Origin of the sequence: Paenibacillus pabuli (assembly GCF_039831995.1) — a bacterium.
GTDB classification, from domain to species: Bacteria; Bacillota; Bacilli; order Paenibacillales; family Paenibacillaceae; genus Paenibacillus; species Paenibacillus pabuli_C.
In genome coordinates this window covers 115,343-173,013 of record NZ_JBDOIO010000004.1, presented here as the reverse complement: position 1 = coordinate 173,013, position 57,671 = coordinate 115,343, and the positions used below count along the sequence as shown (strand labels likewise).

52 protein-coding genes, 1 pseudogene and 1 riboswitch (2 of these 54 running past the window's edge) are annotated in these 57,671 nt (G+C 47.6%); of the genes and pseudogenes, 14 read left to right on the top strand and 39 right to left on the bottom strand.

All coding sequences use genetic code 11. The annotated features are described in order from the left end of the window. The 5 genes from ABGV42_RS20305 to yyaC form a co-directional block, all read right to left on the bottom strand. Positions 1-1,324: the 5' portion of an O-antigen ligase family protein gene (locus ABGV42_RS20305; protein WP_347383431.1), read on the bottom strand. The gene continues 1,040 nt to the left of window position 1, outside the view; 1,324 of the gene's 2,364 nt are visible here — the first part of the coding sequence; the start codon lies at positions 1,322-1,324; its stop codon lies off the left edge, out of view. 260 nt (positions 1,325-1,584) lie between these two features. Continuing rightward, the gene (locus ABGV42_RS20300; RefSeq protein ID WP_347383430.1) at positions 1,585-2,859 is read right to left on the bottom strand and encodes a class I SAM-dependent methyltransferase; all 1,275 of its coding nucleotides are present in this window, start codon (positions 2,857-2,859) and stop codon (positions 1,585-1,587) included. A gap of 111 nt (positions 2,860-2,970) precedes the next feature. Next, the gene (locus ABGV42_RS20295) at positions 2,971-3,660 is read right to left on the bottom strand and encodes a DUF6483 family protein (protein ID WP_347383429.1); all 690 of its coding nucleotides are present in this window, start codon (positions 3,658-3,660) and stop codon (positions 2,971-2,973) included. 211 nt (positions 3,661-3,871) lie between these two features. Next, entirely contained in the window at positions 3,872-4,666 is a 795-nt protein-coding gene (locus tag ABGV42_RS20290) for an alpha/beta fold hydrolase (RefSeq protein WP_347383428.1), read from the bottom strand. Between the two features lie 119 nt (positions 4,667-4,785). Beyond that, a complete protein-coding gene (gene yyaC / locus ABGV42_RS20285) occupies positions 4,786-5,328 on the bottom strand; it encodes a spore protease YyaC (protein ID WP_347383427.1) in 543 nt (180 codons plus the stop codon). 156 nt (positions 5,329-5,484) lie between these two features. Here yyaC and ABGV42_RS20280 point away from each other — a divergent pair, with 156 nt between their 5' ends. Further along, the gene (locus ABGV42_RS20280) at positions 5,485-5,709 is read left to right on the top strand and encodes a DUF1128 domain-containing protein (protein ID WP_347383426.1); all 225 of its coding nucleotides are present in this window, start codon (positions 5,485-5,487) and stop codon (positions 5,707-5,709) included. A gap of 135 nt (positions 5,710-5,844) precedes the next feature. On the opposite strand, the gene ABGV42_RS20275 is transcribed toward ABGV42_RS20280, so the two are convergent. Both ABGV42_RS20275 and ABGV42_RS20270 read right to left on the bottom strand, forming a co-directional pair. Beyond that, the gene (locus ABGV42_RS20275) at positions 5,845-6,570 is read right to left on the bottom strand and encodes a pirin family protein (RefSeq protein ID WP_347383425.1); all 726 of its coding nucleotides are present in this window, start codon (positions 6,568-6,570) and stop codon (positions 5,845-5,847) included. A gap of 142 nt (positions 6,571-6,712) precedes the next feature. Further along, positions 6,713-7,732, bottom strand: a complete 1,020-nt coding sequence (locus tag ABGV42_RS20270) for an asparaginase (protein WP_347383424.1) — start codon at positions 7,730-7,732, stop codon at positions 6,713-6,715. Positions 7,733-7,911: 179 nt separating this feature from the next. Here ABGV42_RS20270 and ABGV42_RS20265 point away from each other — a divergent pair, with 179 nt between their 5' ends. From ABGV42_RS20265 to ABGV42_RS20250, 4 genes are all read left to right on the top strand, one after another. After that, positions 7,912-8,607, top strand: coding sequence for a phosphatase PAP2 family protein (locus tag ABGV42_RS20265; RefSeq protein WP_347383423.1), 696 nt, complete (start codon positions 7,912-7,914; stop codon positions 8,605-8,607). Between the two features lie 128 nt (positions 8,608-8,735). Beyond that, positions 8,736-8,993, top strand: a complete 258-nt coding sequence (locus ABGV42_RS20260) for a GlsB/YeaQ/YmgE family stress response membrane protein (protein ID WP_347383422.1) — start codon at positions 8,736-8,738, stop codon at positions 8,991-8,993. 63 nt (positions 8,994-9,056) lie between these two features. Further along, positions 9,057-9,464, top strand: a complete 408-nt coding sequence (locus tag ABGV42_RS20255; RefSeq protein ID WP_239304938.1) for a YtxH domain-containing protein — start codon at positions 9,057-9,059, stop codon at positions 9,462-9,464. A gap of 78 nt (positions 9,465-9,542) precedes the next feature. Further along, the gene (locus ABGV42_RS20250) at positions 9,543-9,908 is read left to right on the top strand and encodes a DUF5665 domain-containing protein (RefSeq protein WP_347383421.1); all 366 of its coding nucleotides are present in this window, start codon (positions 9,543-9,545) and stop codon (positions 9,906-9,908) included. An 11-nt stretch (positions 9,909-9,919) separates the two neighbouring features. Here ABGV42_RS20250 and ABGV42_RS20245 read toward each other — a convergent pair whose 3' ends face one another. From ABGV42_RS20245 to ABGV42_RS20195, 11 genes are all read right to left on the bottom strand, one after another. After that, on the bottom strand, positions 9,920-10,927 hold the full coding sequence (locus tag ABGV42_RS20245) for a magnesium transporter CorA family protein (RefSeq protein WP_431523684.1): 1,008 nt from the start codon (positions 10,925-10,927) through the stop codon (positions 9,920-9,922). A gap of 147 nt (positions 10,928-11,074) precedes the next feature. Then, positions 11,075-11,848 (bottom strand): sigma-70 family RNA polymerase sigma factor, encoded by a 774-nt coding sequence (locus ABGV42_RS20240; RefSeq protein WP_095292462.1) that lies wholly within the window; start codon positions 11,846-11,848, stop codon positions 11,075-11,077. Then, positions 11,845-12,297 carry an anti-sigma B factor RsbW gene (rsbW, locus tag ABGV42_RS20235; RefSeq protein ID WP_347383419.1) on the bottom strand — a complete coding sequence of 151 codons (453 nt, stop codon included), beginning with the start codon at positions 12,295-12,297 and terminating at the stop codon, positions 11,845-11,847. Before rsbW ends, ABGV42_RS20240 begins: the two co-directional genes overlap by 4 nt. Positions 12,298-12,315: 18 nt before the next feature. After that, positions 12,316-12,654: an STAS domain-containing protein gene (locus ABGV42_RS20230; RefSeq protein ID WP_347383418.1), complete on the bottom strand. Its 339-nt coding sequence runs from the start codon at positions 12,652-12,654 to the stop codon at positions 12,316-12,318. Between the two features lie 86 nt (positions 12,655-12,740). Further along, positions 12,741-14,414, bottom strand: coding sequence for a response regulator (locus ABGV42_RS20225; RefSeq protein WP_347383417.1), 1,674 nt, complete (start codon positions 14,412-14,414; stop codon positions 12,741-12,743). Positions 14,415-14,430: 16 nt separating this feature from the next. Next, positions 14,431-15,303 carry a CheR family methyltransferase gene (locus ABGV42_RS20220; protein ID WP_127539871.1) on the bottom strand — a complete coding sequence of 291 codons (873 nt, stop codon included), beginning with the start codon at positions 15,301-15,303 and terminating at the stop codon, positions 14,431-14,433. Positions 15,304-15,374: 71 nt separating this feature from the next. Further along, positions 15,375-19,094: a response regulator gene (locus ABGV42_RS20215; protein ID WP_347383416.1), complete on the bottom strand. Its 3,720-nt coding sequence runs from the start codon at positions 19,092-19,094 to the stop codon at positions 15,375-15,377. Then, the gene (locus ABGV42_RS20210) at positions 19,091-20,260 is read right to left on the bottom strand and encodes a PP2C family protein-serine/threonine phosphatase (protein WP_347383415.1); all 1,170 of its coding nucleotides are present in this window, start codon (positions 20,258-20,260) and stop codon (positions 19,091-19,093) included. The genes ABGV42_RS20215 and ABGV42_RS20210 overlap by 4 nt, the downstream gene beginning before the upstream one ends. A gap of 334 nt (positions 20,261-20,594) precedes the next feature. Then, positions 20,595-20,939, bottom strand: coding sequence for a general stress protein (locus tag ABGV42_RS20205; RefSeq protein WP_110821724.1), 345 nt, complete (start codon positions 20,937-20,939; stop codon positions 20,595-20,597). A 102-nt stretch (positions 20,940-21,041) separates the two neighbouring features. Then, positions 21,042-21,575 (bottom strand): hypothetical protein, encoded by a 534-nt coding sequence (locus tag ABGV42_RS20200; protein ID WP_347383414.1) that lies wholly within the window; start codon positions 21,573-21,575, stop codon positions 21,042-21,044. A gap of 71 nt (positions 21,576-21,646) precedes the next feature. Then, a complete protein-coding gene (locus ABGV42_RS20195) occupies positions 21,647-22,159 on the bottom strand; it encodes a DUF948 domain-containing protein (protein ID WP_347383413.1) in 513 nt (170 codons plus the stop codon). A gap of 217 nt (positions 22,160-22,376) precedes the next feature. Between ABGV42_RS20195 and ABGV42_RS20190 the strand changes: the two genes are divergently transcribed. Together ABGV42_RS20190 and ABGV42_RS20185 are read left to right on the top strand one after the other, a co-directional pair. Beyond that, positions 22,377-22,541, top strand: coding sequence for a DUF1328 domain-containing protein (locus ABGV42_RS20190; protein ID WP_017692264.1), 165 nt, complete (start codon positions 22,377-22,379; stop codon positions 22,539-22,541). 408 nt (positions 22,542-22,949) lie between these two features. Next, the gene (locus ABGV42_RS20185) at positions 22,950-23,417 is read left to right on the top strand and encodes a hypothetical protein (RefSeq protein WP_347383412.1); all 468 of its coding nucleotides are present in this window, start codon (positions 22,950-22,952) and stop codon (positions 23,415-23,417) included. A gap of 92 nt (positions 23,418-23,509) precedes the next feature. On the opposite strand, the gene ABGV42_RS20180 is transcribed toward ABGV42_RS20185, so the two are convergent. After that, the gene (locus ABGV42_RS20180) at positions 23,510-24,397 is read right to left on the bottom strand and encodes a cation diffusion facilitator family transporter (protein WP_347383411.1); all 888 of its coding nucleotides are present in this window, start codon (positions 24,395-24,397) and stop codon (positions 23,510-23,512) included. Between the two features lie 292 nt (positions 24,398-24,689). Here ABGV42_RS20180 and ABGV42_RS20175 point away from each other — a divergent pair, with 292 nt between their 5' ends. Continuing rightward, positions 24,690-24,878 carry a hypothetical protein gene (locus tag ABGV42_RS20175; RefSeq protein ID WP_095292429.1) on the top strand — a complete coding sequence of 63 codons (189 nt, stop codon included), beginning with the start codon at positions 24,690-24,692 and terminating at the stop codon, positions 24,876-24,878. Between the two features lie 109 nt (positions 24,879-24,987). Here the strand turns inward: ABGV42_RS20175 and ABGV42_RS20170 are convergent, their stop codons facing one another. The 6 genes from ABGV42_RS20170 to ABGV42_RS20145 all read right to left on the bottom strand — a co-directional run bounded on the left by ABGV42_RS20170 (position 24,988) and on the right by ABGV42_RS20145 (position 33,669). Further along, on the bottom strand, positions 24,988-26,613 hold the full coding sequence (locus ABGV42_RS20170; RefSeq protein WP_347383410.1) for an ABC-F family ATP-binding cassette domain-containing protein: 1,626 nt from the start codon (positions 26,611-26,613) through the stop codon (positions 24,988-24,990). A gap of 205 nt (positions 26,614-26,818) precedes the next feature. After that, complete coding sequence (locus ABGV42_RS20165) at positions 26,819-27,859, bottom strand: MBL fold metallo-hydrolase (RefSeq protein WP_347383409.1); 1,041 nt, start codon at positions 27,857-27,859, stop codon at positions 26,819-26,821. Positions 27,860-27,925: 66 nt separating this feature from the next. Beyond that, on the bottom strand, positions 27,926-28,078 hold the full coding sequence (gene cydS, locus ABGV42_RS20160) for a cytochrome bd oxidase small subunit CydS (RefSeq protein WP_170948273.1): 153 nt from the start codon (positions 28,076-28,078) through the stop codon (positions 27,926-27,928). Between the two features lie 5 nt (positions 28,079-28,083). Next, positions 28,084-29,118: a cytochrome d ubiquinol oxidase subunit II gene (locus ABGV42_RS20155; RefSeq protein WP_110821719.1), complete on the bottom strand. Its 1,035-nt coding sequence runs from the start codon at positions 29,116-29,118 to the stop codon at positions 28,084-28,086. Further along, a complete protein-coding gene (locus tag ABGV42_RS20150) occupies positions 29,115-30,461 on the bottom strand; it encodes a cytochrome ubiquinol oxidase subunit I (protein ID WP_347383408.1) in 1,347 nt (448 codons plus the stop codon). The genes ABGV42_RS20155 and ABGV42_RS20150 overlap by 4 nt, the downstream gene beginning before the upstream one ends. A 361-nt stretch (positions 30,462-30,822) precedes the next feature. Then, positions 30,823-33,669 (bottom strand): ATP-binding protein, encoded by a 2,847-nt coding sequence (locus ABGV42_RS20145; RefSeq protein ID WP_347383407.1) that lies wholly within the window; start codon positions 33,667-33,669, stop codon positions 30,823-30,825. Between the two features lie 341 nt (positions 33,670-34,010). Between ABGV42_RS20145 and ABGV42_RS20140 the strand changes: the two genes are divergently transcribed. Beyond that, positions 34,011-34,709, top strand: coding sequence for a response regulator transcription factor (locus ABGV42_RS20140; RefSeq protein WP_347383406.1), 699 nt, complete (start codon positions 34,011-34,013; stop codon positions 34,707-34,709). Between the two features lie 15 nt (positions 34,710-34,724). Here the strand turns inward: ABGV42_RS20140 and ABGV42_RS20135 are convergent, their stop codons facing one another. Next, a complete protein-coding gene (locus ABGV42_RS20135) occupies positions 34,725-35,189 on the bottom strand; it encodes a hypothetical protein (RefSeq protein ID WP_347383405.1) in 465 nt (154 codons plus the stop codon). 225 nt (positions 35,190-35,414) lie between these two features. On the opposite strand from ABGV42_RS20135, the gene ABGV42_RS20130 reads away from it, so the two are divergent. Next, positions 35,415-36,557, top strand: coding sequence for a virulence factor (locus ABGV42_RS20130; RefSeq protein WP_347383404.1), 1,143 nt, complete (start codon positions 35,415-35,417; stop codon positions 36,555-36,557). Positions 36,558-36,702: 145 nt separating this feature from the next. Next, positions 36,703-36,922: riboswitch (Lysine riboswitch) on the top strand. Between the two features lie 117 nt (positions 36,923-37,039). Then, positions 37,040-38,518 (top strand): amino acid permease, encoded by a 1,479-nt coding sequence (locus ABGV42_RS20125; RefSeq protein ID WP_347383403.1) that lies wholly within the window; start codon positions 37,040-37,042, stop codon positions 38,516-38,518. A 99-nt stretch (positions 38,519-38,617) separates the two neighbouring features. Here the strand turns inward: ABGV42_RS20125 and ABGV42_RS20120 are convergent, their stop codons facing one another. The 9 genes and pseudogenes from ABGV42_RS20120 to xylA all read right to left on the bottom strand — a co-directional run bounded on the left by ABGV42_RS20120 (position 38,618) and on the right by xylA (position 50,661). Beyond that, on the bottom strand, positions 38,618-39,745 hold the full coding sequence (locus ABGV42_RS20120) for a transglutaminase domain-containing protein (RefSeq protein WP_347383402.1): 1,128 nt from the start codon (positions 39,743-39,745) through the stop codon (positions 38,618-38,620). 191 nt (positions 39,746-39,936) lie between these two features. Beyond that, on the bottom strand, positions 39,937-42,318 hold the full coding sequence (locus tag ABGV42_RS20115) for a YcdB/YcdC domain-containing protein (RefSeq protein WP_347383401.1): 2,382 nt from the start codon (positions 42,316-42,318) through the stop codon (positions 39,937-39,939). A gap of 223 nt (positions 42,319-42,541) precedes the next feature. Then, positions 42,542-43,474: an alpha/beta hydrolase gene (locus ABGV42_RS20110; RefSeq protein WP_347383400.1), complete on the bottom strand. Its 933-nt coding sequence runs from the start codon at positions 43,472-43,474 to the stop codon at positions 42,542-42,544. Positions 43,475-43,595: 121 nt separating this feature from the next. Further along, a complete protein-coding gene (locus tag ABGV42_RS20105; protein ID WP_347383399.1) occupies positions 43,596-44,228 on the bottom strand; it encodes a bifunctional 4-hydroxy-2-oxoglutarate aldolase/2-dehydro-3-deoxy-phosphogluconate aldolase in 633 nt (210 codons plus the stop codon). Positions 44,229-44,425: 197 nt separating this feature from the next. Beyond that, a complete protein-coding gene (locus tag ABGV42_RS31890; protein WP_431523683.1) occupies positions 44,426-45,496 on the bottom strand; it encodes a glycosyltransferase in 1,071 nt (356 codons plus the stop codon). A 363-nt stretch (positions 45,497-45,859) separates the two neighbouring features. Next, positions 45,860-46,342, bottom strand: a pseudogene (locus ABGV42_RS31885) (glycosyltransferase); the annotation flags it as partial. 45 nt (positions 46,343-46,387) lie between these two features. Then, a complete protein-coding gene (locus tag ABGV42_RS20095; RefSeq protein WP_347383397.1) occupies positions 46,388-47,104 on the bottom strand; it encodes a glycosyltransferase family 2 protein in 717 nt (238 codons plus the stop codon). Positions 47,105-47,484: 380 nt separating this feature from the next. After that, entirely contained in the window at positions 47,485-48,978 is a 1,494-nt protein-coding gene (xylB, locus tag ABGV42_RS20090) for a xylulokinase (protein WP_347383396.1), read from the bottom strand. A gap of 366 nt (positions 48,979-49,344) precedes the next feature. Further along, the gene (gene xylA / locus ABGV42_RS20085; protein WP_095292400.1) at positions 49,345-50,661 is read right to left on the bottom strand and encodes a xylose isomerase; all 1,317 of its coding nucleotides are present in this window, start codon (positions 50,659-50,661) and stop codon (positions 49,345-49,347) included. Positions 50,662-50,860: 199 nt separating this feature from the next. On the opposite strand from xylA, the gene ABGV42_RS20080 reads away from it, so the two are divergent. Both ABGV42_RS20080 and ABGV42_RS20075 read left to right on the top strand, forming a co-directional pair. Next, the gene (locus ABGV42_RS20080; protein ID WP_347383395.1) at positions 50,861-52,027 is read left to right on the top strand and encodes an ROK family transcriptional regulator; all 1,167 of its coding nucleotides are present in this window, start codon (positions 50,861-50,863) and stop codon (positions 52,025-52,027) included. 145 nt (positions 52,028-52,172) lie between these two features. Then, positions 52,173-52,370: a hypothetical protein gene (locus ABGV42_RS20075; protein ID WP_053779005.1), complete on the top strand. Its 198-nt coding sequence runs from the start codon at positions 52,173-52,175 to the stop codon at positions 52,368-52,370. A gap of 252 nt (positions 52,371-52,622) precedes the next feature. Here ABGV42_RS20075 and ABGV42_RS20070 read toward each other — a convergent pair whose 3' ends face one another. Both ABGV42_RS20070 and trxB read right to left on the bottom strand, forming a co-directional pair. Further along, on the bottom strand, positions 52,623-52,853 hold the full coding sequence (locus ABGV42_RS20070) for a glutaredoxin family protein (protein ID WP_095361761.1): 231 nt from the start codon (positions 52,851-52,853) through the stop codon (positions 52,623-52,625). Between the two features lie 66 nt (positions 52,854-52,919). Beyond that, a complete protein-coding gene (trxB, locus tag ABGV42_RS20065; RefSeq protein WP_347383394.1) occupies positions 52,920-53,861 on the bottom strand; it encodes a thioredoxin-disulfide reductase in 942 nt (313 codons plus the stop codon). 256 nt (positions 53,862-54,117) lie between these two features. On the opposite strand from trxB, the gene ABGV42_RS20060 reads away from it, so the two are divergent. Then, positions 54,118-54,849 carry a ZIP family metal transporter gene (locus tag ABGV42_RS20060; protein ID WP_347383393.1) on the top strand — a complete coding sequence of 244 codons (732 nt, stop codon included), beginning with the start codon at positions 54,118-54,120 and terminating at the stop codon, positions 54,847-54,849. Between the two features lie 116 nt (positions 54,850-54,965). Here the strand turns inward: ABGV42_RS20060 and ABGV42_RS20055 are convergent, their stop codons facing one another. Next, positions 54,966-56,915 (bottom strand): heavy metal translocating P-type ATPase, encoded by a 1,950-nt coding sequence (locus ABGV42_RS20055; protein WP_347383392.1) that lies wholly within the window; start codon positions 56,913-56,915, stop codon positions 54,966-54,968. Between the two features lie 294 nt (positions 56,916-57,209). After that, positions 57,210-57,671: the final stretch of a homocysteine synthase gene (locus tag ABGV42_RS20050; protein ID WP_347383391.1), read on the bottom strand. 846 nt of this gene lie beyond the right edge of the window; the window shows 462 of its 1,308 coding nt (coding positions 847-1,308); its start codon lies beyond the right edge, outside the window — the gene reads right to left on this strand; the stop codon is at positions 57,210-57,212.

Here is a 57,671-nt window from a genome sequence, read left to right as displayed (position 1 = left end):
CGTGGCCAAGCCATGCGGCCCCGGTCCAGAGCTCCAGGGCGTCCCGCCACATGCGGAGGCGGGACGCCCCCGTGCCGACACCTGCCGCGAGTCGTTCGGCGGTGGAGGACACGGCCAGGGCAGCGGCGGTGGTAACCGCCAGCCCCATGGCCGTCAAGGCAGCGGCGCGTGCCCTCGCGCCGCTGTGCCATAGGCGGCACAGCAGCAGCGTGCCGAGCAGCGCAGCTGCCCATGCCCCGGCCAGTGCCAGCAGGCCGGGCACGGGTGCAGGCGCCAGCTGGGCAGCAGCCAGCTGGCGGTACAGCCAGGCCGCGCTCGCCAGGGGCGCGGCCATGGCCAGCAGCAGCGGCAGGCGGTCTCCGCGCCGCTGCCAAGCGAAGGCGCTGGCGGCGGCGAGGCCGGTCGCCAGCCAGGCGCCGCGCGACTCGCTCAGCAGGAGCGCAGCTTGCGCGGGCATGAGCGGCAGCGAGGCCGCGATAAGGCGCCCGGCCGTCACCGGACGGGCCATGGCACGCGCGACTGCAGCCAGCCGCTCCAATGCGTACATGCCGACAACGGCGCCGTACGCATTGGGGTACTGCAGCAGTCCGCCAAGCCTGGCGCCAGCGGAACTGATCTCGGGGTCAGCGGTTCGCATGACCGCAAAAGGCAGCGGCAGCACGCCGCATACCGCAAGCAGACCGCTGAACACAAGTAGGCCGCCCGCGGCCTGCCAGCAGGAGGTGAACCACCGCACGCCGTGCGCACACGAAGCAAGCGTCCCTGCCAGCAGGGCAAATATAGCCAGCAAACTCCACCGCAGCATTTCATCCATGCTGCCCTGTGTGCTTACAGAACCCAAACAGGCATGCAGGCCATAACAAACCATCATAATGAGGGGCCAGATGATCCAGCCATTAAGATTCATATGCAGATATTGTATCTTCATTTCCTCATTACTTTTAAAAACACCACTTAAGCGAATATGCAGTGAGTTATTTGTCTTACTCCGCAGTACAAGCAACAGAAGAAGCAGGATCACTCCCATGAGGAAGCTCCCGGAAGAGAACAAAATGACTCCGTACACATCAACAGTGAAATATAGACCTCGACTCAGACATGCAGTCAGTAACATGATCATACCCATCACACCCAATAGCGTTGTTGCCGATGTATTCCTATCAAACGTTGTCGTCTCCATTTGTTTAAACCTGTCGCTCAAATCCAAGACTCCTGCGTCTGTACCGGAAATTGGCCCTGTGCTGCATACAGGAATCTTCATCTCGAACCGATCCTTTCCCCGTTGAGGCTCAACCATATGATTGTCGTTTCTCTGCTGCTGCAACTGCCTACCTCCTTTCAGCTAGTTTCGTTAAACCACATTAGAAATCTCCCCTCTTACATATCATTCTCATTTATTACGCATTACAAATAAAAAAAACAGAAGACCCTCATAGGGTCTCCTGTCTTACGCCAAGCCTTCGGCATTTCCATCATATAAAACACAATTAATTATCCGTTTCCATGGCGGGACCCTCATACCAGTATGTCCATTCCTGGACATGGCAGACCACCCGCGCCTATCGGTTTAACGCTTTGCGTCATTTAGCAGTGTTCACAGGAGTCTGCGCCGGTTGTCGATTTCCCGGTTGAACGATCTGCATCACTTTCCGTTACTTCGTCCTCTACTGTTTCAATTGGATTGGCACCACCCGGCAGCAGGTCTGCACAAGCTCGCTCCAAATACGGATCCGCATGTATGAAATCCCGGAACTCCGTGTATTCCTTCCACATATCAGCCGGTTGACCCGCCTGGCCACGTACCGCACGAATCAAAATATTTTTGGGTGTGTGCTCCATATCGATAAATTCGAGCAGTTGCGTTTTGTAACCCATCAGGTCCAGAAGCTTCGCACGAATGGCATCTGTCGCGAGTGCGGAGAAGCGTTCCTTCAGAATACCATGGGACAACAATGGATTCATTACCGGGGATTCAATCTGGTCAAACAACTCATGCTGGCAGCACGGTACGGAGAGAATCACCGAAGCGCCCCAACGAACAGCCTTCTCCAGAGCAGCATCGGTAGCCGTATCACAGGCATGCAGTGTCACGACCATATCCACTTCGTTCAGCTCGTCATAGTCTGCAATGTCACCAACAAGGAACTTCAGATCACCGTAGTGCAGTCTGTTCGCGAGATCATTGCAATGTTCAATGACATCCGCCTTCAGATCAAGACCAATGATCTTCAGCGATCTGCGCTGTTGTACCGACAAGTAGTGATACAGGGCAAAAGTCAGATAGGATTTGCCGCATCCAAAATCAACGATGGTAAGCGGACGTCCCTCAGGCAGAAACGGAATGACATCCTGTACCATTTCAAGGAAACGATTGATCTGTCTGAACTTGTCGTACTTGCGAGCCAATACCCGGCCCTCTTCATTCATAATCCCCAGTTCAACCAGGAACGAGACAGGGACTCCCTCTTCCAGCACATATTGCTTCTTGCGGTTATGCGAGAGGTCTACTGACGTCTTAGATGGAGATTTGGTCAGAATGGAAACTTTATATTTTTTGCTGATCAAAATTTGATAATCTGCCTCTGTCGTACAGAGGAGCCCTTGACGAAACGTCTCTTCGCATAGCAAAGTCATGCGTTCTATCGCTTCAGCCGGAGTCAAATTCTCGTGCAGCACTTTGTTGTTATAATGAAATGCGAATTGATAATGCAGCTGATTCTTCAGCGTTACCGGCTTGACTTGCACTTTGGTATACGAGACATTGTCCCGTCTGCGCAGCTGGCTCCAGGTCGCTGTAATCAGCGAATTCTGTTCAAAGATGTCTTGTATAAGCTTTCGCAATGAATCCACGGGGTACATCTCACTTTCGATTTGGTTTGGTCAACCGTAACCATACCACAATTCCGGTGCCGCTCCAAGTGAAGACACCTAACAAGCCTTATTCCATTTGTGCCCTGGTTTGTTACCCACTTAGCGGGTGAGTTCAGCGAGGCCTTCCTCCACTTCTTCGCGTGGCAGGCCCCCCTGTTCGAGTTGCCCATCTTCAAGCTTGCTCAATCGTTCGTAAAAGGCCTTCACATCATCACGATAATTCACGAGATTCCCCTCGCCGACCTGCAGGACTCTGTACCAGCTGTTTTCGGCCAAATCATACCGCCCATGTTGTTCATGATATAGCGCGAGCTGTTTTTCCGTACGGGCAGGAAGTTCGTATTCTTTCGTTTGTTCCAATATCGATTGCACGCGTTCCAGTGCATCCAGCAGCTTCGGGTTGGCACCATGATTCAGGGCATATAAATAAAAGTGTAATGATTTCATTAACCGGATTAGTCCTTCATCCTCTGAATCCTGTTTCTCCTGGTCATCTATGCCTTCCACTCCGGCCTTCTCGCCATAAATGTAAGCTTCCTCTTCGATCAGCCTTGCGGCTTGCTGCAGATTGTCCACTTCAATAACCCCGCGAAATCGAAACATTTCAATGACATCCTCGGCAGGCAGAGAGTTCAGCAAGGACAAATTCATGCCAAACTGCCTACGAAGCAGCTCGTCCAGCTCCGACAGTGCCTCCGTGTGTTTTCGCTGCTGTCTCAGTGTCAAAGCTTTGCCTATCGCTTCGGTCATCTCCTCAATCATACGGAGCAGATAGTCTTTTCTGAACATCAAGTATGCCCCCTCATTCGCTCATTCGGATCATCGTCCATTGTTCCTAGTTTAATTCATGCCATATCAAAAAGCCAAAACATGACTTCCTCTAGGATTACAATCATGCAAAGAAACCCCTGTCGTCTTATTTAGACATCGCAGGGGCTCTTAAGATAGGGTTAGATGTTAACTGATGGAGTCAACTTGTAAAGTTATTTAATTCTGAGATTTACGCTTCAGGTAAACCATTCATAAATTGTTTAATGACCTGAATCAATTGTTCCGGTGCTTCATACATGCTCATGTGTCCCGCACCGGCAATAACCGCTTGGACAATATGCGGTTTATCACTCGTAAACGTGCGTTCCGGCGGGATCACGGAATCTTTTTCACCTGCAACCAGCAAAACCGGTAGCGGTGTGGCCGATAAAACATCCCGGCGATCCGGACGTTCCCGCATAGCCAGTGCGGCTCCCGCTGCACCCTGAGGTGCGGTCTGGTACCCGATTTCCTTAACACGTGATACTTTTGCCGATAACCGCTCCACATGTTCTGGAGCGAATAATCCCGGAACCAGTCCATCCACAAAGCTCACAATACCATCCGTCTGAATGGCCGATACCGCACGAAGCCGCTTTTCCTTGCCTTCTTCGCTATCCGGATAAGCAGTGGAATGGATTAAACCAAATGCCTTCAGTCGCTCCGGATGGCGCTGAGCGATGGAAAGCGCAATATATCCTCCCATGGAGTGTCCGAGCAGGACTGCCTTGTCCACATCCAGCTCATCCATTAATTGCAGAACATCGTTGCCCATTTGATCTATGGTGTATGCGCCCATAGGCGCGTCAGTCTTGCCGTGTCCACGCAGATCGGGTACGATGCAGCGATAATGACGTGCAAGTTCCGGCACAACTTCATCCCAATATGACGAACTGCCGCAGTATCCGTGAAGCAAAATCAGTGCTTCGCCCTTGCCTTGTTCGGCATAACAAATCGTCGTTCCATCACATATCACTTTTTTCATATGAATCCCTCTCTCTGCGCGATTTGAATTGAATTGAATTGAATAGGTTCATTTTATATAACAAACTTCTTGCTGTTCAAGTTGTATATTATTAAGCTTTCATCCCATAAATGAAACGTTTATCTCATTTTCCAGGCCTCAAACGCAGCATCAGCGATTGTTCGGGACATACCCATGACGAGGTTTAGCGACGTCATCTGCAAAATGGAATAGGGTCTGGGGCCATTAACGTTTACTACAGCTGCCACACTATACTGTCCAACAGGCGGCAGCTTGCCCCCCACGGATTGTGCCGGATGTAATGCATGATGCGAGAGATAATATGTACCCGTTGCATGTTTTGGGCCCAGACAGGCATCAATGGCGACAATGGCATGATGCGCCGGGATTTGAGACATTCGTTTCTCAATCGTATCTGCATCGCAAGGATCTGACAGCGTCCCTACAACATGACCCACTCCGCGCTCTTCCAAAAGGCTTCCTGTCAAAGGGCCAAGTGCATCACCCGAGGAACGATCGGTTCCAATGCATACAAAGGTTATTTCATCAGTTGAATGCTGCTCATAGATTTGTTTAAAAAATAATATCAGGTCTTCTCCCGGCACACCTTTTGGGATTTCACGACTCTGGTGGCGCATCATTTCACGCTTGTATGCTGCCAATCTTCTTCCCTCCTTACACGTAACGATTCATTGTGAATAAGCATTGTATTTTACATTTTATCCGATACAGGGGGAATCCCGCAAAATATTGGCCTGTGCCTGTCCAATCATGATACAATGACAACAGTTTCCGATAAGGAAGGGATGGACATAACGATGGATTTGACACAACCGAATGCGGCCAACATGGAATATATGATTGAAGCGATCAAAACCAAGCTGCGGATGGCCAGCGGTGCTGCCATGCAGGCTTCGGCTTTCCCCCTCGACAAATACGAGGATTTGTATGATCTGTACGAGATGGTACTGGGTAAAGAGCATCTGAGTATTTCCGAAGTGGAAGCTGTTGCATCCGAACTGGGAAAATTACGTAAAGCTTAGTTTCAGCCCATCTTCATGACACGCAGATAAAAAGGACCTGCCTCCACCCAATGGAGAACAGGTCCTTTTTATCTTTTTTGATACCCTTATTTACTCGGCATGACTTGTCATTTAAAGCAAGTTAATTAAAGCAAGCTAAGGCAAGTCTACCAGTACGAATTCTGCTATATCGCTCCCTGTGCTCGTAATTTGCAGATCACAGCTTTTGCGAATACGGGCAGCATCCCCTGGCTTCAGATGGAAGTTACCATCCGCACAGGTGATATCCACATGACCACTGATCAGAAAAAGATGTGTGCGTCTGTCTTCATGCTGCGGATACATGATTTTTTTACCAGACTCCAATCGGGTCAGGTAACAGGTCACATCCTGGGAAATCGGAAGTGCACCTTCGGCACTCTCCCCTCCCTGTCCGGATACAACAGGGCACAGCCGGTTCAGCTGTTCCTGTGGGTCGAATTGGCGATTCGTATACGACGGTTTCAGCATTCGCTGAGATGGCAGGAACCACATTTGCAGGAAACGTACCGGTTCATCCTCAGACGGGTTGGTCTCCGAATGTTCCACACCGGTACCAGCGCTCATCACCTGTACCGTTCCCGGCTCTAATACCTGTTCGGTTCCCATGCTGTCTGTATGCTTAAGCTTACCGGATATAACGTAACTCACAATTTCCAGGTCATGATGTGGATGTCGTTTAAAGCCTTCCTGCGGCATCAGCTTATTGTCATTATGAGCCAGCAGGCAGCCAAAATGGGCATTGCTTGGATCGTCATAATCTGCAAAAGAAAAGCTGAACTCACTGTGTATCCAACCTCGATCCGACGTGTGCCTTTCTTCCGATGTCACTACTTTAATCATGTTCATCCACCTCCAAGGGTTTAGAGCTGCTGCATACATCTCACAGCAGGCCTTGCGTGTATATGAATGCTTAGATGACTACCTGTTGGTATCTCATCTTTACCCGGGGTCCGGGGATTCTAATCACGCCCCTAGCTTAAGGTTATACGCTTTCCTCAGGTGAGTGAAGCGCAAATTCACAATCCGCATGTCCAACGATATTTCCGGCATCATTGCGAATTTCAGGAGGGAAAACATTAGCCAATCGTTCGATGGTTGTCCGATTGGAATATCCAATCTGCTCCAAGATCGATTTAGCAATCCAGGCCCATTCATCCTCAGAACCGTCGAGCACCTTAAATGTTATCCCAAGTCTTTCCTTTTTCAAGGCAAAACCGAATACACCCTTGAAGCCACCTTTGGCAACAATATTGCTGTCTTCAAGAAGCACGGAATCGACCCGTCCAGTTCCGCCAACCATAAGAGGCTGATCATTCATGGCAGACGTGATAGTTGTCACCGCTGAGCGTGTTGGTTCATCTTCGATTAAATCCGGGCAAGCCAGCTTAAGATATGCATTCGATAACGCCGATAAAGGCAACGAAAATACCGGAAAGCCGCAGCCATCCGTCCCAAGTTCAATTTCCTTCTGAGCAATTCCAGCCATATAAGCCATCGTTTCCAGAATTTCGAGCTGCACCGGATGTTCTCGCTCCGCATAGCTGTCCAGATCGAATTGTTTCATCTGACTGTAACCCAGGATGCCGAGGTGTTTACCCGAGCAATTATGCAAAATTCTTCGTTTATCTCCCTGTGCGCGCAGCCATTGATTCCGGCTTTCGTCGTTCAGCGGATAACTCGCCGCGCAGATCAGGCATTCTTCTCCCAATCCGAGTTTGGCCGATAATTGCTCCAGCACTTTAATATGCTCTGGTTCCGAACGGTGTGAAGATGCCATGATCGCGATTTCTTGGGATGTCAACCCATAATGGGCTGCAATCCCAGCACGAATGCCAGGAATAGCCTGAAAAGGCTTGGCAGATGAGCGGGTAAACGCTCTAAAATGCGGATTCCCCGCCGAATAAACGACATCTCCGTTCTCATTCGTGATGCTTATGTGTCCAAAGTGGGCGCATTCCATCACGCCTGCACGATATTCTTTAACTAACAACGCACTCTCCATGCGAGTTCTCTCCTTTATGCTCCCAGTCTCATCTCTGCTTTGCGTCATTACGCCGCATGGGATATCTTTAAATTATAGTACAAATGCAATGTTTTTTCAGTTTTTTCGACATGTTTTTCGGGTAAGCCTATACCAAACTGGAATGTTTAACCAACCCTATATCGAAGGAGATATCATTTATGCTGCGTGAAAGCAATTCCTCTTTATTTAGAAGTTCCCCGCGTTTATCCTGGCGCTCCCTTTTTGTCTGGAGTGGAGTAGGTATTCTGTTCAGTTCTGCTCTAGTCATCGTTCTGGCCATATTAGGTGCCTGGCTGGGCACTCATTTTATCATTCAATTGGACGACCGAATTCAACACTGGTTTTATCTCCATTCCGAATCTCGTCTTGCACTTCTTCCTGTCATTTCCTTCATTACTGCAATCGGTTCTTTCAAAATTTCAGCATTAGCCGCAGTCTGTGCTGCTGCCCTATTTTTTATACAGCGCAATTCACGATACTCCATCTATGGTTATGTAGTTCTTTGCAGTTTTGCTGTCATGTGGCTGCTTAACACAGGGTTGAAGGAAATTTTCCGCCGAAGTCGGCCTGAACTTGAACATTTATTAGTGGTACATGGATATAGCTTCCCGAGCGGTCACGCCATGATTTCCATGGGGTTTTACGGCATGTTTTTTGTTATCTGGGCGATCGAAAGACAGACGCGCTCCGGCTCCATCATTCTGCCTATGGTCTGCGGTATAGGATTTATTGGACTCATCGGAATCAGCCGGATTATGCTCGGTGTACACTATCCTACAGACGTATTTGCCGGATTCATTGCCGGACTAGCCTGGCTTATCTGCATGATTGGTGCAATCAAACGAATGATTTGAATTTTTCTTTAAATTCCAGGGTGCCCATATCTGCTTCGTTGTTTCAGCTTGATGCACGACGTTTATATACGAAGTAAGCAAACGCGAACAGACAACATCCTGCATCAAGTGTAAAGGAGGCGGTTGTTATGTGGGGCATTATTCTCAGCATCATATTGGCAGTTATCATCGGCCTCATCGGAGATGCACTAGCCGGTCATAACATGCCGGGTGGCATCATCGGTGCGATGGTTGCCGGATTCGTGGGAGCCTGGCTGGGTGCACTGTTGCTTGGTAACTGGGGACCCATTGTCGGTAACTTCGCCGTGATCCCTGCGATCATTGGTACAGCACTCTTTGTCTTTTTGCTGGGGCTTGTGTCCAGATTGTTCAGACAGGCTGCCTGATCGGTCAACAAGGTGTTCGTTGTTTCATATTCGTTTCTTAATTTGAAAAAGGAGTGATTTGACATGAATAAAGCAGAAGATCAATATCCTGTACAAAGTGGTTCGACTTTCGCAAAAGGTATTTTCATCGGTGGCTTGCTGGGGGCAGCAGCAGCATTGCTCTTCGCACCTAAACCAGGACGCGAACTTCGCGGTGACCTTTCCGAGAAGGTTGGTATGGTTACCGATCGCACCAAGGAAGTTGCAGCCGTTGTCAGTGACAAAGCTACCGAACTGGCCAAAACGGTTTCTACTAAAACTTCCGATATCGCAAAAACAGTGAACCAAGGCCGTAACGACGTAATGGATTCGGTAAGAAAGGCTTCCGCAGATGTGGCTGATGAAGCATCCAAAGCGACCAGCGAAGTTGCTTCCGCTTCCGAGGAAGCGAAGGAAGATGCACGAAAAGAGCTGAATTCGACCAGCCTGTAGAGGCTTGAGCGAACGGTCAATAGCCAGCTGAGTTTCAGCTGGCTATTTTTCATCCAATGTAATATGAGGAGGACTGACATGAGCAAAGTCACATTAAACGGAAATACCCCCGTTACTGGAAACAAACCATCACAGCAGTATGACACAGCGGAGCATCCTTTTGAATTGCGCCATGAAGTCAAAAAGCTGAATACACGCCTGGATCAGCTGGCAGACAGTTTGGAAAAGGCACAGATCAAGGATATTATCGAGAATTACACCAATCCCAAAAAACGCATCATCACCAATTTTACGGCTGGCATGGCGAGAGGACTTGGACTTACCCTGGGAACCTTTGTTGTCCTTGGTCTCTTAGGTCTTATACTCAGTCAATTTGTGAACATGCCGATTGTGGGACAGTACATTGCTGATCTGCTTGGATATATCGAGGATTACAAGAGCTAGTTTAAGAACAATTATTCCTTCCGCACGGATCTGCCTCGTTTCCCGGGGTCATCAGCCGGTTGCTTCGTGGGCTTCAACTTTAACAGATCTCCTGTCCAGCCTTTCATCATCATCCATACATACATGCTAGCCATGCTGGCGAGGATGAGTGCGATGACCAATACGACCCCCCATGTCTTGTCAATCAAGGGTAGGTTTTCAAAGTTCATTCCCCAGATTGCACCGGCAGCCGTTGCGGGCGTACATACGGAAGTAACGATGGTAAGTGTCTTCATAATCTCGTTACCACGCACACCGGAAGTCGCATTATCTATAGAAATGAGTGTGTCAATTTCTTTCTCATAATGCTGAAACAAGCGCTCCATACGCTCTATCCGGTGCTGCAGTTGCTTGAAGAAGCGACTGTTCTCTATATCATCCAGATAGGCCTCACGAGCTGCAGCCATTAATTCAGAATAAGGTATGAACAGGTTGCTCCAATACAAAAGTTCAAACCGGGCTTCAAGAATTTGGTCCATTAGTGTACGCGCATTACGCGATTCCATCTTCCGTTCCAGTTCACGCAAATGCATCTCAAACTGGTCCATACCCACATGGTAGTAGTGCAATATGGCTCTAAATAAAACAAACATCCCGTCCCGAGCTGTTTTACACTGTTGCAGCATCGCAGAGCGTTCTCCCGTATTCATGATTCCTCTCGTGTTGTCATCCAAATTTATCGTCACCAGACTATTTTGGTCGACATAGAAAAACAACTGATTATCCTTACGTGCACTATCTTTCTCATTCTTGACTGCATATAGAAGTGAACCAAATATAACGGGATCTGTCCCGTTTAAATATCGTACAGACAGGTAATTGGAATGAACCTCTGGCATCTTACGAAGGAAGTATTGCATCTCAGGGAACTCTTCAATAAGCCCCTCAATTACTTCAGCCATATCCTCATCTTCTGCTGCCATCCAGTCCAACCAATCCCACTGCTCCGAAAATGACAATTTGTCTCGCCTGGCTACCAGCTTGACCCGATCCACAGTCACAACACCACTCCTGGATTCATATTAAACAGATATCTAAAACAAATTTCAAAAAAGGACACGTATGTATTCCAGTGGAATCACGTGTCCTTCTTTAGGCCGTACTTAACAACATCCGGGATTCACATCTCATAGCATTGAAGCATTTGACATGATCTGTTTCAATTTTTCAGTAGCTCTTTTCTGAATTCGGGAAACACTCATCTGGGATACGCCGAGTTTCTGAGCTATTGCCCGTTGAGACTGACCATCCTGGAAGGCCAAAATCAGCACCTTCTGCTCCTGTTCCTTCAACTGTCCCAATGCCTGCTGCAAGTCCATCCGCTTCTCCACTGAATCAAAGTCGTTTACGTCTGCACTGATCAGTTCACCAAGCGTTGCTGCACTCTCATCCTGAGATAAAGGGGAATCAAGTGAAACGTAGTGGTAACATTCACGACCAGCTAACACTTCAATGGTTTCCTCTGGAGTCAGGTCAAGGTATTCAGCAATCTCATCCACACTTGGTGAGCGTTCAAACTTCACCGTCAATTCATCAATGGCATGCTGAACAAGTGCGCCTTTTTCCTTGATTCGTCGTGGTACCTGAATATACCATGATTTGTCCCGAAGGTAGTTCTTCATATGACCGATCATGCTTTTCATGGCATAAGGTTCAAACGGGATGCCCAAGTTAATATCGTACTGCTGCAGAAGACGAATCAGAGCCATTTGGCCAGTCTGATACAAATCTTCGTACAGATCCGGACGATTCCGGGCAATCTTACCTGCTGCCATCTTCACCATCGGTTCATATTTGCGGATAAGAACTGTTGCAATTTCGTTATCCTTGGTCTGCTGATATTCCCAGATCAAACCTACGGATTCAGACATGGACTCTGGGGGAGTCACTTTTTCGTTCATACTTTCTCCTCACTTCTTGCAAGACGTTTTACGAGTACAACCTTCGTACCTTTGCCCGTCTCACTTTCCACACTGACATCATCCATTAGAGCTTGCATCAGATAAAATCCAAGTCCCCCGATTTGGGCATCGCTCAGCTCTTTGTCATGAAGACCAGCGCGAGATACTGCCGGGTTGACGTTTTCGAAGCTTGCACCTTCATCCTTGACTGTAATAGCCAGCGTTTCACTGTCCACTTCAAATACAACCTCAACCATGCCGCCTTCGTGTGAGTAGGCATACAGTACAGAGTTGTTACAGGCCTCAGATACAGCAACTTTCATATCCTCGATGTCCTCATAAGAAAATCCCATTTTGGACGCTACACCATAAAGATTCAGTCTTACAATATCCACGTAATCAGCTGTCGCCGGTAAGTTAAGGGTGACTCTTTGAACTTCTGCATTCATTCCTTTTTCGATCCTTTCCTATTGGGAATTCTTCTGTGAGACAAAGAATTTGGCAATACCCGTCATATCAAAAAGCTTCTGAATCTGTGCAGGAACTTCTTGTACTTCAAAGCGTGCTTCCATTCCATGCCGTGCCTTCAGAACAGATAACAGGATTCCAATCCCTGTGCTATCGATGTACTTCAGGTCCTTCATGTTAATAATCAAATCTTGCTCCTTGTTGTCCACAAGCGCCTCCATGACCAAACGAAATTCAGGAGCTACCGACAAATCCAGTTCGCCAGTAAGATATACCGTGCACACGCCGTTTTGTGTTTCGGTCTTTGCATTGAATTTTTCATTTTTATTTGTATTCATTAGACATCTCTCTCCTGATCAATGGTTTCCTTACCTAATAACCCAACTTGAGCCCAGATGAAACAAAAACAAAATTAGGAATTATTTCAATTGGCTCGATTCATGGCAGATGAAGATGATTTGTAGCTCTGTCGCTCTTCCTGAAATCGCGACAACTTCTGCTTCACACTGCCCATCTTAACAGGTTTGCTGATGTAATCATCCATCCCCGCAGCCAAGCAGCGCTGCTGGATGCCCTCCATTACATTTGCAGTCATTGCCAAAACAATAGGTTGCTTATCCTTGGGCAGACTTTCCCGAATTTTACGTGTACATTCCAAACCGTCCATAACCGGCATTTGCAAATCCATAAATATATAATCATAGCCTGGGTTCTCTAGAACCATATCCAGCGCCTTCTGTCCATCTTCTGCGGTATCTGAAATGAAGCCCAGCTTGCTCAGCATAATCGCCATCAATTTCTGGTTAATGGGGTGATCATCGACAATCAATACGGAAGGCTGCTTTTCATAACGTTCCATATTCTCCGCCTGTTCTTCTCCATTCCCGATTAACAGCTCCGTCTCCACATAGCGTTGAACCTGAATGGTGAAGACAAAGGTAGCACCACGCTTTTCGCTCGTATCCAGATGAATGCTCCCGCCCATCATTTCCACTAACGTCCGGCAAATGGCAAGTCCCAGGCCGGTTCCACCGTACTTGCGTGTCATCGATGTATCCAGCTGAGAAAATGGCTGGAACAGGCGATCTGCTTTGTCTGACGATATTCCTATGCCTGTATCCTTCACTGCAAATTCCAGGGTCATTCTACCGTCTTTTTCTTCGTTAACGGATACGATCAGATAGACTCCACCCTGGTCTGTGAACTTGATGGCATTGGCAATCAAATTCATCAAGACCTGACGCAGTCTAGCCATATCTCCGTAAACCAAGCCAGGGACGGAATCCTCAAGGAAGTAGTCCAGCTCCAAATTCTTTTTGCCCGCTTCCACAGCAAACAGGCCCAATACTTCTCTAATACAAGTTACGAGTTCAAAAGGATGCTCCTCCAGCTCCATTTTCCCGGATTCCATCTTGGTGAAATCAAGAATATCGTTAATAACCGTGACAAGTGCATCTGCACTCTTTCTCACGATATCAATATATTCCTTCTGGTCATCCTTCAATTCCGTCTCCATCAGCAAATCAACCATACCGATAACACCGTTCATCGGTGTACGAATTTCATGACTCATCATCGCCAGAAATTCGGTTTTGGCATTGGCTGCGATTTCCGCTTCCTCTTTCGCCTGAATCAGCTGCTGATTCATTTTTTCGAGTTCCTGCGTTTTCTGATGAAGCAGCATGGTTTGAGTTTTCAGCCGTTTGTTCGTAATGAACATTTCGACAAAACCCTCTATTTTGGATTTTAAAATTTGAGGAATAAACGGCTTCACCATGTAATCGATGGCACCTGCCGAATATCCGGCAAATAAATGCTCTGCTTCCCTGCTGTTGGCAGAGATAAAGATAATCGGTACATCCTTTGATTTATCACGCGCTTTAATTAACTTCGCTGTCTCAATTCCGTCCATTCCAGGCATCTGCACATCAAGCACAATGACCGCAAATTCGTCTTTAAGCAAGCAGCGAAGTGCCTCTTCTCCAGAAGTTGCCTTGACGAGTTTATACTGTTCCGATTCCAAAACTGCTTCGAGAGCAAGCAGATTCTCGGGGCGGTCATCTACCAGTAATATATGGATTGGTTCATTGAGCCCCATGGCTAACCCTAACCCCCTATTTGATCTTCCGGTATATTTTTTCCGTCCGGTCTAACGGCTCGTACGCATCGCTGAATTCTGTGAAATGGATCGATTCCTTGGATCCCAGAACAAGGATGCCAAAGTGGCTCAAGCTCTCATGAAATAGCCCATGCACATGATTCCTTAGTTCATCATTGAAATAAATCATTACGTTGCGGCAAAAGATAACGTTAAATTCGTTAAACGACCGGTCTGTTGCCAAATTATGCTCCGCAAAAATAATGTTTTTCCGCAAATATGGATGAAACATCACGGAGTTATACTTCGCTGTATAGTATTCGGAGAAGGCTCTGGTCCCCCCTGCCTCCAAATAGTTTGTGGTGTATAATTTCATCTTTTCAATGCCATATACGCCTTCCTTGGCCTGCTGCAAAGAGCGGTCATTCATATCGGTGGCATAGATCCGTGCCTTGTCATACAGACCTTCCTCATGCAGCATAATCGCCATGGAATACACTTCTTCACCCGTGGAGCAACCTGCGTGCCAAATCCGAATATAAGGATATGTCCTTAACACAGGTATGATCTTTTCGCGGAATGTCCGGAAGAGCGCAGGATCACGAAACATTTCCGTCACAGGAATGGACAGGTTCTGTACAAATCGTTCGAATGCTGAACGTTCATGCAAAACCTTTTCCTGAAGCCCGGATATCGTCTTAAGACCTTCCGAATGTGCATAATGCCAGATTCTTCGTCTCAAAGAGGGCAATGCGTAATTTCTAAAGTCATATCCATATAAACGGTGCATACCTTCCAATAACAACTCAATCTCAATCAATTCGCGTTCTTCATCTTGCGGCATGCGGACCGATTGTTCATCAGCCTCGGTAGGTTCCCACGGTGTCATAGATTCTCTCCACTTCTTCATTTGTTACTTGCGTAATTGATGTATTGTTGTTCATTACCCAAACTATCGGGTTACGAATACAGCCACACGCGCATTAATGATAACAATTGATCTGTTTGAATCGGTTTTTTCACATAATCGGATGCACCAGCTTCAATACATTTACCCCGATCATCTTTCATGGCTTTGGCCGTCAGTGCAATAATTGGCAATTTCTCAAATCTCGGAATCTGCCGAATACGTGTCATTGCCTCGTATCCATCCATTTCCGGCATCATCATATCCATTAACACAAGGTCGATTTCCGGGTTCTTATCCAAGATTTCAAGAGCTTCACGCCCGTTTTCGGCGAACGTAACATCCATTCGGTAACCTTCGAGCACACTCGAAAGGGCAAATACATTCCGGATATCATCATCCACAAGCAGTATTTTCTTGCCCTCAAACAAAGTTTCCTTGTTATGAAGCTTCTGCAATATTCTACGCTTGTCTTCCGGTAGGTTAGCTTCTACCCGGTGAAGGAACAAGGTTGTCTCATCCAACAGACGCTCAGGTGATTTCACGTCTTTGATAATGATGGACTCTGCATATTTGCGCAGCTTCATTTCTTCCTTGCTATCCAGCTCTTTACCTGTGTAGATGATAATCGGCAGATCGTTCAGATATTCATCATCCCTGATCTGGTCAAGCAATTCGAATCCGGTCATGTCTGTCAACATCAGATCCAGCACCATGCAATCATATCTTTGGCTATGGAGTTCAGTTAAGGCTTCGCCGCCTGTTGACACGGCGGTTATGGCAACATCATCGTGCCCAATGAGTTCAATAATTGCTTTGCGTTGTACTTCATCATCTTCCACAATTAGCAGACGTTTCAACTGATTCTCCGTATAGGATTCGATATGCGAGAAAGCTTTATCCAGCGAATCCTTGCTGGAAGGTTTTTTTAGGTAGGCAATGGCCCCCATCATCAATCCTTGCTTCATATCATCAATCACGGAAATAACATGTACCGGTATATGGCGAGTTGCCGAGCTGCTCTTCAGTTCGCCAAGAATCGCCCAGCCGTCCATTACCGGCAGCTGAATGTCGAGAATAATCGCATCTGGCAAATATTGACGGGCCATTTCGAGTCCCTTGTCCCCTTGAGTCGCCACAATCGCCTTAAATCCTCTTCCTCTCGCCATATCCATCAAAATATGGGCGAAATTCACGTCATCCTCAATAATGAGCAGAATTTTGTCACCCTCGAGTAGATTTTCCTGATCATCCTCTACATGTACGGATACAGCCGAGTCGGTTGCCGGCATTTTCATAAGGGATGTGCTATCAGGGTCAGGAGCAATCACGGTTTGTCTGCTCGAACGCAAAGCTCTGGACTGCCTTGCAGACGAATCATACTCTGCAGATGCGGCAGCCTGGGTAACGCCTTCGTCCTCCGGAGCCGCTTCGTCATGATTGTCTGGAAGGTATAACGTAAACGAGCTGCCCACACCTTCAGATGACTCGACGTGAATCGCACCACCGAGTAAACGTGCCAGTTCACGACTAATGGATAACCCCAGTCCGGTACCGCCGTATTTGCGACTGGTTGTTCCATCGACTTGCTGGAAGGCTTCGAAGATCAGATCTGTTTTGTCTGAAGGTATTCCTATGCCTGTATCTTTCACGGTAAATCCGACATATTCCTGATTGGTATTCAGATAACCCGGAAGTTCTTCCGGTTTCATTTTCCGTCCGATAATGCTTACCGATCCCCGATTGGTAAATTTGAAGGCGTTTGACAGCAAGTTGCGCAAGATTTGCTTCACTCGATGGCTGTCCGTATACACCCATTCAGGGAGATTGCTGTCGAATTCAATATTTAGATCCAATTCTTTTTTGTTCGCCATGGGCCCAAAGTTTTGTTCCACAAAAGCAGTCAGCTCATCCATTCGAACCGTCTCATAATTGATATCCATTTTTCCTGCGTCTACTTTGGAAAGGTCCAAAATTTCATCAATCATTTTAAGCAAGTCTGCACCGGACATGTAGATTGTCTGAGCGTATTCCTGCTGTTTGCTGCTCAGATTACCTTCCTTGTTCTCAGACAATAATTGTGACAGGATCAGCAGACTGTTGAGCGGTGTCCGAAGTTCATGCGACATATTCGCCAGGAATTCGGATTTGTATTTGCTGGTCATCGACAGCTGCATAGCTTGCTGTTCCAGTTGCGTTTTCGTTTTCTCAATTTCGTCATTTTTCTCTTCGACTTCACGAACCTGCTCTTCAAGTGCACGAGTCTTGGCAATCAGCTCGGTATTAAAATGCTCAAGCTCTTCCTGCTGACGCTGCAGCAGTTCTTCGGAGCGTTTCAGGGCTCCTGTCTGTTCTTCCAGATTTTCATTGGAACGACGCAGTTCTTCCTGCTGTGTCTGCAGTTCCTCCGACTGCACCTGAAGTTCCTCTGTGAGGGCCTGGGATTCACGCAGCAGCTCCTCTACGCGCAGACGGCGGCGAACGTTATTGAGAATAACCCCCAGGTTCATGATGAGCTGAGAGAATAACTGTTTATGCAGATCATTAAAACCTTCAAAAGAAGCCAATTCGACAACGCCAATGAGTTCATCTTCAAAAACGACAGGATAAATCATGATGCTGGTCGCACGAGTAGAGCCTGAAGCCGAACCAATGTGCACATAATCTTCAGGTGTATTTTCAAGAATAATCGGTTTCATATCAAGAGCCACCTGGCCAATTAACCCTTCACCGACACGGTATACTTCCTTACCAATGGCCTCATTCTCTTCAAAGGCGTATGCCCCATATCGTCTCAATTCATCGGGGTGTTTCTCTTCATCAATCAAGTATGCCACGCCGAGCTGTGCTCCAAGTACCGGAGTAAACTCGCTGATAAACATTTGCGATATCTGACGAATTGAACCAATGCCGCGCAGCAGTTCAGGCACTCTGGCTATGTTGGAGCTCATCCAGTTCTGATCCTGTTGTGCCTGCATATAAGCTTTCTCAATTTCCAGTTTTTCTTCCAGATCAGCAGATACATCTTTGAAAACACTGGCAATTTGCCCGATCTCGTCCGTGGACTTGACCTGAATACGTCTGATGGTACGATATCGACCTTTGCCGAAGCTTGTAATCATCATAGACACCGTATTCAACCCTCGTGTTATGCTTGGAAGTACCCACAGGATCACACCAAGGGCAAGCAGAAGACCAGCAACCATGATGCCTACGGTGATCTGAACAGCACGGTTGAATTCCTCGTTCGCCTGTTTGATTTCCGCATCAATCTCCTGATCCTGAAAACGGGAGAGTGAATTTAAACTATCGACAGCTTCCTGCTGTACAGCGAGCCCTGTTGAATTACGGTAGTTATTGGCATCTTCTAGGCGACCTTGGGATAAGAGGCTCAGCTGTCTTGATGAGTACGTGCCATACGCTTCCCAAGCTTCATCTACACGGTCAACCAATTGATGTTCACCTGCGCTATCTGCACGTTCACGTACTTCCTTAAGGTATCCTTCTCCCCGTTCTTCCATTTCCTTGAGTTGTCCATCGGCGGCACTAATCGAATTGTTCGGGTTAAGCAACAAGTTAGTCAGCAGTTTGCCTATATCATTGACCTCTCCACGTACAGATGAGGTGTTCCTAACCTTTAGATAACGATCCTGATACATCTGATCGATCTGTTCGTTGGCACTATTCATGCGCTCGTAACTCACAAACGTAAGCACAAGCAAAATAGCCATAAGAGCAGTAAAGCCAATCAGCAGTTTATTCCTGATCTTCATTCAGCTTCCGCCCCTTTATTTAATGTAATCCACACCAAGCATTTATCATCATCTCGCTCTTGGGGAATCTCGTCATCAAAGAACAGTGCCTGCATGTGAGCTTCATTCCATTCATGTGAGCCCTTCAGTTGTTCTTTGAGGAAGTCCAGTTGCTCTTCCTGATCTCCTTGAACGGCCTCAAGCAGACCATCGGTATAAAGTGCAATATGCCCGTCACCCTTATAGTGGATGGTCTGTGGTTCAATATCCATCTTGTCGAACAAACCTACCGGACAACATACAGAATCAAATGTCGTTACACTTCCATCTTCCTGGAAAAACAGTGCCGGCGGATGCCCCGCGTTGACATAATCAATGCGCTTCATTCGGGTATCTATCACCAGGTATATCGCTGTAAAGTAGTACTGTACCAGCTGCTTCTCCAGATGCAGCTGGTTAAAGCGACGGTTCAGCTCCTGAATCACCTTTTCGGGATCTACGTACGTCGTAACCGTATCCTTCAATACCGAAGCAATAAACATGGTAAATAAAGAAGAAGAAATACCGTGCCCCATCATATCCAGCAGCAATACGCCATAGCGGCCTTCACCAAGCGGATACCATGAGTAGAGATCTCCTGCCAGTTCAAAAGAAGGTTTATAGATGGCATTCACATGGAACAACGGCTCTTCAATTGCCGGACTTAATACTGCATTCTGCACCATAGCAGCCAGCTTAAGCTCATCCTGAATGCGTTGGTCGCGTTCCTTATGCCAGTCCTTCTCCTGCTTCAAACGGAGAGCCAGCCGAATTCGAGCCATCAGCTCCACCTTGTTAATCGGTTTGGTTACATAATCTGACGCTCCCGCATCCAATGCTTCGGCAAGTTTCTTGGAGTCACCGATTGCTGTAACCATAATAATAGGAATATCCTTCAGATTTTCGAATTTCTGCACAATACTACAGGCTTCGATCCCATCCATTTCCGGCATCATCATATCTAGCAAAATCAGGTCAATATCCGACGGTCTGGGACGAAGTTCGTTGTTTTCCTCCCCTATCCCCAATACTTCAAACATTTCCATGGCTGAACTTGCCGTTAAAATGTCACGATAGTTCTCTTTTTTCAGAATTTCTCGAATAATAATGACATTCGTCGGATTGTCGTCAACAATAAGTATTTTCATTTCTATCTCCCTTATCTGTGGCGTTCCGTTCCGGGTTTGTCGATTTTTATCAAGTCATGTAACAACCCAAAAAATACATTTTTCGCGATCAATACAGCGGTAGACATAATATTTCCTACTATAACTATAATCGTAAAAGCAAAAAACTTCTATCAGTAAATGGCACCACCACAGGAAAAAACACCTGCTCGCCGCCCTGTTTTTGCTGCGTTCTGATCCCGCTTCCAAACTCGCAAAAACATAGATAAGGAATGGGGATATCCCCATTCCTTATCTATGTTTTTGAACCTGAAGCTCGTCCTGTTCAGGATGCTTCAGTTACCATTTGAACCAATTAATCCTTCTTCTTGGCAATAACAAGCACTTTGCCTTTATCGAGTTCACTCTCGTAAAAGTCTGCCTCAGCTTCTGTAAAGCCCATCGATACAATTTTGGCCCGGAGTTCATCACCACGTGATCGGAACAAATTCGCCATGGAGTCGAATACGCCTTCTTCCTTGATACCTATTTCCTTGGCATCGGCTGTATCGGCAATTCGATCCGTACGATCCTTCTCGTGGGCCAGAACGAAGATGTGATCAGCAAGGTAACCGGTATGCTGCAGTTCTTTCACCGCTTCTACCGCTTGAACTCCGTTTTCTACCACTTTTGCATAAGCTTGCGCATTGGTTGAATTCATCGTCTCCACTCTCCTCTGATAATCTTCTTTTCGAGCTACTTCTAATATATAACCTTGCCCTATAGGTTTGAAACGCTTCTTTAATAAGAAACCATTTCTCCTCTACTGGAGATGATCCTCAAAAAGATCGATTCCATCAATCTGCTCGGAACCGGGCTTGATATAAACCTTAATGGCCTGATTACCCCGCAGATATACTTCTCCATCTTCAGCCACCACATAAGGCTCACCCAAAACTTGGCGGATGGATTCAACATTCATGTCAATCCACTGCTGATTGAGTTTCAACCGATCCTCGGTTCCATCAATGTGGATATACTGGATCTCTCCGGTATCATCACAGAGTCCAACCTTGACATCCGCAAACTCATATTCGGGACAACCCAGATATGGATCTGCTTTTTTATGAAGGGGCTGACCCTTCTCTGCTAAAATATGACCTTTGCTGTCCTCCAGAGAAATGCCATTCAGAGTCTGAAAATGCCGAACCGGTCCGGATCGATCAGCAGCCAGATTGACCTCTGGCACTTCTTCTTCCACTACCGTCCATTGCATATCTTGAGCAGCAGGTACTGCTGCCGGTTGAACGGAAAAGGGAGAAATTACGCTAAACATAACAAGCAGTAGTTTCATCATGATTCTCACCCTTTCATCAAGTTCAGTTCATCACCGCTCTGATAGACACTCAGGATTACACAGCGGTCATGTTATTTACGCATACGTTGCCAAACATTTGCCGCCAGATCAATGTACTTCACCCAGTTTTTACCACCCTTTGGTGCATCATTATATGTAGCCTGATAACTTTGCAGGGTTCGATCCGTAGATGTAGCAGGCGTTGTCTGTACTTTGGCTACCTCTGCACGTTTGTTTTGCTTTTCTTGATGGTTACGTTTGGTTTGAAATTTAGCGATCATCGTAGTGGATACCTGTTTGGCAGCCTCGGTCACCTCATTCAAAACCTCACCCAAATTCTGTACCGATTCCATTACAGGATCGATTTGTTTCATTTTGTGCTGCACATCAACTGTAATATCATTGGCATGCCTTACCGTCTGTTTTACTTCATAACTCAGTTCATCAATCGTTTTCTGAACTTCCTGGAGTGTCTTGGACACGTTGTCCAATGAGCCCTGAGCAGATTTCAATGTACGAATCAAAAAGAAAACCAGCACAGCAAACGCCACCGCAATCAAGGCAACACTAATTTGATAGATCATAGAAGAACCTCGCTTTCTCATATACATCGTTTTGTTATTGCTATAGTTACCCGACCATTTCAGACGCGAAACAAAATTAGAACGAACTTTAACCTTTCCTGTTTTTGGGAAATGTATGGATGTTTCATTGCAAAATCCCTAGGTTAAAGAACAACTACACACGGCGGCGGAATGAACATCGCTGACCCATATTCCTAAAACGAAAGGATGAATACTCATGTTGAAATGGTCTGTACTATTTCTGATTATTGCACTTGTTGCAGGGATTTTCGGATTTTTCGGTATTGTTGAGGCAGCTGCTTCCATTGCCAAAGTCCTCTTCTTCATCTTTGTTGTATTGTTTGTAATCTCCCTGATTACCGGACGCAGCCGAATGCGATGAATCAAGTTTCTCTTGATCAAATCTTCATCAGATTACATACAAAAGCCTAGCGTGCTTGCAAAAGCCGTTAGGCTTTTGTTATGCGTCCGCCTCTTTTGCATCGATTGTCTCAGGGCACAAGGTCCCCCATCTAATTATTATGTATTACACTCCTTTCTTCCCTATTCCATCCGCATTTCGTTTCAAACCGGTTATTTATCCAACAAACAGGACTTTTTTTACATAGTCAGCCCGGTTTTCTCCCACTGAAGTCTGATATTTACAAGCTTCCCTTATACCCACAATTGCTCCGGTTGACTCAGGAGAATTAAAGAAAATATTGTTAAAATATTGATTCATAAGTGTGGTTGCTTGGTTACTTTTAACACAGAACAACAAATTACATACCTAACTCGAGGAGGAAAACAAATGAAAAAAATCGTAAGTTTTGCCGCTGCTTTGACTTTGATGGGTTCAATGGCTGCTGCTGCCGGTGCTGAGGAAGCGGTTACTGGAACAGTAACTCCAGAGACAGCAACAGAGGCAACAACAACAACTCCTGAAACAACACCGGCTGTTGAAGTGAACAAACCGGTTGTAGAAACAGTTGAAGGTACAGCAGAGACGGTTACCGGCGCAACTTATGGCACGGATGATGACAAAATCTTTGACGAGCCTGTTGTAAAACCAGGTGACGAGGTTCTTGTACCTACCATGCTGCTCAACCTTCTGGAGCGCACTTGGTTCTACGATGCACCTAACGGCAAACCAATCGGTGCACTGGGTGCCCAAGTTATCGATACAACGGGTGAAGTTGTAGACGGTTTCGATGGCGGCGAATGGGTGCAAGTTTACACTTGGAAAGGCAAAGCCTGGATCCACGTTGCCATTCAATAGTATCGTATAATCGTTCTAAACATAAGTAAAGAGGACAGCGCTCATAGCGACTGTCCTCTTTTTATGAAAAACAACTATCTTCCTCTGATCATTCATGTATGTTCTGCCAAATCTTCCATTCTCGGCTCAACGTGAACGTGAACATGCATAATATTGTGCGACCGCTTCAGTCGTTCCTCCACTTGGTCACAGATCTGATGACCTTCAATTAAACTAAGCCCGCCATCCACTTCAATGACTACATCCACAAGGACATGACTCCCATGTACACGTGCCTTGACGTCCTTGATCATTTCCACTCCAGGAACCCGGGCTACAGATGATCTAAGATCAGTTAATTGATCTTGATCGAATCCGTCAGTTAAGCGATGCGTAGAATCACGGAATATTTCCCAGGCCGTTTTGCAAATCAGAAGCCCTACAGCAATTGCAGCTACCTTGTCCAACCACGGTAATCCAAATTGGGCACCCACAATGCCGACCGCGGCTCCGATACTCACCCAGGCATCTGACCGATTGTCCTTGGCCGCAGCCATAAGGGCCTGATTGTTAATCTGCAGAGCCAAGCGATGATTATATCGGTATACGCCCAGCATAACCACCGCACAGATCCCAGCCACAGCTGCAGACCACAGGTTAGGTGCTGCGAAGTCCCCCTCATACCATGAACGTACTGCTTCAACTAATACCTGAAGTCCAACCATGGCCATAATGAAGGAAGCAATCAAAGCAGCAACGGTCTCGGCTCTGAAATGCCCATAAGCATGATCTGAATCGGGCGGTTTCTGGGAAATCCGAAGTCCAATCAATACGGCAACCGAAGCAACAATATCCGTAAGGTTATTAAAACCATCTGCCAGCAATGCGCTGGAAGCGAATAAATATCCACAGATTAGCTTAAAGGCGGATAAGATCAGATAGGCTGCGATGCTGACCCAAGCCCCCCGCTCCCCTTTACGTATTTCTTCATAAGCGTTCAAACCGGGCGACACTCCTTTTACGTTTCGTATTACGGTTTTTCCATGGTACCAAATGCCACCCTTGTGGGTCTATAGAAACAGTGTTGCCAAGTTGCATGGCTGTAGGGAAGCCGAAACAAAGTTGCCAAGCTGCATGGCTGTAGGCTTAGAGAAAAAAAGTTGGCCCAGTCAAAAAGTGAAAGATCCCTGCTTATTATCATGTTGCCCTTGTGGGGCTTTTGCAAAACGTATAAAATAGGTACATCCCGTCCAATTCGGACGGCTTAACTGTAAGACCGGGAGGGAAACAATGATGAGCGAAAACACTGAACCGAAAAAAATCAGTTTGCAGGATGCCATACGCCAGAAACTGGCGCAGAAGAAACAACAGGCGAACTCTGGTAACCAATCCAGTGCCTATTTTGAAGGCGGACCCAAAGCGATGAAGAGCCAAAACAATAAAAAGCCCAACAATCAGCGCCGCCGTACAGGTGGATCCTAGAGAAATCTCGGATCTGCTTATGCAAGACAAAGAACCGCAACCTCCTTCAACAGGGATTGCGGTTCTTTTTTATTATCATGGAGTTCAGAACCCCATCATTCTATTTAATTTAAGCTTCAACTGGATACATTTTGTTACGCAGCTCTTTAATTTCGTCACTTTCCAGATATTCATCATAGCTCATTTGGCGATCAATAATGCCATTTGGCGTAATTTCGATAATCCGGTTGGCAATCGTTTGGATGAACTGATGGTCATGGGAAGTGAACAGCATGGTGCCGTCGAAATCGATCAGACCATTATTCAGTGCCGTGATGGATTCGAGATCCAAGTGGTTCGTTGGCTCATCCAGAATGAGTACGTTCGCACCGGTTTGCATCATTTTCGCCAGCATACAGCGCACTTTCTCTCCCCCGGACAATACACTCGCCTTTTTGAGCGCTTCTTCACCGGAGAACAGCATGCGGCCCAGGAACCCACGCAGATACGTTTCATCCTGATCTTTGGAATACTGGCGCAACCATTCCACCAGATTCATCTCTACGCCGTCGAAGTATTTGGAGTTATCTTTCGGGAAGTACGCCTGGGTTGTCGTTACCCCCCAAGTATATTCGCCGCTTTCTGCTTCCGCTTCTCCCATTAGAACATCAAACAGAAGAGATTTAGCATTCCCGTTAGGTCCAACAAAAGCAATTTTATCTCCTTTGTTTACCACGAAGCTGATATCATTAAGCATGTTCTCGCCTTCAACCGATTTGCTTACACGGTCAACAGTCAACAATTGCTTGCCTGCCTCACGCTCAGGTTTGAAGTTAATGAACGGGTATTTACGGTTTGAAGGACGAAGGTCATCCAGCGTAATTTTATCGAGCTGCTTCTTACGCGAAGTGGCTTGCTTCGATTTAGACGCATTGGCCGAGAAGCGTTGGATAAAGGCTTGCAGCTCTTTAATCTTTTCTTCTTTTTTCTTGTTAGCATCACGCTGCAAAGCGAGCGCCAATTGGCTGGACTCGTACCAGAAGTCATAGTTACCTACGTACAGCTGGATTTTACCGAAATCGATATCTGCAATGTGCGTACATACTTTATTCAAGAAGTGACGGTCATGGGATACAACAATAACTGTACCTTCATAGTCCATCAGGAAGTTCTCGAGCCATTGAATGGATTCAAGATCCAAGTGGTTGGTAGGCTCATCGAGCAGCAGGTTGTTTGGACGACCAAACAATGCCTGTGCCAGCAAGACACGAACTTTCTCGTTACCGCTCAGCTCGGTCATCTTCTTCTCATGCATATCACGATCGATACCGAGACCGATCAGGAGTGCCGCTGCATCCGGCTCAGCATCCCAGCCATTCAGCTCGGCGAATTCACCTTCAAGCTCACCTGCACGCAGACCATCTTCTTCTGTAAAGTCCGCTTTGGCATACAGCGCATCCTTCTCTTTCATGATGGAGTAGAGACGGCTGTGACCCATAATTACGGTTTCGAGAACCGGGTACTCATCATATTCAAAGTGGTTTTGCTTCAAAACGGCCATACGTTCGCCCGGGGTGATGTGCACCTCTCCCGAGTTTGCTTCAATTTCACCGGACAAAATTTTCAGGAATGTTGATTTGCCGGCTCCGTTGGCGCCGATCAGGCCATAACAGTTGCCTGGCGTGAATTTGATATTTACATCTTCAAAAAGTGCACGTTTTCCGTAGCGGAGCGTGATGCCGCTTGTACTAATCATTAAGCATACCATCCTTTATTTTAATAATCTGCTACTGCATTCATAGCAATCATGGATTCAATATCCCGTAGCCTATTCTGGCACCATATTATAACACAAAAAAGCGGCAAATTCGAAAATTAGCCGCTTTTTACTCGTTAAAGTTTTGGTAATTGTGCAATTGCTGCGGATATACCCTTACCTTAGCATATTTAGCCCTCTTTTGTTAGCTCTTTCTATGATCCTCGTGACGAATACGCAGGGTCTCACCGTGTCCAAGCACCCGAATTCGTTCTTTGTGGATTCCGAGTCGTTCACGCTCGACTTCCAGCCGATCCAGTGCTTCCTTGGGTGTATCATCCGCGAGTTTAAACGTGCCATAATGCATCGGGACCATAAGCTGTGAACCGGACTCCACGAATCCTTTCAGCGCTTCTTCCGGCGTCACGTGCTGGGACGTCATAAACCATTCGGGGTCATAGGCACCAATCGGCATTAAGGTAACACCGATATCAAAGCGTTCACCAATCGTTTTGAACCCCTGAAAGTATCCGGTATCACCAACAAAATACAAAACAGGCGGTCCCTCTGGTTGCTGTGACGTCTGCGTTCTTAATTCCGAGGATGGTTCGATCTGTTCACTTGCAGCTGCACTCTCTTCGGACGAAGTCGTCAGCGCATGATGCTGCTCCAATACATATCCGCCCCAGTGGGACGTATTCGTATCAAATAACGTCCGGCGGGTCCAGTGCTGTGCCGGGACAAAGGTGATTTTGACGCCGCCGAGTACGATATGCTCCCACCACTTCATCTCTTGGCAGCGATGGAAGCCCTTGCGTACCATTTTTCGTTTAAGCCCATCCGGTACAATAAGCAAGGTTTTGGCGGTAACCAACTTCCGCAATGAAGCTAGATGCAAATGATCATAGTGCGAATGGGAGATCAGGATGACATCCAGCGGTGGAATATCTTGAATCGGAATACCAGGGGGACCCAGTCTCCGTTGAAATCCCATTTTCTCGGCCCACACGGGGTCAGTCACGATGTTCAGTCCATAATATTGAATAAAAAAAGTGGAGTGACCGATCCAGGTGATGGTCGTTTCATCCCGATTACCATGCAGATAATCCAGCTCAGGCGGGTGTTTGGGCACGGTATACGAATAATCCTTCACCTTGCTCCGCCGCTGCTCCCTCCACTGCTTGAATTCCTTCAACGTTTTGTCTGTACTTACATTATCAATGTTGTTATAACGGATTTTCGGCATGAAAGGGTCCTCCTCCCTTCCTAATATCTTAACCCAACCTTAGCCTTTTTGAAAAAAGCGAGCGGATTAATCTTTGGGGTTTTTGCACACTGCCAGATACACGAACAGAAACGCAATCGCAGCAACAATAATTAGCGGCGGTGCATACATGATCGTGAATTCTTCAAAGAAGCTCAAACCCGTTATCCCCGGAATGCCTGTTGCACCTTCCAGATTCATGAGGTTCATCCTTTCTTTTTACCCGATTGGCCACGGACGTAATTCGCATCAAACAGGAACAGCTTCATGATGAGGATCAGCGATGGAATCAGCACCAGCAGACCGAGACTGAATGCCGTAATGAGGGCAATCCCCATCGTCCGGTTGGTAAAGCTGTCATAGATGTTAATGTAGGGATACAGGATGTATGGCAGATGTGACCTCCCGTATCCATACCAGGCGAAGGCAAATTGCAGCATCACGGCGATAAAGCACCACCCAAGGTACTTTCGCTTCCATACGAGAGAGACCGCAATAACAAAACAAATAAACGAAGCAATAAACATCCACGATATATTGACCATTTGCTCAAAGTGCACGGGATTCTGTTTGTTAATCTGCAAGAACGCCAGGAAGCTGGCAAAGATCGTGGGCAAGCTCCACAGCAGCGCGTATTCCCTCAGCACTTCAAATGCGGCCTCATCTTCGGCCCTCTTGGCATAATAGGACAGAAACATCGCCGAAATATATAGCACACTTACAAGTGCAAGCAGTACGACCGACCAGGTATATGGATTCGTCAGAAATTCACCCCAGCGGAAAAATACCTGCTCTCCAACCTGCTCAATAATTCCGCCCTCTGAAATGGCCAAAATCGTGGAGAAGACAGCCGGTATCAATAATCCCGTTGCACCATATAAGGCCATGTAGATGCGACTGTTTTTACCATGATTGCCATAGGTATTGTACGCGTAGTAGACCCCCCGAATAGCTAACAGCACAATGGCCAGGGAGCCGGGAACCAGAAGAGCTGTTCCATAATAAAAGGCACTATCCGGATAGAATCCCACCAAACCTACTACGAAAAAGATCAAGAACACATTCGTCACTTCCCACACCGGCGACAGGTAGCGCTGAATAATGTTATGGATTTTGTTCTCGTGACCTGTGAGCAAGCTATAGAAACTGAAAAATCCCGCTCCAAAATCGATGGAAGCCACAATCAGATATCCAAACAAAAATGTCCATAATATCGCGATGCCTGCAATTTCAAAGCTCAATGGACGATCCCTCCCTCAAGTCCGAGCGACTCCAGCTCTTTCTCGGCTTCCTTATTCCGGAACAGCTTGCTGAGCACCCGAATAGCAGAAAAACAAAGGACCAGATATAACAGGATGAACAGAACAAGCATCCATCCTACCGAAGTAGAGGTAGTAGCTGCTTCCGACACTTTCATGTATCCCCGCAGAATCCACGGCTGCCTGCCAACCTCGGCGAACATCCACCCCAGCTCAATGGCGATCATGGCCAGCGGACCGAGAAAAACGATACCGAGCAGAAGCCATTTGGGATACGGCTTTCGTCCAGGAAGCCAGCGGCGGAACACATACAGGACAGGAATCAGCAGGATGATCACACCTGTTGTTACCTTCAGATCAAACATGTAATGAATGGACAACGGCGGCCGCAGATCAGCAGGGTACTCTTCCAGTCCCTTCACTTCAGTGTCCAGGCGATTTCCAGCGAGAATACTGAGCGCATATGGAATTTCAATCGCATATTTCACCTCATTATTCTCGTCAAGTATTCCGCCATAGACGAGCGGGGCTTCCTTCATGGTCTTGAAATGCCATTCCGCCGCTGCCAGCTTCTCCGGCTGGTATTTGGCCAGAAACTTGCCCGAGGAGTCGCCAAGCATGACTGTACTAACCGCAAATACAAGGGCACATACCGTAGTGAGCTTAAGTGCTTTTTTGTAATAGACATGGTCACGGCCACGCAGCAGACTGAACGCAGCGATGCCTGCAAGAACACCGGCACTGAGCGTATACGAGGATCCCAGCACATGCGAAACCTTGGTGGGCGTAGCCGGGTTCAGCATGGCTGCAATCGGGTGGATATCCTTCATGATGCCATTTATCAAGGTAAAGCCTTGAGGCTGGTTCATGAAGGAGTTCACGGTTGTAATAAATATTGCCGAAGCGGAAGATCCCAATGCTACCGGAATGAGCAGGAGCATGTGGGTATATTTCTTCTTGAACCGATCCCATGTATACAGGTAGATTCCCAGAAAGATCGCCTCCACGAAAAAGGCGAACGTCTCCATAAACAGCGGCAGCGCGATCGCCTGACCCGCCACTCGCATAAACATCGGCCAAAGTAGGCTAAGCTGCAGACCGATGGAGGTTCCGGTGACGACACCTACGGCCACGGTGATGACAAACCCCCGCGCCCATCTACGTGCCAGCAAGGTGTAATGAATATCGTTTGTTCGAAGCCCCCGCCATTCGGCCAGCGCAATCATTAGCGGAACGCCTACGCCGATGGAGGCGAATATAATATGTACAGCCAAGGTTAGACCGGTCAAAATCCGGCTGAGCAGAACAGGGTCCAGCGATGACATGGGTTACACTCCTCTTCAACATGATGTACAGCTTCACGTACCTGCTTGTCCAAACAACTCAATAACTCATGATACGCATAATACTTTTCACAACGGCATACAGTACGACCACTGCTGCGACCAGGCAGACAATAATGAGCGTTTTCTCCTGTTTGCGAAACATATACCTGCCATCCTCCTTTTGATCCGATGCAAATTATGGCGCTATAGACAGTTTGCAAAAGATCATGATTTTTTATCCTGAATATTTGAAAAACAAAAAAAACCTCTATCTTCAGCACATGGTTCACTGAAAATAAAGGCCTGAGTATGTTGTATCCATCCAGTTCGCGACTACGGGCATCCTGAACAAATCTCTGTTTTAGAGGAGATCCTCCTGCTTGGGCAATCGCACTTTGAAGGTGCTGCCTTTGCCCGTTGCGGATATAAACGTAAGTGTCCCCTGATGATCTTCCACAATTTTGCGTGAAATATACAGCCCGAGTCCAGTTCCGCCGATCTGCCTGTGGTCTGAGTTATCGACACGATAAAACTTCGTAAACAGCATATCCTGCACATTCTCCGGAATGCCTATTCCGTAATCACGCACATCGATGCATATCCACTCATTTTCTTCCCAAAGGGTGATGTCTATCCGTTCCGTTCCAGGTGAATACTTGACTGCATTGCCAATCAGGTTATGGAGTACCTGGACCATCCGATTCTGGTCCGCATAGGCAAAGAAGTCGCCGTTGAAGGCATGCACATGAATGCGCTGAATGGATTTGATATTCCATTGCTCTGCTACCCCCTCCACCAATTCGAGCAGAGGTACATAGGTCATGTGATAAGTCATGCCTTCGTTGTCCAGACGCTGGATATCCAGTACATCCTCAAGCAGGCTGCTTAAACGACTGCCCTCCGACGAGATCGTTTCCATAAACTCCTGTCGCTGTGAAGCGGGTAAATCATACATCATCATTAATTCTACATAACCCATAATGGTTGCTACTGGAGTCCTCAGCTCATGGGATACCACGCTAATTAACTCGTTTTTCATTCGATTCAGGCGTTCTTCTTCCGTACGGTCACGGAACACAAGCAGGAACCCATGGTTTTTCCCAGGCACATCCACTTGCTTGATATAGAGGGAAAACACACTTTTCTCCTTGTTATTGAAACTGAATTCAGTCTCCACGAAAGCACGTTCCCCGTGCAAAAATGCCCTCGTTTGATCCACCAGATTGAAGTCATCTGTCAGGACAACCTTATCCATGGCTTGGGCAAATTCTTCGATGGATCTGCCCAGGAAGTCACCAAGGCCAAACATTTCCTCAACCCTTCGGTTAACGATGGTAATCGTGCCGGAGCGATCTGACATGACAAGCCCTTCCCGAACTGATTCAATAAAGTGTTCACTGATATCACGCTGTTCCTGAATCGCGATTTTCTCGTTAAACAGCTCTGCATTCAGTTTCTCCAGCGCGAGTGCATGACGCACACGCTCTTCTTCTGCTCGTGTTTTATCGGTGATATCTTTAATAAACAAGTTATAGAGCGTCTCATTGTTGCCCAGCTGAATTTCTACTATTTTGTATTCAATCGGGAAAACCGAACCATCTCTACGGATGCCTGAAATCTCCTCGACATTGGCATGCCGTTTGCCCCGGATATATTCGTATCGCTCCAGCATTTCCTTGATCTCCATGCAACTCGCCCCCTGAAAAAGAGACGGTGCATCGGTCTTGCAGATGACCTCTTCCCGTTTCAATCCAAACATTCTTTCCGCTTCGGGGTTGAACTCAATGATCAATCCGTTGGGGTCCACAGCAATAATGGCGTCAATGGATGAATCGATAATGGCGCGTTTGATTTCTTCACTATTTTTCAGTTCCTTGGTCCGTGCACGGACCCTGTCCTCCAGCGTCAATTTGTCCTGACGAATCTGTTCGAATTGTTCTAGCAGAACATCTGCCATTTTGCGCAGATTGCCAATCAGGATTTGAACTTCGGTGACATGGCTTGTCGGCCAATTCATTTTGCCTTTTCGAAATAATAACCTTGGGAGTAAACCGGTCATCCGAGTAAGCCTGATCAAAGGACTTACCACCTTTCTGCTTAATGGAGCAGCCACAACCATCGACGTTACAAAAATGAGAAACAGACTTTGAAGTGTGGTCAGATAGATGGATTCAATCCGTGGATAATAATTGGCCGAACTTGTTTCCACGAAGACATGGTAAGAAGTATCTGACTCCACATCTGCTTTATAGATAAATGAGGCATTTTTCCAATAGGTAAGTGCATCGCTGTAATAAGCATCTCCTGAACGAAAGATAATGGAGGACTCTCCCTCCTTCAGGTAACGATAATTGCTTGTATTCAGATATTCGCCAATTTGTATGTTATCCTGCCCGGAAGCAATCACGCGATCATTTTTATCCAGAATAATTACGTTCACATCCAATAGATGATGATAACGCTCCATGCTCTGCTGCATATTTTGAACTGTTAAATATCGTTCATCCAGATCCTGAGTCACCGCATTTGCCGCATGTTTCATATTTAATATAATCGTTTCATGAATTTGACTTAACTGCCTGCGGCTATCTGCAGATAAAAGAAACAGGGAGACAACAACAACAAACACGACCACATATTTAAACGCAATTCGGCTTAGCGGGATGGTTCCTGTCCTTTTCGATGGATGCTCGCCGTTGGTGATCCAGAAGTCCACGATTAATCCAGCAATTAGCGCGTTAACCATACTGACCACGGCAATATGCATATATGCATACTTTAATTCATCCAGATTCATGTTCAGGATATAATGCCCATACCCCAAGACAGGCAGTAACATAACGACCCAAAATACGGCATTGGCCTTCATAATACTTCCGTTCTTCCAACGGATCTGCCATCCGAGCATCCAGACCAATTCAATGAAATGTGCACAGATCATATATAAACTATGGGCAGTTGGCCCCGTATACAACAGGTGTAATGCACTGATTGCTGTTATGGTAATAAACCCGTACACACCACCATGCAAACGCAGGGCAACAAGTGCAGCTGCACTGCCGAACATCAATTGGACACCATAAAATAACGTAAGTGGATAGATGCTCCCCAATGTTCCAAGCACAATCAGTATCACTGTTCCGATCCAGGCAATGCGAAGTTTCTCTATAATCCATTCCAGCATTTTGGTCGTTATTATCCGAAGCATGGACTAAAATCCTCTTGACCTATTTCTTTATTCGTATTTAACAACAACGTTGGTTCCTCCTATAAATGAAAACCGTTCTAACTACTTTTCTTTCCTCAAATCCCCTTGATACATTATACTGTATATATCACAAGCTTTTTTCGTTGGCAAAATTTGATTTATCGGCAAAATAGCCACAGCTATGGTAAAATACTGAAGTTCTTCTTCGGTTTGTACTCTCCTACATATACATCCTATATACTGGAATATAAACATTAAAAAATTTGTGGTATTTCTACACAAAACTCATCTTTTTTTTAGTAATTTCTTAACAAATTCTTTTCATCAGGAGTGTGACCTCTATGTCTATCAAAGTACTTCTTATAGAAGATGAGAAAAATCTGGCTGACATGATTGCTTTCTTTCTTGAGGAGGAAGGATACATAACAGAGCGGGTTCATCACGCCCGTGAAGCACTTCAACTTTTCCCACGGTTCGGACCGGATATTGTTGTGACTGATCTGATGCTGCCCGAAATGGATGGAAATGATCTGGTAGATGCATTTCGCCAGCATTCCACTGTACCAATTCTCATGATTTCGGCAAGCACAATGCTGAACGACCGACTCCGAGCATTACATAACGGTGCTGATGATTTCCTTTGTAAGCCCTTTAGTCTGAAGGAGCTCGACGCAAGGATCAAGGCATTGCTGCGCAGATCCGCCATTTCTTATCCCGATAAACCAGCAAAAGAGGATAAACCATCAGAAAATACGGGGCATGTGAGCGTAAATGAATATAGACGGACTCTGTTCGTCAACGGAGTAGAAATCGAAGTCACTCATATTGAATTTGAGATCATGAAAGAACTGTACAAAAATCCCGGCAAAGTATTTACCCGCAATGAGCTCATGGACCGAATCAAAGGTTCAGAACGAGCCTATTTGGACCGTACCATTGATGTACACATCTCCAGCTTGCGTAAGAAAATCGAGCCCGACCCCAAAAATCCTCGCTATATCAAGACCGTTTGGGGAACAGGTTATAAATATGTGATTTAATCAAACATCCTTTAGCTAGTGGCTATGCCCTCTCCGTGTGAATTTTTGAATTGACATGGCAGCGGGCATGGCTTCTTCTTGATCCTGAAGCGTGGAGTACAGCCACTTCTGAATGTCCAAATACAGCTGATGTGGTTCATGTTGATTCCAGAGAATCATCTTAATGAGGCCATTACCTGTAATTTGCTGCAAATGCTGTCTGCGAATCAACGAGTGGAAATCTGTAATGACCAGCAGGGGGAGCTGAGGGATAAAGGCACGAATGGCATTGGATGCCGAGACTGCTTGGCTTGCATCCATGTAATCGACAATGCAATAACGCGACCGGCCCCAAGTGGACCTCGAACCCCTCTTCTCGTTTAGTTCTTCGCCTCGAATGCACTCTTCCTGTTCCTCCTCCATCCACTCATTAAACATTTCAATAATATTCTCATAAGCAATACCGCGACTTCCGTCCGAAAGTACTGTTATACGTTCCATAGCTGTAACCTCCAGTTGTCTCATTCTACTTATTGTGCCAATCTTCATTTAAAAATGTTTGTGAGTGAAGATGAAAGAAGTGTTAACAATCTTAGTACTTCTCACACAACTATGTAAGGTTTGTCATCCATTTCGCAGTTTGCCTCCATTCATGTAAAATAGAGATATACCCGTATCTATCACGGGAACTTAAATGACGAATCCGGTACAGGAGGTTATGAACCGATGAATATTGTTTCCATTGAACCAACACCCAGTCCCAATACAATGATGCTTCATCTTGATGAGCGTCTGGAGGACGGGATCCGCAGAACCTACACGCTGGATAATGAACGGTCTGCTCCGGCGTTTATCCGCCAGATGCTCCATATTCCTGGCGTTAAAAGTGTATTTCATACCACGGACTTCGTTGCGCTGGACCGCAAGGGGAATGCTGACTGGTCCGTCATCCTGGGAGAAGTCCAGAGCCGACTTGGCCAACAAGGAATGGACCTCGACTGGATTGAATCACAAGATGCATCAGGCGAGCACTTTGGCGAAGCACAGGTATTTATACAGTTTTTCCGCGGTGTTCCGATGCAGATCCGGGTTAAGGCAGGTGCGAAGGAAGAACGAATCTCACTCTCCGATCGGTTCGTTAAGGCCGTTACCGAAGTGGCCAGCGCAACTCTGATCAAGGAACGTAAATTGAGTGATTACGGCGTAAGGTACGGTGAACTGCCCGACATAGCCCGTGAGGTTGAGCAGGAACTGGAGGCAGCCTATCCACCAGAGCGTCTAAAGCAGGTTATCGAACAGGCCATTGCGCATGGTACCAATGCAGAAGAGTTCGTGGAACGCCGCCGCAGGCTGGAAGGTGCCGAACTGGAAGAAGCACTGAGCAGTGAGGATTGGAATGTACGTTACGCAGCTTTTGACGGCATGGAACCTACAGAAGAACGATTGCCGCTTGTGGCCCGTGCTCTGCATGACAGTAAAATGCAGATACGCCGGTTAGCGGTAGTTTATCTTGGTGATATCAAAACGCCGGAAGCCATGGAATTGCTGTATGAGGCGCTCAAGGACAGCTCCCCTGCCGTACGCCGTACCGCTGGAGACACATTGTCCGATATCGGTGACCCGGCGGCAACCGCTGCGATGACGGCTACGCTCACCGACAGCAGCAAACTGGTGCGCTGGCGTGCAGCCCGTTTCTTATACGAAGTGGGAACCGAAGAAGCGGAACAAGCCCTGCGGAAGGCAGCAGACGATCCCGAGTTTGAAGTTAGCCTGCAGGCCAAGATGGCACTCGAGCGAATTGAATCCGGTGAACAGGCTGCCGGTACCGTATGGCAGCAAATGGCCGGACGCAACAAAAAGACGGAATAGTCCTTGTTAAGAGAACATCCAACTTTTGTTATTGCATGATGAAACGAGGAAAGGTATACTGAATGTCTGTTTGAGCAACAGAACATGGCATGTAACGTTCTGCTATTCAATAATTTCATAGACAATAGATACACCTCATCCACGATGATGAGGTAGAGGTCGCGGGTGCGATCAGTAAGCTGAAGGAGGCGCTAAGGAGCCGCTCATGAGATCAGCCGAAAGGTGCACCCGCCGAAGCCTGCTGGACGGTTCCTTACGTTGTCCAGTATGGTTGGGGCTGCTGCCGAAAGGTACAGAACTGTCACAGAGATACACACCAGCCTGCTTGGGTGGTATGAATTCTTCTGTGTTGAGCTATCTTATAACATCTGGGACAGGTGCGGACAATGGATATCAAGACCGCGGGCTGAAGCCTGCGGTCTTTTATGCGTATAGCGCCATTGATCCATATCATCAGTACGCTGAGTGAAGGAGTGTTTTCATTGCAAGACCGCAACAACAAGCAAACAACAACAGACGGTTCCCTGAAAAAAGGATTGCGTGCACGGCATATGACGATGATTGCCCTCGGTGGCTCCATCGGTACTGGACTGTTCCTCGCAAGCGGTACCGCCATCTCCACAGCTGGTCCAGGTGGTGCGTTGATTGCATATGCCGCCGTTGGTATCATGGTTTACTTTCTGATGACAAGCCTTGGAGAACTGGCGACATTTATGCCTGACTCCGGTTCATTCAATACGTATGCCGCTCGTTTCGTCGATCCTGCACTTGGCTTCGCCATGGGCTGGAATTTCTGGTACAACTGGGCTGTTACCATTGCGGCCGAGCTGGCCGCGGCTACGGTACTCATCAAGTATTGGTTCCCTGACAGTTCGTCCATGTTATGGAGCCTGCTATTTCTCGTTCTAATTTTTGCTCTGAATGTTCTGTCTGTTAAAGGTTACGGTGAATCGGAATATTGGTTTGCCATCATCAAAGTCGCTACCGTCATTATCTTTTTGACTGTGGGTGTGCTGATGATCTTCGGTATTATGGGCGGTGAAGCCGTCGGTTTCAGTAACTTTACTGTGGGCGATGCCCCTATCCATGGCGGATTCTTCGCCGTGCTTGGTGTGTTCATGGCTGCCGGGTTCTCCTTCCAGGGTACCGAGCTCATTGGTGTAGCTGCCGGTGAGAGTGAAAATCCGCGTGAAAATGTTCCTCGTGCCATTCGGCAGGTATTCTGGCGGATTCTGATCTTCTACATTTTGGCCATCACGGTAATCAGTTTGATCATCCCGTATACTCATCCGGACCTGCTCAAAGGGGATCTGAACAACATCGGTGTCAGTCCGTTTACGCTGGTATTCGAAAAAGCCGGGCTTGCCATTGCAGCTTCGGTAATGAACGCTGTCATCCTGACCTCTGTGCTGTCTGCAGGAAACTCCGGCATGTATGCTTCAAGCCGGGTCCTCTATGCTCTTGCCCGTGATGGCAAGGCGCCGCGTTTCCTTGGACGATTGAACAAAAAAGGCATTCCGATGAATGCCCTGCTCGTAACTACAGCTGTCGGCATGCTGGCGTTTCTCGCCTCCCTGTTCGGTGACGGTATTGTATATACCTGGCTGCTGAATGCATCCGGCATGTGCGGATTCATCACCTGGCTTGGCATCGCAATCAGCCATTATCGCTTCCGCCGGGCTTATGTTGCCCAAGGCAGGGATTTGAAAGACTTGCCTTATCGTGCACGATGGTTCCCGTTCGGACCGATTTTCGCTTTTGTACTCTGCATCATCGTCATTATCGGTCAGAACTACCAGGCGTTTACGGGCGAACGGATCGACTGGAGCGGAGCACTTGTTGCCTACCTGAGTGTGCCACTGTTCCTGATTCTATGGCTTGGTTACAAATGGATCAAGAAAACCAAAGTGGTCCCGCTGCAGGAATGCGACTTCTCCCCTACGGATTCCTCCGGGCATTAAACTTATAGAAAATCCCCCTGCTTCTGACCGTTCTCTACGGTTTAGAAGCAGGGGGATTTTGTTTGTATACAATTAAGGCGTTATTACATCCGCCCTAATTCATAACGTCCAATTGATCTTCACACGCAGATCTGTCGTATCTTCCATTTTGGACACATAATACGATATGGATTTCATTCCGAGCTGATACAAATTCTGCAAATCTTCAACCAGACTTGCCTCGGTACCCTTATATCTGAAAGTAAGAGTAGTTCCGCCTTCTTTGAGTACATTCTGCACCTTGGTTTCCAATGCGGAATGTCCACTAACCGCATCCTTCTCATCATAGAGCGAATATTCCAGCGCATGATACAGCTTCTGATATGCAGGTGCCTTGCTGCCTCCGCTTTGCATCAAGGTTTGCAGGGCATCCCGGTAGGGAGCTGGTGCAGTCGGATATTTGCCTTTGCCCGACCAGATATGGTCACGTGCCATCTCGTTGTCACTAAGCAAATAATAATTATGACTAACCTTCCCTTTGCGGTCAGGTGTGGGATCATCCCAGGTCGTGTCCATATGGTACCATTTCCCGTCCAGCTTCACGATATTCCACGCGTGGAGCTGATCACCTGCTGTACCTTCCACAATGCGGTTCTCAATACCAACCCGTTCCAGCATGCGATAAGCGAGTAGGGAGTATCCCTGACATACCGTGCTGCCCGTGACAAGTCCATCATATGCCGTGTATTTCTGCAGAGAGGTATCATAGGCGAGATGGAGAACAATCCAGTCATGGATCGCTTTCACCTTCTCATGATTCGTCATGCCAGGTGTGATGATCTCTTTTAATACATTGGTCACTTTGCGGTTAACGTAATCGGTCTGTTCCTTGGTCTCCCGGTAGGACAAATTCACATGGACCTCGGCAGAAACGTTGGAACCTTTATAATTAAAAGCATAACTTTTGACGGTATATTGGATATAGGGATCACTGGTCATTGCTTCATCAATAGAGCTCTGGAGTTGTTTTTTGAGTCCTTTCACATCGCCTTTGTATGTAAATACAAGCTCCTCCGTTCGCTGTGACATGGCTGTAAGCAACGTCTGGCGTAAATCCGTGGTCGTAGATATATCGGATGTGTCCGATGCAGCATACAGCTGATCCAGGTCAACCGTGCGCGGTAAGGCCACAGCAATCAGACAGCCTGCCAGCAATATGGTGATCACTCGTTTCCCGTTTTTGCCCATGAAAGGATACCACCTCTCTTTGCAACATTCTCATGCCTCATTGTATCACAAAAGGATCTGACGTCAGGCTTCTAGTTTTGTCGAAAAGAATCAAAAGAGACCTTCCGCAGAAGGTCTCCCTTGTCTTCAGCAAATAACACCCGTTATGTCCATCCTATGACTTATCAGAGCGGGTTATGCAAGAATACTTCTTAATACAGACGACTGCCTGTCATAAACGAATCCGTCTTGCCCTGTAGCTGGGCCAACCGCTCCAGTACCTGTGACGCTTCGGCTACAGTCACTTTGCGTGCCGGCATGAAACGTCCTTCAATGGAAGGAAGCAATCCCAGCTTCATGCTAAGAGATACCGCACCCTTATTGGTAACCGAATTTGCATCTACAAGGTTCGGCAGATCCGATGGCAAGGTGTAGAAACCAGCCAGCTTCTCGTAACGAAGTATACGGACAAGCAGGACAGCCAGTTCTTCCCGAGTCATCTCATCCTGTGGATTCAGACTGACTTCCGGATCAGCGTCCGCGAGCCAGCGCTGGTCAATTAATGTACGCACTGCCGGATAGTAAGGGCTCTCGGTTGTAATATCCGCGTACAGCTTGTCATTCCCGTTCACAGTGTAATAGATGTCCAGATTCGGGTTAATCGCTCTAGCGAGATAGTTAAACCAATCTCCTCTGGTGATTACCCGATCCGGGAAGACACGTCCCTGCTCGTCAGGAATCAGGACCCCATGCTGGGTCATATTGAGTATTGCATCTTCAGCCACATGACCTGCAATATCACCAGGTGCAGCTTGGGCTCCCGTGTTGGAGGTGTTGTACAAAAACGTCCATTCTCCCGTATTGGCATCAAGTACTTCATAGCCGCCGTAGATCGTTTTGCCATCCCGTGTAGGCATATACGCAAGATTTATTCCCGCTGGAGTGACTTGGCCACTGCTCGTACCGTGTCCACCGTAACGGGAGTATGCCAGAACCAGCTTGAATTCTTCCAGGTAGGCCGCTTTTGCCTCTTCGTAACTGATCGCCGGTTCCTTGCTTGCGGGCAGCTGCTCAGGCGTTGCAGCAAGATTGGCATAAAATTCGCTAATCGTTCCATCCTTCAGGACTTGTACCTGTACCAGATCATCCTTAACCGCAATTCCATTCAGGTAGCGCTGAAAGATAAATGTACGGGCGTCCTCTACCTCAAGCACGCTGGACAGCTTGAACTGTTCCGCAGCATCCGGCACAAGTGCAATAACCGAATTGATTGCAAGTTTCTCGGCCTGCGTACGGGTTACGGACTTGCCTTCATTTTCTCCAGCCGGTTTCTCTTGTTCAGCATCCGGACCCATTCGCTGATACAGGCTATAGCTGTAAATTTGTCCGGTGGTGGCATCCACCTGTGCTGAAATGTCTCGCATGAACATATAGGACATATTCGCGTTTCGGTTGCTCCAGCTCAGACTCCAGACCTGATTGTTCGGACTCCAGTAGCTTCCTTTATTTAACTGGCTGTAATCCAACTTGTATCCTTCCGGAATATCAAAGTTCTTTTTCACCAGGCTCTCCGCCTGTTTGGCATTCAGTCTCTGTCCATTCGCTGGAACAAAAGCGGCAACGCTGCCTTTCAGCGGTTTGTCCTGCTGTACGGTATGCTCGGTGATGGCTTTCCCAGTCATCGCCTCGAACCGTTCCAACGTATTCGCCTCAAGCGGAACCATGCTGGAATCCTTCGGCATATATCCAAGATAGTACTGCTGACCTTGCTTTGAGGACAGGCGGTTTTTCGAAATGTAAGCGAGTTCTACATCGAACTGTTCTTCGAATTGCTGCCTTGCCTTCTCTGCAGGCACAGCCGGTTTTGATGAAGGATATTCCGCTGCGGTCGTATTTCGTGAATAGCCTGTTACCAGGCCACTTTGATCCACACTTATGTAAACCGTTTCCGCCTCAGATAACAAACCATCATGCTTGAGTTGATAAGCGAATTGATATTCCGTTCTGCCAAACAACGATTGCTGCCCCGCCGTTTGGTATAGGTCTCCCAAAGATGCATATGCGTCTTCCTTCAATCCAGGGATTGCCTTGTACAGAAAAGCCACGGCCTGTTCTTCGACTTCATCCTTGGTCAATTTGACTTCCGATCCGGACAACTGCTTATTCAGCAGATCGGATGGTATATGCACACTCAGTACTTCCCCTGTCCCTGCATGTACAGATGCGCTAAACCCCATCGAGTGATTCCCCTCGGTAATCTGGAATCCGATATCCCATGTTTTGTACTCCAGCGGAGGGAATCTGTTATTCGGATCAAATTGCGACGAAGTAATGGTAGCCTTCTTTAACATCGGAAACAGTTTCAATATATTCTCACTGGCTTGCTTGGAGGAGATTTTAGCCCCCTCAGGCACGTCATTGCTAGTCACGTCTAGTTGTTCATTTTCCCCCGGTGCAGCTTCTGTTACCTGTTCTGCTTGTGCTGCTGACACGCTGCCTGCAAACCCTGGAGTCTGCGATGCCAGAAGCAATGCCGCCATGGCTGCTGAAGCAGCTCTGGCTGTCATCATTTTGAATCGAATCTGAAAACTCAAATCTGGACCTCTCCCTTCAATTTCATACATGGATGCATGGAAAATAACCCTGCATGAATATTGCCAGTCTATACTATGATACCATAAGCTTCCTTTTTAATCGTCGTTTTCCCAACAATTTTACAAATGAGAATTTTTGCAAAAGATTTGGAACAGAACAAAAAACGCCAACCAGGTTGGCGTTTCCGCTGTCATCCCGCGTACCATGCAGGCTTGATGGTTATTAGGATTTATTAGAGGCAATATCTGAATCGTCCGTTTTAGCCTTAACCTGGACATGGTTTTTCAAAAAGGGAATGACGGTCTCCCAGAAGACAGGGTCTTCCTCTGAGCAGCTGTGTCCGCCGCTATTCACCCACAAATGCTCGACAGGCGGATCAGCCTTGGACATGAAGTACTCCAGCTCACTTGGCGGGATAAAATTATCTCCCTTGGAGTGCACCATAAGCATGGGCAGCTGAATGCCCTTACGCCTTTCATTCAGCAGCAGAACAGGATCGCGCTGACGGTACGTTTTCAGTGACTCTCCGAGCCTCCAGAACCAGATTCGCGGAATCAACTGAGCCAGTGGGAACAGCGGCAGTCGTCGACGTTTCAGCTCTGAACTGACGATCACTTCAAACTGGGATGGCATTGAATCCGTGATGACTGCCGATACCGGAATATGTTCCGTTACCGCCATGATCGTTCCCAGACCACCAAGCGAATGTCCAAGCACACCGATGGCACCCGGATCGATCTCCGGCCGAGAGGTAGTGTAGCGCAATGCCGAGAGCAGATCGTCACGGAACAGATAGGCCGACGCTGCTTTTACCGGATCACTGGCCCCATGACTCCGAACATCATACATAAAGAGAGCATATCCTGCTTCCCAAATGGGACGTGCGTAACGGAGCACACGTGATCGGTTGGAACCCCAGCCGTGGGCGATAATGATAAGCGGCCAAGGTTTGGGAACGTGGGCTCCAGCCGGAATAAACCATCCGTGAACCCGTCCTCCGCCACTTTCAAAGGTTACATCTTCGAAAGGCATGGGTGGGGTAATCGTTATGGGGATCTTTTTGGGTGTCTGGCTCTTCACCGCCGCCTTCCACAAGCCACCTGCCGTTACGGCAGCAACAGCAATAACCCCACCAATCATCGTTCTGGCTTTCACTGTGCATTTCTCCTCTCCGGCATCTGTCATACCCCTATTCTACGCCAATACCATTAACCCCCTGTTAAACAGCCACATCTTTTATATATACCCAAATGTACATATTGCTCATTGAGTTCACTTACCTTTTGACTCTCGCTGCTTCCACAAATGCATGTGTACATGCAGCAATCTGTTCATGATCTCCCGCATTCAGTGCCTCTCTCGGCAAAAGTGCACTGCCAAGTCCAACTGCCGCGGCACCAGCAGCGTAGTAGTCGGTAATATTATCCAGATTAGCTCCACCCGTTGCAAGCAGCGGAATATGATTGAGTGGCGCCTTGATCTCCCGCAAATACGGCAGCCCCAGACTCGCCATAGGAAATAATTTCACCACACGAGCACCTGCTTCATGGGCAGCTACAATCTCGGTAGGCGTCATGGCACCCGGCCAAATCTCCACCCCATGTTCTACAGCATATTCAATGACAGACAGATCGACATTGGGCGATACCAAAAATTGAGCACCTGCTGCAACGGCTTCCTTGGCCATCTGCACATTAAGGACCGTTCCTGCTCCAACATAAGCCTGACCTTCATGCCGGGTCCGCCAGTCTTCGATAATCTCATGCGCCCCAGGCGTATTGAGCGTTACTTCCATCAGGCGAATTCCTCCGTCTGTCATGCCTTTTCCTGCTGTTATTGCTGCTTCCCGGCTAATGCCTCGAACGATGGCAACCAGCCTCGACTCTAATAGTACTTCCGTCAAATTCATGCGAGCTTCCCCTTGCTTCATAGATTCGGCAGCCGAAGACAGTATTATTATCACCGCTTTTCCGTTAATTCATATTGTAAAACGAATTTATCCTTGATGAAATAAAAAAGCAAAAAACCTCTCTTGTCATCATGGACGAATGTCGGGGAATAACGACCATCCATACCATTACCATAAGAGAGGTTTGGGCCTGAAGTTTAGGCCTCTTCCAGTACACTTCCCTTTTCCAGATCCTTAAAATACCGATCGTTGTAAAGCATGCTGGGGTGTGTAGGATGATATGCCAGAGCAATATCATTATGCTCCTTTGCTTTGACACGATTGCCCATCCGGTCATAACATACACATAGCTGCAAATGGGGCATCCACGTCCAGGCTGCTTCGTTCAGCACGACCATCGGATCTGCTGGACGCACAGCCAGGGTCGCCTGTTCATACCAGAACAGCGCCTTGCGATAGTCTCCACGGTCCGCAAAATAACCGCCCAGACGGCAGCAGATTTCTGCTCTCGGCAGGTCATAGGCAAATGACCTCAGCAGCGCTGAAACTTCCTGTTCTGAGCGACCAAGTGCTGCTTCGCAATCCGCGATTTTCTGGCATGCCGCAATCTGATCCTCCACCCAACCAAGACCCGTATTCAGAAACTTCCCGTAGTATGTAATCGCATCCTCATGCTGTCCATGATCTTTCAGTTCATTGCCAAAGTAATAGAGATCCCGCGGAGAGAAATGCTCTCCAGCTTCCTCACGCCTGCGATAAATCCTCAAGTTGCGGTCTGTGTACTCCTTGTCTTTCTTATGGGTCACCGCAATATCGCTATGCAGCAAATTGCCGCTAACTTCCAGATATTCATGCACTGCACCAATCCAGCGGTAATTTCGATCCCGTCGCACCAGCCGATTCCTTCTCAGACTGTAGGCTACCTTCCCATCTGGCGTGAATGAAAGGTTATAGTCCATGGTAACACTGTCCACGGCAGGATCAAGAGAGCGTTTCAGCTCAATAAACTTCGCCTGATCATTTGGTTCGAACACATCATCAGCATCGAGCCACAGTATGTATTCAGTGGTTGCCTGATCGAAGGCAAAATTGCGCGCAGCTGCAAAATCATCGATCCATTCAAAATCAACGATTCGCTCTGTATATTTGGCCGCAATTTGGCGCGTGCGATCCGTTGATCCGGTATCCACGATCACAATCTCGTCGGCAATGCCGTTCACCGAATCCAGGCATCTCGCGAGGGAAGCCTCTTCATTTTTCACAATCATGCAGAGCGTGATACGAATCGTCTCTTCACCTCGTCTGACCCTGCGATTATATGCAGCAGCACCAGGAAGTTCAGATAATCGGTACATATGATAGGCCGGCAGGTGGGTATCCACGTACAAACGAAAACCGAGTGCCTGAGCTCGAATGCAAAAATGACGATCCTCACCCCAGAACGATACATTCGGAATCTGGTCGAAGGAAACTCCAGCTTCCAGAGCCGTCTTGCGAATGAGCGTACAAGCCCCAAGCCCTCCTACTTCGTAACAGCCTGGCACGCGCAATTGGTTCAGAAAGGCATCGGTTTGCGTGTTCTCATCCAGGATCTCCTTGCCCGCTTCGGATTTCCCACCTTTGCGGTATAGGGCATACTCATCCTGCAGCCATACCTGCGGCATTTCCCTTGTCCCCGGCTGCCAGCGCGTCCAGAAAATATTCGATACAATATCCTTCTGAGCTGAGACAAGCTGTTCCAGCGTCCGGGGATGCAGCACAAGATCAGAATCAATCAGGAAAACAGCGTCGTACTTCTGATCCTTGGCATATTGCAAAATGCGGTTTTTCAGACCGGCTACCCGCCAAATCTGTTCGTCGCGCCAATAATGTCCTCCCTCATCCCTGGTGTATATCCCTTTTTCCTGAGTGGTTCCATCATCGTTATTTGAATCAAATATGGTTCCTTCATGCTGAGATATAAAATCACGGAGAATATTGGACGACGCCTCCTCCTCATTATCGTCTATAAACAAATAGTCCGTCTCCATCGTCGTTCGCTCCAAAAAGGCCAGAGATTCCAAAAATTCGCGGAGTACTGCGGCAGTCTGGCGAACCGGACTGGCAATCAGCACCTTCTCCTTTGGTTTTACCTTCTTCAAATGAGGTCTCCCCCTTCCTTATTCGAACCAGGGCAGCAGCCTTGGGGCTGTATCCAGAATGGATTCATACTGTTCTCTCCAGCCGTATTTGGCATCCGGGTCTAGTGTCTGGTAACGCTCAAATTTGCGTACGCGATCCTCCTCGCGAGCCCAGCCATAATGCTTCACACGAGGCGAATGGCATCCATAGGCAAAATGCTGGATCGTAACCGGAAAACGCCCGCAGTGCTGCGGAGTTTCCTTCCACTCATACGTCCAATCGGAACGATAACGGACGAGAAATGGCCGGTAATATGCATGTGCCTGCCAGTATTGATCCTCCCGGTAGTGCGTATCACTCCACATATCAAACAATCTAAAGTAAATAGCGTCCTCGCTACTTTTCAGGATATGATTCCGCTGCATGCCAAAATCAGCCGTCAGAATCTCATCGGCATCCAGATTTAGAATCCATTCAGGCTCTGTAGCCACCGTTTCCTCCCATTGCTGCTTGCGCAGACTCACTTCATCGGCGAATCGGGACGCCCGATTTTCCACCATGACCAGGGGAATCCCTTCAAGCAGCTCTTTACATAGGGCAACCGTATTATCGGTGCTTCCATCATCTATGATGACCGCACGATCAATCCAAGGCCGGTGCGTTTGCAGCGCCTGGCTAAGATATCGCTGTTCTTCATTGCGTACGATCATGGACAGCGTAATATGTGGTCTGCCGTCTTGCTCACAGTCATTCAAAGCCTCACCCCCGCGTCTTAAGCTGACTTTTACTATCCCTGACTTCTGATATCCGTCTGCAGATGCGAATGGTATATAGGATTGGTTCAGAACATATTAACAGGCTAAAGTTTTTATGAGATAAACCTTTATCTTGGTCTGTCACCGACCTCACCTTAATTTTTCTTTTTTTGGCTTTTTGGGCCTATGCCAACCCTCTATATTAAATCTATGCATATCCCGGATAGGGTTATGTCTGAGAACTCCGTTCTCCATCTACTCCCCACTTACTGGGTTCTCTGTGACTTCAGTTCCTGTCCATATACAACAAAAAAAAGCACCCGCTTCCGCGAGTGCTCTTGTTATTTCATTTGCATATATTGGATGGTTAACGTTGTGAATTAACGGTACTCTGCCAGACGATCATTCAGGCTACGTGTCTGTCCATATACTTCCTGATACAGCGCAAAGAGTCCATCGTAGACCGCTACCGTTTCCGGGTTCGGTACATAGGATTTGGCAGGACGAATGAACGCTGCCGCGCAATCCTGCAAGGAAGGGAACCAGCCGCAGCCATACGCTGCAAGCATTGCCGCGCCCATTGCTGGGCCCTGCTCACTTTCAAGCTTCACAATCGTGGCGTCAAAGATATCCGCCTGCATTTGCAGCCAGGCTTCATTTTTGGCACCGCCCCCGATGGAGATGACCTCATTAACCGTTTTGCCTGCACCACGCAGAATATCGATCGATTCCCGCAGGGAGAATGTAATTCCTTCCATGACTGCCCGCCCAAAGTGTTCCAGCTTATGTCCGGCATCCATGCCGATGAAGCTGCCGCGAATGTTCGCATCTGGATGAGGTGTCCGCTCTCCAACGATATAAGGAGTAAATAACAATCCGTTACTCCCGGCCGGAACCTGATCAATGTCCTGCAAGAGCACATCAAATGATTTGTCCGCTGCAAACGTATCCTTAAACCAGGACAGGCTGTATCCCGCTGCAAGAGTTACCCCCATAATATAGAAGGCATCCTTCTCTCCATGGTTGAAAAAGTGTACTTTACCTTCGAAATCGAGATCTTTGCGTTCTTCGTAAGAAAGCACCACTCCGGACGTACCGATGCTGCACATCGTCTGTCCTTCACTCAGGATACCTGCGCCAATAGCCCCGCACGCATTGTCGGCTCCGCCTGCAAATACTTTGGTTGCAGCAGCAAGACCCGTTTGATCTGCGATCTCAGGCAGCAATGTGCCCACTTCTTCAAACGATTCCACGAGACGTGGACACAGTGAGATCGGCAGTTCAAAAGCTTCCGCAATCTCCTTGCTCCACTGTTTGCCTGCGACGTCCAGCAGCAATGTACCGGCTGCATCCGAATAATCCATGGCATAATCGCCAGTCAGGCGATAACGAACATAGTCCTTCGGCAGCAGGAATAAGGATGCTTGCTGCAGCAGCTCTGGTTCGTTTTCCTGTACCCACAGGATTTTTGGCAGCGTGAAGCCTTCGAGCGCACGGTTCCGGGCGATACTTAACAGTTTAGTATCCAATACTTTCTCAATTCGGCGGCACTGAGCCGTCGTACGTGTATCGTTCCACAGGATGGCATTACGCAGCGGTTTACCCTCCGCATCTACCAGAACGAGTCCATGCATTTGCCCGGAGAAGCTGAGACCCTCAATCTCCGAAGGCTGTACGCCCGAAACTTCCAGCAATTTGCGCAGGGAGACAATGGTCTGTTCTACCCAATCTTCCGGATTCTGCTCACTGTAGCCAGCCTTGGGCTGGTGCAGCGGGTAAGCCTCGGACGCTTCAAACGCCACTTTTCCTTCACGGTTAACCAGCACCGTTTTGACGGCACTGGTTCCCAAATCGACACCAATTACGTAACTCATGGGTATCCCTCGTTTCTTAACATGATTATATAAAAGAAGCTTTATTGAGCATGAGGTCACTTCGTGATCAGAAAACCCTCGGATCGCCGTTATCCCCGGATTTCCTTTATTCCCTTTGAAAAGGGAGAAATCCAGGGATAAGCCTATGCTTCCAAAGCCAGTTTTCTTTCAGAAAACTCTGAGCGAACGCTACCGCTTGCTCGGGTCCTTTCTGCTCACTCCGTTCGGGTATCAAAAAACCGCCCCCGCCTTCCCAGGGGAAAGTCGGGGACGGTCCGAATGTCATGCCTGTTCAACGTCCATGGTACAAGCTATTGCATACAGGGACAGAGTCCCCAGCCGAGCTTATACAAGTTGATTCCGGTATTAGTCAGCCAAGATGTATTGGTTGAGTTTTGCTCTCAGCAATTCTTGACGACCGGATTGGTTTTTGCGTGGGCTTTCGTTGTTCAGTGCGTATTCTGCAAGGGAAGCCAGAGTCGCTTTGCCTGCAACAACCTCAGCACCGATACCTTCTTTGAAGCTGCTGTAACGTTTTTCGATGAAGTCATCGAATACGCGATCTTCGATCAATTTCGCAGCTACTTTCAGACCTTTAGCGTACGTATCCATACCTGCGATGTGAGCCAGGAACAGATCGTCTGCTTCGAAGGATCCACGGCGTACTTTGGCGTCGAAGTTCACGCCGCCACGGCCGATACCACCGTTTTTCAGTACTTCATACATCGTCAATGTTGCATCGTACATATCCACTGGGAACTCATCCGTATCCCAACCGATCAGCATGTCGCCTTGGTTGGCATCGAGGGAACCGAGCATGCCGTTTGTGCGGGCAACGCGGATTTCGTGGTCGAATGTGTGACCCGCCAGAGTCGCATGGTTTGCTTCCAGGTTCAGTTTGAAGTGTTTGTCCAAACCGTATTTTTGCAGGAATGCAATGGAAGTCGCTGCATCATAGTCATATTGGTGTTTCGTTGGCTCTTTTGGTTTAGGCTCGATCAGGAATTGTGCGTCAAAGCCAATTTCCTTCGCGTAGTCTACAGCCATGTGGAACATGCGGGCAATGTTGTCCTGCTCCAGCTGCATGTCTGTGTTCAGCAATGTGTCGTAACCTTCACGGCCGCCCCAGAATACATAGTTTTCAGCGCCCAGACGTTTACCCACTTCTAGACCTTTCTTGATTTGCGCTGCTGCATGTGCGTACACGTCAGCATTGCATGTGGAAGCTGCACCAAACATGAAGCGCGGGTTGGAGAACATGTTCGCCGTGTTCCAGAGCAGTTTTTTGCCGCTGGATTTCATGTGGTCTTCAATCAGGTCAACGATCGTGTCGATGTTGCTGTAGAACTCACGCAGGCTGTTGCCTTCTGGTGCGATGTCCACATCGTGGAAACAGAAGAACGGGAGATTCATTTTTTCCAAAAATTCAAAAGCCGCTTCCACGCGTACCTTCGCGAGGTCCAGACCCGAGTATTTATCCCAAGAACGAACAGCTGTCTCTGCACCGAACGGATCACTGCCGCCTGCAGTTAATGTATGCCAGTAAGCCATGCCGAAACGGAAGTGCTCTTCCATCGTTTTGCCAGCAACAACTTCTTCCGGATTATAATGTTTGAATGAAAAAGGATTGGTGGAGTCTTTGCCTTCAAATGCGATTTTATTAACGGATTCAAAATAGGCCATGTAAAATGCCTCCTCAATAGTTTTAAAGAAATCGTTTACACCGTTATCCTATCACATCGGTTATACTTTGTCTATTGGTTAAACAAAGTAAAATAAAATTGTTTTTTCCGGGTTTGTTTACGCTATAATAGTCGAATAGCTTGAGCACGGGATGAATGATTGAACCCTTTTATATACAGAATAGGAGTGCCTGATCCTTATGAAAATTACCGGAGACCAGATGCTGGTCAAAAAAATAAACAAGTCCATCGTCCTCGATACCATTCGCCGTCATGCCCCCCTTTCCCGCGCAAGGGTATCCGAGGTTACGGGACTTAACAAAGCAACCGTATCTAACCTTGTTGCCGATCTCATCAGTGATGAGCTTGTCCAGGAAATCGGTCCGGGTGAATCCAGCGGTGGCCGCAAGCCGCTCATGCTGCTGTTTCGAGGTACGGCTGGTTATGCAGTAGGTCTGGAACTCAGCGTAACCCATCTGAAGGGTGTGCTTACCGATCTGGAGGGCCATATCATAACGGAGTATGCCATCAAGCTGGAGCAGCACGATGTGCCTTCCGTATTGGAACAGTTGAAACTTGCCGCGGAGCATCTGATTCAGTCGGCTCCCCCCTCACCACATGGTGTGATTGGCATTGGCATTGGTGTACCTGGAATGGTAGATGAGGCAGGGACGGTGCTGTTTGCACCCAACCTGGGTTGGGAGAAGGTCGCACTTCGCTCCATGCTGGAGGAGTTGTTTGAACTTCCTGTAACGATTGACAACGAAGCCAATGCAGGCGCTCATGGGGAATTGAATTTTGGCAGCGGAATCGGTGTCCGTCACCTGATCTATATCAGTGCAGGAATGGGTATCGGATCGGGAATTATGGTTGATGGCGAATTGTACAAAGGTGCCTGGGGCTACGCAGGGGAGACAGGTCACATGTCAATTGAAGCGGAAGGCAGACCCTGCTCTTGCGGCAATCATGGCTGTTGGGAGCTGTATGCTTCCGAAAAAGCCTATGAGCACCCCGACCATCAGCTGCATCTGCCTGCTCACACAACCCGGGAGCTCGTAGAATATGCACAGCAAGGCCATGAAGGGGTACTGGATTTATACGAGAACATCGGCCGTAAACTGGGCGTGGGCATCACAAATATCGTTAACAGCTTCAATCCTGAGCGCATCATTATTGGCGGGCCTCTCTCGGAAGCAGGTCCATGGATTGAAACGGCTCTCAAACAAGTCGTTGAAGAGCGTACATTGCCCTATCACCGTCGTAGTTTGCAAATTGAATGGGCAGCACTGGGCAGTCGTTCTACACGTATTGGTGCCGCTTACTCAGCTATTTCCCAGTTTCTAGGTAAAATAAGAGTTTCGGTCTAATATCCAGTGAAAATTGACATCATTTCGCCCCATTTCCTCCCTTTTTGTTAAAGAAATCCAGAGTTATAATGAGGATATGTGATTTTTGTCATGGCGGAATGATTGTCGCTGTGTTAATTCCTATAACGAAACGGAGTGAAAACCCGTGACCTACGTGGATACTTCAGATATCTCGGCGCAAATGTTTGTCACCGTACTCCTGTTCTTGATCGTGCTTGCGCCGCTGTTCAGCCTCGGCATACTTCGTTTGTTTCAGAGCAAAAAGAAGGCTGGGTTCATGTATATGCTGTCAGGCGTATTGGTGTATGTTGTTTTTCAGACGTTTATGAGCATCTTTTTTTAGATGGAATAACTGGTTTAAATGACGAAATCCCCTTCCGCAGTGAATTATAGAGTTCATGTTACCATGTGCTCCTGTTCACTGACGCAAGGGGATTTTCCATATCAACTATTCAAAATGTTTTGAAGAGAGTTTGTTTCAAAAAAGAAGCCCCCATCCAGAACAGGACGAAGGCTTCTTTCATTTATATTCAAACGGCTCGCGCGAACCGGAATAGCTCAAGTTCAGCTTGGTTGCATCCCGGGCTGAGGATGATTAAGCGTCCAGTGCTTTTGCGAATTGCGTTTTGTTCATACCCAGGATGCGGTGTTCACCAATAACGGTCAGAGGTACTGCACGTACGCCCATATCCCATACTTGTTGTGCGAACTCGTCGCTTGTCTCGATATTGCGCTCTTCATAGGAAATTCCTTTTTCAGCGAGAAAAGTCTTCACCGATTTGCAGTTCGGGCAGTTGGTCGATGTGTATACAATTACGTTTTCCATTATTTATTCACCTCATATAGTTTATATATAGTTATAACGTTAATTCACCCATTTAAACGAGTTACCTTACAGTGCTACTGCACTATGCTCAAGGCTTTCGATGAATTTCTCTGCATCCATAGCAGCCATACATCCGCTGCCTGCTGCTGTAATCGCTTGTTTGTAGCGTGTATCTTGAACGTCTCCACAAGCAAATACGCCTGGAATGTTCGTTTCGGAAGTGCCTGGTGTGGTCATAATATACCCATGTTCATCTGTTGTAATCTGTCCACCAAGGAAACCAGTGTTTGGAGTATGACCGATTGCTACAAATACACCGCTTGCCGGGATCACTTCTTCTTCACCCGTTGCGTTGTTCAACACTTTCAATCCGGTTACCCCATTGTCGCCAGCAATGACTTCGATCGGTGTACGGTTAAGGGCCATTTCCACTTTTTCGTTGCTGCGTGCACGGTCTTGCATGATTTTGGAACCGCGCAGCTCCTCACGACGGTGTACCAGAGTTACTTTGGAACCGAAACGGGACAGGAAGCTTGCTTCTTCCAATGCAGAGTCGCCACCACCGATAACGATGATTTCTTTATTACGGAAGAAGAATCCGTCACATGTGGCACAAGTGCTGACACCGCGGCCCACGTTTGTTTCTTCTCCAGGAATACCAAGGTATTTAGCGGATGCACCAGTAGACAGGATTAAGGTTTCCGATACCAGTTCACCCATGCCTTCAACCTGGATTTTGAACGGACGTTCGCTCATATCAATGTTGTTTACCCAACCTGTGCGGAATTCAGCACCAAAACGTTCTGCTTGTTTACGCATATTGTCCATCAGTTCAGGACCCATAATGCCATCAGGGAAACCTGGGAAGTTTTCCACTTCAGTTGTTGTTGTCAGTTGGCCACCAGGTTGTGGTCCTTCAATAACAAGTGGGTTAAGATTGGCACGAGCCAGATAGATTGCTGCTGTCAGCCCTGCAGGGCCTGTTCCGATAATAATGGATTTATACATGTATAGTTCCTCCCCCGAGTTCTGCAAAAAGGTTGGGCCCATCGGCATCAAAAGCAAACGCCCTTGCATACACTAGATCGATATAAGCCTAAATCATGTCCACAAGACCTGCCCGATATGACAATTGCCCTATGCAGAAATGGAATTCTAATTTATAATCATTCTAATCTGTTGTTCATTATGATCTCTTTTAACTACGGTGTCAATGCTCGGCAGCGATTATGAAGAAGTCTTCATCAGGAGGGAAAATGGAAGCATGAACGATGCACTCATTGGCAGCTTTATCTCAGCCATGTCTACTGGCCTTGGGGCCGTACCTATTCTATTTATGCGGAAAGTAACACACCGTCTGCGTGATATCTTGCTTGCTTACGCGGCAGGCATCATGACCTCGGCTTCGGTGTACAATCTCATTCCCGAAGCGCTGGGACAGTCAAACCTGTTCGTTCTTGCTCTTGGTATTATGCTCGGCAGCATGGTTTTGCTGGTACTTGAAATGAAGATTCCCCATGTGGATCTGGAGAATCCAGAGAAGGTACCTTTTAAAATTGAAGCCAAGGCCTTCATGATAATTGCAGCCATCACCATGCATAACCTGCCTGAAGGCCTGTCTGTAGGAGTCAGTTATGCCAGTACCGATGCCGGTCTGGGTAATCTCATTGCCTTCTCGATCGGATTGCAAAATGCTCCCGAAGGATTCCTCGTTGCCCTGTTCCTCGTGAATCAGAACATCGGCCGCTTCAAGGCGCTTGGGATCGCTACCCTGACAGGAGCCGTCGAAATTATTACCGCGATGATTGGCTACACACTTAGCAGTCTCGTCGCAGGACTTGTGCCTTATGGGCTTGCGTTCGCGGCAGGGGCGATGATGTTCATTGTATACAAAGAGCTGATTCCCGAAAGTCACGGAGACGGCAACGCACGTGTAGCTACCGTTTCATTTTTGCTGGGACTCATCACCATGATTGGTTTGACCGAACTATTCTGAGCAAACCTTTACCGGAGATAACGATATCGAAAAGAACCTGAGGGTTAATCATTCTGCCCTACAGGTTCTTTTTTTGGTCACAAATGAAGATTCCATGAAATTACTGGGATATCTCATTAACGCAGTAGTCTTAAACCATTGAGTATAACCAGAATTGTGCTGCCCTCATGTCCAACAACCCCCAGTGGCAATGCCACACCTTGCAGAAAATTCCCTGCAATCAGTGCCAGAATAACCGTTATGGCAAAAAACATATTCTGCTTCACGGTCCGCTGTGCTCTTCGCGCCTGCTCAATCACCCAGGCAATTTCCTCGATATGATCATTCATCAGCACCACATCAGCCACTTCCAGCGCTGTACCGCTCCCCGACATCCCCATTCCCATGCCCACAGTAGCCGCAGCGAGTGCAGGTGCATCATTCACGCCATCACCAACCATGAGCACCTGTCCGTACGCTTTGCGCAGGCTCTGTACCTGCTTCACCTTATCCTCGGGCAGCAGATCGGCATAGACGAGACTTACTCCTGTTTCTCGTGCAATCACAGCTGCAGATTTGGCTCGGTCACCCGTCAGCATGGCCACCTTCACGCCCATATCTTGCAGTCTCTTCACTGCTGCGGCGGCCTGTGGACGAACCGTATCGCGCAAGGCTATTAGACCAGCGAAATGGTCGTCCGCCATCACGATCGATACCGTTTTGCCTTCACTCTCAAGACGGGCACATACGTCATGCCAATGGGCATGGGTATCCACGTGCATTTCATTCGTTTTCCCAATCTTCCAGAGAACACCTTGCACGTACCCTTCGATCCCCCAACCCGTCAGCGTTTGTACCTGTTCAGCTTCTTGAATGGCAATACCTTCACCATTCGCCTGATCTACAATGGCCCGAGCCAGCGGATGCATGGACAAGTTCTCAATCGCAGCTACTGCAGACAGCAGTTCGGCCCGAGTCATGCCCTCGGCTGTTAATATATCTGTGACTTGGGGTGTCCCCATGGTCAATGTTCCTGTTTTATCAAAAGCCACGACCCGGGTCTGAGCCATATTCTCCATATGAGCCCCTCCCTTGAACAGAATGCCACGACGCGCACTGCTGGACATCGCCGACAGCATGACTGGCATGATTGAGGAAACCAGTGCACAAGGTGAAGCTACAACGAGAAAAACCATCGCTTTATAAAAAGCCTCATTCCAAGTCCACCCCAGCAGCAGCGGAGCACCTGCGATAACCATCAATGTTACACCCACCACAATTCGTGCGTAAATCCCTTCGAACCGCTCAATAAAACGCTGGGAGTCCGGTACTTCGGCCTGTGCCTCTTCGACCAGCTTAATGATTTTGCCAAACAGCGAACCTTCTGCCGATTTGGTTACCTCTACATACAAAGCTCCTTCTCCATTAACCGTACCTGCATACACCTCGTCACCTTCAGCCTTATCCACAGGCAGGGATTCTCCCGTAATGGAAGCCTGATTAATAAACGAACTCCCGCGATAAACGGTGCCGTCAGCCGGAATCAGCTCCCCCGGTTTGACCAGCAGCAGATCACCAGGCATCAGCTCATCGATGGCGACAAAATTCATCTGTCCATCCTCGATACGCAGTGCTGTCTCTGGCTTAAGTGCCAGCAGCGATGAAATATCCTTATGACTCCGCTCGGTCGCATAACTTTCCAGAGCACCACTTAATGCAAAAATGAAGATCAGCATCGCGCCTTCATTCCAGTACCCAATGGCTGCTGCACCAAGCGAGGCGGCGATCATGAGCAAATTCACATCGAGATCGCGTTCCTTGACCAGTGTCTCAATGCCCTCCTTGGCCTTGGTCCATCCTCCGAGTGCATATGACACGATGTACAGTATGACAGATAATGCATTGAAATAAGGTGACATTCCCCATGCAATAAGCATTATAATTCCACTGCCGAGAGCCGCCTGCATCTCCTTATTTCGAAGCATGGCCCGGAAATTTGGTCTGCGTCCACGGTTCGGATTAGGTGACTTCGCGGAACGCCGTTCTGCTTTGGCCTGGGTCTGTATAGGTTGATGTATTGCTTGCATGTGAATCACAATCCTTTCTTGTCGAGGATTAAAGTTGCGTCGTATTGAGAATGAGAGCCATTGTTAATGCCCTAAAAATGACACATGCTGCTGCGGGAATCCCGCAGCAGCATGGTTTTTGAATGAGAATGATAATCATTTTTGTATTTATGCAATTATGTTTACCCAATACAACTTTGGCTTTATTATATGCCTCGGATCGGCGTTTGTAAATGGGCAGTTTCCAGATTATAACTGGAACACAAAAAAACCGCCTGTCCTTGAGGACGGCGGCTTTCGTATAATTTCCTTTCGTTACGCGCCAACACTTGCTCCCTGACTCGCCTTGATGGCTTGTTCCAGGTCATACAGGATATCCTGAATATTTTCCGTACCAACAGACAGACGAATGAGTTCAGGGTTAACGCCTGCTGCGGTCTGCTCATCTTCTGTCAGCTGCTGATGGGTTGTGCTTGCCGGGTGAATGATCAGTGACTTGGAATCACCCACGTTCGCAAGGTGTGAGAACAGCTTCACACTTTCGATCAGCTTGCGCCCTGCATCTACACCGCCTTTAATACCAAATGTCAGGATTGCTCCCTGCCCTCTTGGCAGATACTTTTGTGCGAGTTCATAGGAGGCATGACTTGGCAGACCCGCGTAGCTCACCCACAGCACGTCCTCGTGCTTCTCCAGATATTCTGCAACAGCCAGCGCATTGGTGCTATGGCGCTCCACACGCAGATGTAATGTTTCCAGTCCTTGCAGCAGCAGCCA

Coding starts and splice junctions, on each gene's coding strand:
- ABGV42_RS20300 (WP_347383430.1), bottom strand. CDS start 2,859: ATGTACCCCGTGGATTCATTGCGAAAGCTTATACAAGACATCTTTGAA.
- ABGV42_RS20295 (WP_347383429.1), bottom strand. CDS start 3,660: ATGTTCAGAAAAGACTATCTGCTCCGTATGATTGAGGAGATGACCGAA.
- ABGV42_RS20290 (WP_347383428.1), bottom strand. CDS start 4,666: ATGAAAAAAGTGATATGTGATGGAACGACGATTTGTTATGCCGAACAA.
- ABGV42_RS20280 (WP_347383426.1), top strand. CDS start 5,485: ATGGATTTGACACAACCGAATGCGGCCAACATGGAATATATGATTGAA.
- ABGV42_RS20275 (WP_347383425.1), bottom strand. CDS start 6,570: ATGATTAAAGTAGTGACATCGGAAGAAAGGCACACGTCGGATCGAGGT.
- ABGV42_RS20270 (WP_347383424.1), bottom strand. CDS start 7,732: ATGGAGAGTGCGTTGTTAGTTAAAGAATATCGTGCAGGCGTGATGGAA.
- ABGV42_RS20265 (WP_347383423.1), top strand. CDS start 7,912: ATGCTGCGTGAAAGCAATTCCTCTTTATTTAGAAGTTCCCCGCGTTTA.
- ABGV42_RS20260 (WP_347383422.1), top strand. CDS start 8,736: ATGTGGGGCATTATTCTCAGCATCATATTGGCAGTTATCATCGGCCTC.
- ABGV42_RS20255 (WP_239304938.1), top strand. CDS start 9,057: ATGAATAAAGCAGAAGATCAATATCCTGTACAAAGTGGTTCGACTTTC.
- ABGV42_RS20250 (WP_347383421.1), top strand. CDS start 9,543: ATGAGCAAAGTCACATTAAACGGAAATACCCCCGTTACTGGAAACAAA.
- ABGV42_RS20240 (WP_095292462.1), bottom strand. CDS start 11,848: ATGAACGAAAAAGTGACTCCCCCAGAGTCCATGTCTGAATCCGTAGGT.
- rsbW (WP_347383419.1), bottom strand. CDS start 12,297: ATGAATGCAGAAGTTCAAAGAGTCACCCTTAACTTACCGGCGACAGCT.
- ABGV42_RS20230 (WP_347383418.1), bottom strand. CDS start 12,654: ATGAATACAAATAAAAATGAAAAATTCAATGCAAAGACCGAAACACAA.
- ABGV42_RS20225 (WP_347383417.1), bottom strand. CDS start 14,414: ATGGGGCTCAATGAACCAATCCATATATTACTGGTAGATGACCGCCCC.
- ABGV42_RS20220 (WP_127539871.1), bottom strand. CDS start 15,303: ATGACACCGTGGGAACCTACCGAGGCTGATGAACAATCGGTCCGCATG.
- ABGV42_RS20215 (WP_347383416.1), bottom strand. CDS start 19,094: ATGAAGATCAGGAATAAACTGCTGATTGGCTTTACTGCTCTTATGGCT.
- ABGV42_RS20210 (WP_347383415.1), bottom strand. CDS start 20,260: ATGAAAATACTTATTGTTGACGACAATCCGACGAATGTCATTATTATT.
- ABGV42_RS20205 (WP_110821724.1), bottom strand. CDS start 20,939: ATGAATTCAACCAATGCGCAAGCTTATGCAAAAGTGGTAGAAAACGGA.
- ABGV42_RS20200 (WP_347383414.1), bottom strand. CDS start 21,575: ATGATGAAACTACTGCTTGTTATGTTTAGCGTAATTTCTCCCTTTTCC.
- ABGV42_RS20195 (WP_347383413.1), bottom strand. CDS start 22,159: ATGATCTATCAAATTAGTGTTGCCTTGATTGCGGTGGCGTTTGCTGTG.
- ABGV42_RS20190 (WP_017692264.1), top strand. CDS start 22,377: ATGTTGAAATGGTCTGTACTATTTCTGATTATTGCACTTGTTGCAGGG.
- ABGV42_RS20185 (WP_347383412.1), top strand. CDS start 22,950: ATGAAAAAAATCGTAAGTTTTGCCGCTGCTTTGACTTTGATGGGTTCA.
- ABGV42_RS20175 (WP_095292429.1), top strand. CDS start 24,690: ATGAGCGAAAACACTGAACCGAAAAAAATCAGTTTGCAGGATGCCATA.
- ABGV42_RS20170 (WP_347383410.1), bottom strand. CDS start 26,613: ATGATTAGTACAAGCGGCATCACGCTCCGCTACGGAAAACGTGCACTT.
- ABGV42_RS20165 (WP_347383409.1), bottom strand. CDS start 27,859: ATGCCGAAAATCCGTTATAACAACATTGATAATGTAAGTACAGACAAA.
- cydS (WP_170948273.1), bottom strand. CDS start 28,078: ATGAATCTGGAAGGTGCAACAGGCATTCCGGGGATAACGGGTTTGAGC.
- ABGV42_RS20150 (WP_347383408.1), bottom strand. CDS start 30,461: ATGTCATCGCTGGACCCTGTTCTGCTCAGCCGGATTTTGACCGGTCTA.
- ABGV42_RS20145 (WP_347383407.1), bottom strand. CDS start 33,669: ATGCTTCGGATAATAACGACCAAAATGCTGGAATGGATTATAGAGAAA.
- ABGV42_RS20140 (WP_347383406.1), top strand. CDS start 34,011: ATGTCTATCAAAGTACTTCTTATAGAAGATGAGAAAAATCTGGCTGAC.
- ABGV42_RS20135 (WP_347383405.1), bottom strand. CDS start 35,189: ATGGAACGTATAACAGTACTTTCGGACGGAAGTCGCGGTATTGCTTAT.
- ABGV42_RS20130 (WP_347383404.1), top strand. CDS start 35,415: ATGAATATTGTTTCCATTGAACCAACACCCAGTCCCAATACAATGATG.
- ABGV42_RS20120 (WP_347383402.1), bottom strand. CDS start 39,745: ATGGGCAAAAACGGGAAACGAGTGATCACCATATTGCTGGCAGGCTGT.
- ABGV42_RS20105 (WP_347383399.1), bottom strand. CDS start 44,228: ATGAATTTGACGGAAGTACTATTAGAGTCGAGGCTGGTTGCCATCGTT.
- ABGV42_RS31890 (WP_431523683.1), bottom strand. CDS start 45,496: ATGATTGTGAAAAATGAAGAGGCTTCCCTCGCGAGATGCCTGGATTCG.
- xylB (WP_347383396.1), bottom strand. CDS start 48,978: ATGAGTTACGTAATTGGTGTCGATTTGGGAACCAGTGCCGTCAAAACG.
- xylA (WP_095292400.1), bottom strand. CDS start 50,661: ATGGCCTATTTTGAATCCGTTAATAAAATCGCATTTGAAGGCAAAGAC.
- ABGV42_RS20080 (WP_347383395.1), top strand. CDS start 50,861: ATGAAAATTACCGGAGACCAGATGCTGGTCAAAAAAATAAACAAGTCC.
- ABGV42_RS20070 (WP_095361761.1), bottom strand. CDS start 52,853: ATGGAAAACGTAATTGTATACACATCGACCAACTGCCCGAACTGCAAA.
- trxB (WP_347383394.1), bottom strand. CDS start 53,861: ATGTATAAATCCATTATTATCGGAACAGGCCCTGCAGGGCTGACAGCA.
- ABGV42_RS20060 (WP_347383393.1), top strand. CDS start 54,118: ATGAACGATGCACTCATTGGCAGCTTTATCTCAGCCATGTCTACTGGC.
- ABGV42_RS20055 (WP_347383392.1), bottom strand. CDS start 56,915: ATGCAAGCAATACATCAACCTATACAGACCCAGGCCAAAGCAGAACGG.